40 protein-coding genes and 1 pseudogene are annotated in these 44,894 nt (G+C 44.6%); 21 read left to right on the top strand and 20 right to left on the bottom strand.

Annotated elements, in window-relative coordinates; translation table 11 throughout:
- Window positions 1-130 precede the first annotated feature (130 nt).
- Window positions 131-811 carry a response regulator transcription factor gene (locus AC3A14_RS10115; protein WP_318700865.1) on the bottom strand — a complete coding sequence of 227 codons (681 nt, stop codon included), beginning with the start codon at window positions 809-811 and terminating at the stop codon, window positions 131-133.
- Between the two features lie 622 nt (window positions 812-1,433).
- On the opposite strand from AC3A14_RS10115, the gene AC3A14_RS10110 reads away from it, so the two are divergent.
- The 5 genes from AC3A14_RS10110 (at window position 1,434) to AC3A14_RS10090 (ending at window position 5,801) form a co-directional block, all read left to right on the top strand.
- Window positions 1,434-2,180: a phycobilisome rod-core linker polypeptide gene (locus AC3A14_RS10110; RefSeq protein ID WP_318700864.1), complete on the top strand. Its 747-nt coding sequence runs from the start codon at window positions 1,434-1,436 to the stop codon at window positions 2,178-2,180.
- A gap of 264 nt (window positions 2,181-2,444) precedes the next feature.
- Window positions 2,445-3,212, top strand: coding sequence for a phycobilisome rod-core linker polypeptide (locus AC3A14_RS10105; protein ID WP_318700863.1), 768 nt, complete (start codon window positions 2,445-2,447; stop codon window positions 3,210-3,212).
- A gap of 136 nt (window positions 3,213-3,348) precedes the next feature.
- Entirely contained in the window at window positions 3,349-3,639 is a 291-nt protein-coding gene (locus AC3A14_RS10100) for a CpeR family transcriptional regulator (protein WP_271938587.1), read from the top strand.
- Between the two features lie 145 nt (window positions 3,640-3,784).
- The gene (locus AC3A14_RS10095) at window positions 3,785-5,209 is read left to right on the top strand and encodes a sensor histidine kinase (RefSeq protein WP_318732494.1); all 1,425 of its coding nucleotides are present in this window, start codon (window positions 3,785-3,787) and stop codon (window positions 5,207-5,209) included.
- Window positions 5,210-5,237: 28 nt separating this feature from the next.
- Window positions 5,238-5,801, top strand: coding sequence for a Uma2 family endonuclease (locus AC3A14_RS10090; RefSeq protein WP_318732493.1), 564 nt, complete (start codon window positions 5,238-5,240; stop codon window positions 5,799-5,801).
- A gap of 119 nt (window positions 5,802-5,920) precedes the next feature.
- Here the strand turns inward: AC3A14_RS10090 and cpeY are convergent, their stop codons facing one another.
- A complete protein-coding gene (cpeY, locus tag AC3A14_RS10085; protein ID WP_318719773.1) occupies window positions 5,921-7,195 on the bottom strand; it encodes a C-phycoerythrin alpha-cysteine-82 phycoerythrobilin lyase CpeY in 1,275 nt (424 codons plus the stop codon).
- Window positions 7,196-7,443: 248 nt separating this feature from the next.
- Between cpeY and cpeB the strand changes: the two genes are divergently transcribed.
- The 3 genes from cpeB to AC3A14_RS10070 all read left to right on the top strand — a co-directional run bounded on the left by cpeB (window position 7,444) and on the right by AC3A14_RS10070 (window position 9,360).
- Window positions 7,444-7,998 carry a phycoerythrin subunit beta gene (gene cpeB / locus AC3A14_RS10080; RefSeq protein ID WP_271938578.1) on the top strand — a complete coding sequence of 185 codons (555 nt, stop codon included), beginning with the start codon at window positions 7,444-7,446 and terminating at the stop codon, window positions 7,996-7,998.
- 87 nt (window positions 7,999-8,085) lie between these two features.
- Window positions 8,086-8,580 carry a C-phycoerythrin subunit alpha gene (gene cpeA / locus AC3A14_RS10075; RefSeq protein WP_318699288.1) on the top strand — a complete coding sequence of 165 codons (495 nt, stop codon included), beginning with the start codon at window positions 8,086-8,088 and terminating at the stop codon, window positions 8,578-8,580.
- 159 nt (window positions 8,581-8,739) lie between these two features.
- Window positions 8,740-9,360: a HEAT repeat domain-containing protein gene (locus AC3A14_RS10070; RefSeq protein WP_318699289.1), complete on the top strand. Its 621-nt coding sequence runs from the start codon at window positions 8,740-8,742 to the stop codon at window positions 9,358-9,360.
- A 138-nt stretch (window positions 9,361-9,498) separates the two neighbouring features.
- On the opposite strand, the gene AC3A14_RS10065 is transcribed toward AC3A14_RS10070, so the two are convergent.
- From AC3A14_RS10065 to AC3A14_RS10040, 6 genes are all read right to left on the bottom strand, one after another.
- Complete coding sequence (locus AC3A14_RS10065) at window positions 9,499-9,846, bottom strand: PP2C family protein-serine/threonine phosphatase (protein WP_318732492.1); 348 nt, start codon at window positions 9,844-9,846, stop codon at window positions 9,499-9,501.
- 144 nt (window positions 9,847-9,990) lie between these two features.
- Window positions 9,991-11,514 carry a carboxypeptidase M32 gene (locus AC3A14_RS10060; RefSeq protein WP_413039102.1) on the bottom strand — a complete coding sequence of 508 codons (1,524 nt, stop codon included), beginning with the start codon at window positions 11,512-11,514 and terminating at the stop codon, window positions 9,991-9,993.
- A gap of 352 nt (window positions 11,515-11,866) precedes the next feature.
- Window positions 11,867-12,145, bottom strand: coding sequence for a Nif11-like leader peptide family natural product precursor (locus AC3A14_RS10055; protein WP_318732489.1), 279 nt, complete (start codon window positions 12,143-12,145; stop codon window positions 11,867-11,869).
- 106 nt (window positions 12,146-12,251) lie between these two features.
- Window positions 12,252-13,445, bottom strand: a complete 1,194-nt coding sequence (locus AC3A14_RS10050) for a type IV pilus twitching motility protein PilT (protein ID WP_318732488.1) — start codon at window positions 13,443-13,445, stop codon at window positions 12,252-12,254.
- Window positions 13,446-13,593: 148 nt separating this feature from the next.
- Window positions 13,594-14,595, bottom strand: a complete 1,002-nt coding sequence (locus AC3A14_RS10045) for a zinc-dependent alcohol dehydrogenase family protein (protein ID WP_318732487.1) — start codon at window positions 14,593-14,595, stop codon at window positions 13,594-13,596.
- A 27-nt stretch (window positions 14,596-14,622) separates the two neighbouring features.
- On the bottom strand, window positions 14,623-15,360 hold the full coding sequence (locus tag AC3A14_RS10040) for a 2-phosphosulfolactate phosphatase family protein (protein WP_318699295.1): 738 nt from the start codon (window positions 15,358-15,360) through the stop codon (window positions 14,623-14,625).
- A 280-nt stretch (window positions 15,361-15,640) separates the two neighbouring features.
- Here AC3A14_RS10040 and AC3A14_RS10035 point away from each other — a divergent pair, with 280 nt between their 5' ends.
- The 3 genes from AC3A14_RS10035 (at window position 15,641) to AC3A14_RS10025 (ending at window position 18,956) form a co-directional block, all read left to right on the top strand.
- Window positions 15,641-16,891 (top strand): bifunctional sterol desaturase/short chain dehydrogenase, encoded by a 1,251-nt coding sequence (locus AC3A14_RS10035; RefSeq protein WP_413039103.1) that lies wholly within the window; start codon window positions 15,641-15,643, stop codon window positions 16,889-16,891.
- Between the two features lie 73 nt (window positions 16,892-16,964).
- The gene (locus tag AC3A14_RS10030) at window positions 16,965-17,480 is read left to right on the top strand and encodes a hypothetical protein (protein ID WP_318732484.1); all 516 of its coding nucleotides are present in this window, start codon (window positions 16,965-16,967) and stop codon (window positions 17,478-17,480) included.
- A 48-nt stretch (window positions 17,481-17,528) separates the two neighbouring features.
- Window positions 17,529-18,956: an adenylate/guanylate cyclase domain-containing protein gene (locus AC3A14_RS10025; protein WP_318732483.1), complete on the top strand. Its 1,428-nt coding sequence runs from the start codon at window positions 17,529-17,531 to the stop codon at window positions 18,954-18,956.
- A gap of 505 nt (window positions 18,957-19,461) precedes the next feature.
- Here the strand turns inward: AC3A14_RS10025 and AC3A14_RS10020 are convergent.
- Window positions 19,462-20,313 (bottom strand): hypothetical protein, encoded by an 852-nt coding sequence (locus tag AC3A14_RS10020; RefSeq protein ID WP_318701201.1) that lies wholly within the window; start codon window positions 20,311-20,313, stop codon window positions 19,462-19,464.
- Window positions 20,314-20,548: 235 nt separating this feature from the next.
- Here AC3A14_RS10020 and AC3A14_RS10015 point away from each other — a divergent pair, with 235 nt between their 5' ends.
- Window positions 20,549-21,340 carry an OmpA family protein gene (locus tag AC3A14_RS10015; protein WP_318732482.1) on the top strand — a complete coding sequence of 264 codons (792 nt, stop codon included), beginning with the start codon at window positions 20,549-20,551 and terminating at the stop codon, window positions 21,338-21,340.
- 53 nt (window positions 21,341-21,393) lie between these two features.
- On the opposite strand, the gene AC3A14_RS10010 is transcribed toward AC3A14_RS10015, so the two are convergent.
- The 5 genes from AC3A14_RS10010 to ebsA form a co-directional block, all read right to left on the bottom strand.
- The gene (locus AC3A14_RS10010; RefSeq protein WP_318732481.1) at window positions 21,394-21,888 is read right to left on the bottom strand and encodes a YajQ family cyclic di-GMP-binding protein; all 495 of its coding nucleotides are present in this window, start codon (window positions 21,886-21,888) and stop codon (window positions 21,394-21,396) included.
- A gap of 62 nt (window positions 21,889-21,950) precedes the next feature.
- Window positions 21,951-22,364, bottom strand: coding sequence for an MAPEG family protein (locus tag AC3A14_RS10005; protein WP_413039104.1), 414 nt, complete (start codon window positions 22,362-22,364; stop codon window positions 21,951-21,953).
- A gap of 19 nt (window positions 22,365-22,383) precedes the next feature.
- Window positions 22,384-22,887: a DNA-processing protein DprA gene (locus AC3A14_RS10000; RefSeq protein ID WP_318732479.1), complete on the bottom strand. Its 504-nt coding sequence runs from the start codon at window positions 22,885-22,887 to the stop codon at window positions 22,384-22,386.
- Between the two features lie 175 nt (window positions 22,888-23,062).
- Window positions 23,063-24,130 carry a phosphotransacetylase family protein gene (locus AC3A14_RS09995; protein WP_318732477.1) on the bottom strand — a complete coding sequence of 356 codons (1,068 nt, stop codon included), beginning with the start codon at window positions 24,128-24,130 and terminating at the stop codon, window positions 23,063-23,065.
- Between the two features lie 35 nt (window positions 24,131-24,165).
- Entirely contained in the window at window positions 24,166-24,549 is a 384-nt protein-coding gene (ebsA, locus tag AC3A14_RS09990) for a type IV pilus biogenesis protein EbsA (RefSeq protein ID WP_271936364.1), read from the bottom strand.
- A gap of 172 nt (window positions 24,550-24,721) precedes the next feature.
- On the opposite strand from ebsA, the pseudogene AC3A14_RS09985 reads away from it, so the two are divergent.
- The 7 genes and pseudogenes from AC3A14_RS09985 to pstB form a co-directional block, all read left to right on the top strand.
- Window positions 24,722-25,711, top strand: a pseudogene (locus AC3A14_RS09985) (RNA-guided endonuclease InsQ/TnpB family protein); the annotation flags it as partial.
- Window positions 25,712-25,834: 123 nt separating this feature from the next.
- Window positions 25,835-27,259: a glycosyltransferase family 2 protein gene (locus tag AC3A14_RS09980; RefSeq protein WP_318732476.1), complete on the top strand. Its 1,425-nt coding sequence runs from the start codon at window positions 25,835-25,837 to the stop codon at window positions 27,257-27,259.
- A gap of 148 nt (window positions 27,260-27,407) precedes the next feature.
- Window positions 27,408-28,421: a M23 family metallopeptidase gene (locus AC3A14_RS09975; RefSeq protein ID WP_318732475.1), complete on the top strand. Its 1,014-nt coding sequence runs from the start codon at window positions 27,408-27,410 to the stop codon at window positions 28,419-28,421.
- A gap of 505 nt (window positions 28,422-28,926) precedes the next feature.
- Window positions 28,927-29,829, top strand: a complete 903-nt coding sequence (locus AC3A14_RS09970) for a PstS family phosphate ABC transporter substrate-binding protein (RefSeq protein WP_318732474.1) — start codon at window positions 28,927-28,929, stop codon at window positions 29,827-29,829.
- Window positions 29,830-29,944: 115 nt separating this feature from the next.
- A complete protein-coding gene (pstC, locus tag AC3A14_RS09965; RefSeq protein WP_413038550.1) occupies window positions 29,945-30,877 on the top strand; it encodes a phosphate ABC transporter permease subunit PstC in 933 nt (310 codons plus the stop codon).
- A gap of 23 nt (window positions 30,878-30,900) precedes the next feature.
- Window positions 30,901-31,839, top strand: coding sequence for a phosphate ABC transporter permease PstA (pstA, locus tag AC3A14_RS09960; protein ID WP_318732473.1), 939 nt, complete (start codon window positions 30,901-30,903; stop codon window positions 31,837-31,839).
- Complete coding sequence (gene pstB / locus AC3A14_RS09955) at window positions 31,833-32,660, top strand: phosphate ABC transporter ATP-binding protein PstB (RefSeq protein WP_318701188.1); 828 nt, start codon at window positions 31,833-31,835, stop codon at window positions 32,658-32,660. Before pstA ends, pstB begins: the two co-directional genes overlap by 7 nt.
- Window positions 32,661-32,700: 40 nt before the next feature.
- Here pstB and AC3A14_RS09950 read toward each other — a convergent pair whose 3' ends face one another.
- The 3 genes from AC3A14_RS09950 to AC3A14_RS09940 form a co-directional block, all read right to left on the bottom strand.
- Window positions 32,701-32,901: a DUF2949 domain-containing protein gene (locus tag AC3A14_RS09950; RefSeq protein WP_271936349.1), complete on the bottom strand. Its 201-nt coding sequence runs from the start codon at window positions 32,899-32,901 to the stop codon at window positions 32,701-32,703.
- 222 nt (window positions 32,902-33,123) lie between these two features.
- A complete protein-coding gene (locus AC3A14_RS09945; RefSeq protein ID WP_318732472.1) occupies window positions 33,124-36,279 on the bottom strand; it encodes an efflux RND transporter permease subunit in 3,156 nt (1,051 codons plus the stop codon).
- Between the two features lie 197 nt (window positions 36,280-36,476).
- Entirely contained in the window at window positions 36,477-37,127 is a 651-nt protein-coding gene (locus AC3A14_RS09940) for an efflux RND transporter periplasmic adaptor subunit (RefSeq protein WP_318701183.1), read from the bottom strand.
- A 222-nt stretch (window positions 37,128-37,349) separates the two neighbouring features.
- Between AC3A14_RS09940 and rppA the strand changes: the two genes are divergently transcribed.
- A complete protein-coding gene (gene rppA, locus AC3A14_RS09935; RefSeq protein ID WP_318732471.1) occupies window positions 37,350-38,054 on the top strand; it encodes a two-component system response regulator RppA in 705 nt (234 codons plus the stop codon).
- A gap of 228 nt (window positions 38,055-38,282) precedes the next feature.
- On the opposite strand, the gene thyX is transcribed toward rppA, so the two are convergent.
- Together thyX and AC3A14_RS09925 are read right to left on the bottom strand one after the other, a co-directional pair.
- Window positions 38,283-39,803 carry an FAD-dependent thymidylate synthase gene (gene thyX, locus AC3A14_RS09930; RefSeq protein ID WP_318736486.1) on the bottom strand — a complete coding sequence of 507 codons (1,521 nt, stop codon included), beginning with the start codon at window positions 39,801-39,803 and terminating at the stop codon, window positions 38,283-38,285.
- 143 nt (window positions 39,804-39,946) lie between these two features.
- Window positions 39,947-41,350 carry an NAD(P)/FAD-dependent oxidoreductase gene (locus AC3A14_RS09925; protein WP_318732469.1) on the bottom strand — a complete coding sequence of 468 codons (1,404 nt, stop codon included), beginning with the start codon at window positions 41,348-41,350 and terminating at the stop codon, window positions 39,947-39,949.
- A 328-nt stretch (window positions 41,351-41,678) separates the two neighbouring features.
- On the opposite strand from AC3A14_RS09925, the gene lepB reads away from it, so the two are divergent.
- Window positions 41,679-42,365: a signal peptidase I gene (gene lepB / locus AC3A14_RS09920; RefSeq protein WP_318732468.1), complete on the top strand. Its 687-nt coding sequence runs from the start codon at window positions 41,679-41,681 to the stop codon at window positions 42,363-42,365.
- Between the two features lie 118 nt (window positions 42,366-42,483).
- Here lepB and speA read toward each other — a convergent pair whose 3' ends face one another.
- Window positions 42,484-44,469 carry a biosynthetic arginine decarboxylase gene (gene speA, locus AC3A14_RS09915; protein ID WP_318732467.1) on the bottom strand — a complete coding sequence of 662 codons (1,986 nt, stop codon included), beginning with the start codon at window positions 44,467-44,469 and terminating at the stop codon, window positions 42,484-42,486.
- Between the last annotated feature and the right edge of the window lie 425 nt (window positions 44,470-44,894).

The following is a 44,894-nucleotide window of genomic DNA, read 5'->3' as shown; positions in this document are numbered from 1 at the left end:
TCGCGTAAGGAGTGGTGGCTCGGAGCGCACACTCGATTGACTCGATCTGATGCCAATAACGTTCAATGAGTCGCTGCCTCGTATAGCAGCGCACTCTGAGGAAAGAGTCGCTGTTTATCCCGAATCCAGGTTAATAAAAGTTACTTTTACCTAATCGATATCCAATTCCATGAACAGTTTCAATAAAGTCTTCAGGGGCACCCACAGCTTTTAATTTTTGACGTAAACTCCGAATATGGACTTTAATTGTATCTTCTTCTGGAGGATCTTTAAGTGACCAAATATGTTCAATCATCACATGACGACTCAACACACGACGACCATTCCGCAGTAAAAGTTCTAAAAGAGAATATTCTTTGGGGGTTAGATGTAAGGGGCGATCGTTATAATTGGCTTCATAAGTACTAGGATCAAACCTTAATTTTCCCCACTCTAAAATAGGAGCAGATACACTCCCTCGACGTAAAAGGGCACGAACCCGTGCAAACAATTCACCAAGATCGACAGGTTTCACAATATAATCATCTGCTCCAGCATCGAGACCCGCAATTTTATCACTAACTGTATCGCGGGCTGTCATCATCAGAACTGGCATTTGATAACCTTGAAGACGCAGTTGCTTGCAGAGACTGATGCCATCAAGATCGGGAAGCATCACATCTAAGAGTAAAAGGTCATAATCAAGAGCATCAAAGTATTCCCATGCTGCTGCTCCATTGGGTGCAATATCAACGACATAAAGTTGATCGGTGAGGGCTTCTGCTAGAGTCTCAGCCAAAGTTATGTCATCTTCAATTAAAAGAATCCTCATGTGGTTATCGTTGCCTTGACCCATTCATTTCAGCTTACAAGAAAATTCAGCATATTCTCTTGGCGATCGCAGGATCAAGTATTACGAAATGTTAAAATTTGCTAGATTTTAGGAATCTTTCCGATTTCTTTACCGTTTCTTCCCTATTTTAATTACGTTCCATCTGCTAAGTTGCTAACTTATGGGAGGTTGGCTCATTTAGCTAAAAAAAAATCTGTAATGAAGGATTACGGATTTTCCTTGACAACCGAGGTTACTGCTGATGGAGGCGGGATAAGACCCTGTATAGAGCAAGACGAAAGTTGGCTCTTTCGGAGGCAATCGCTTGAGAAGTCAGAAGCTGGCGTTGCACCCTAATGGTACAATGTCGAGTAGTTCACACAGTTTCCTAGAGACTAGCTTAACGTTACTCTCTAGAGTCCTCGAACTGAAAAATCACAGAAAGAACTCTCACCTTTGAATCAAGATGAGGTTCAAAGTTGAGAATTCAGATCAAAACAATTGGGTTTAAGATGGGCCCTGAGAATCGGATTTAGGCGATCGCTTAGGGCTTATAATTTACCTGTTGAAGGGAAAATCCTTTTTTTAACTTATTGTAACCCCAAATACTCCAGGAGATTCTATGACAATTCCCTTGCTTGAATATTCCCCAACCACTCAAAATCAGCGAGTTGAGGGGTTTGAGATTGCTAGTCCTGAAAAACCTCGAATTTATACGACTGAATTGTTACCATCCTCCACAGAGGTGGACGAATTGATTTGGGCTGCCTATCGACAAATTTTTAACGAACAACAATTGATTTATCACAATTACAAAAATGCTCTGGAATCTCAGTTGAGAGCTGGACAAATTACTGTCCGTGATTTTATTCGATCGCTGCTCTTATCTGAAAGCTTTCGGCGCAATAACTATGAACCCAATAGTAATTATCGGTTTGTAGAATTGTGTATTCAACGGGTCCTCGGACGGGAAGTATATGGAGAACGGGAAAAATTAGCCTGGTCGATTGTTCTCGCGACGCAAGGATTAAATGGGTTTGTCGATCAATTACTCGATACAGAAGAATACTTGACCCATTTTGGTTATGATACGGTTCCCTATCAGAGACGGCGGATTTTGCCCCAACGTTCTCAGGGAAATTTACCCAGTGCCAGAATGCCTCGGTATGGAGAAGATTATCGCCAGAAATTAGAATCTTTGGGTTATTTTCCACCTCTTACACCGAATTATCGTTGGTCATGGCAGCGCCCTCCTTATCCGGGTTGGGTTCGTCTAACTGGCCGGCTCATTGCTCTAAGTGGAGGCGCTTTATTAACCTTAGGCACAGTTGCTGTAGCTTTAGCTGCTTGGGGAGTAATTTCCTTATAAATTTATAAATAAGGAACACTAAACTTCAGGCAATTCAGGTTAGAGATTAATGAGGTGTTGGCTTTAAGACCTACCTGTAGTAGACTGAGTTCATCAGCAAACTAAGCGATCGACAGTTGAGTAATATAACTTAACTGTTGCAATGTTTGTTGTTATCGATCTAAACCTCGGTATTACTCCTCCTGCATTCAAAATCAGGAAGAGTAAAAAGAGAAAAGATGGTTGATTAAATAAAGCATTGAAAACCCATTCAGGATAATACCAATGAGTGTAGTATTAGATAATCCCCTTGAGCTGTGGCCAACCAGTAGCTTGGATGAAAAGCAAGCGGTAATTCGTGCTGTTTATAAGCAAGTGCTGGGAAATCCCCATGTTATGGAAAGTGAGCGGCTGGTTACGGCTGAATCTCAGTTGACCCTAGGGGAGATTACTGTGCGTGAATTTGTCCGTGAAGTGGCTAAGTCTGATTTCTATCGCAGTCGCTATTTTGAGACTTGCGCTCCCTATCGGTTTGTTGAATTGAATTTCAAGCATCTGTTGGGACGTGCGCCAGTCGATCAGGCAGAACTTTCGGAACATATTACTCTGTGTATTGAGCAAGGTTATGATGCCGAAATCGATTCCTATATCGATAGTGTGGAATACCAAGAGAAGTTTGGAGACAATATTGTTCCTTATTATCAAGGTTCAATTAGCCAAATCGGACTAAAGCAAGTTGACTATAACCGCACTTTGTCTTTATATCAAGGTAATGCGGGGGTAGATAGCGCATTTAAAGGTTCTCGGTTGGTACAAGATGTGGCTACCAATTCAGCAACAAAAATTAAGTTGCCCTCTACTGGTGGTCGTGTAGCTGCCTATCAAGATGCAACTGAGAAGACCTTTGAGATTCTGGTAACCGGATCTAAGTTTGACTGTCCCCGCCATGTTAGTACCACTCGATATTTAGTCTCCGGAGCGAAAATGACTCCCCAAATCCAGCGGATTCATCGGGCCGGTGGTAAGATTGTGAGTATTACAGAAGTGGCTTAAGAACAGCCATAATACTGTGCCCTGGTAGTCAATTATTGGATAAATAAGCAAGGGGTTTTAACCCCTTGTTTTGATCTAGAGAGTTGAAAAGTTCTGAGTGGAGAGAGCTGTGATACCCCCAGTGGCTTGTCAAAAAATGCGAAACTGGATCAGAAATCGCTATTTAATCTGTTCTGGTAGTTTTTTTATATTTCAAAGTGTAGAATATTCAGCGGTAGAACGATTTGAAGAATGTGTATCGAGTTTGGGCGGAACGTTGATTTCTGTGGAACCAGCTCGGCGGGTCTGGATTGGTCAACATCGACAGGTAATTTTGTATCAAGCCAAGGCTAGCTTGCACACCCCTAATCATAATTTAAAACAGTATTGGTTACAATACGGTAGTTTTTATACGAAATTTAATGACCCTTGTGGGGAGGATAACTAAGAGGGTAGATAATTAATACTCAAGAGTTGGCGATCCGGAAATTGCAACTGATTTATTCGGTTCACCTCCTAGTCAATTGGCTAAAAAGACCGATACCCTCACAGGTAATATCTGTCATAATTCGCGCCAGATGGGGGAAATGGTTATGTTTGAGTGGATGATGCCAACATTAAGTGAACTTTTAGGGGGATCGGAACCGATCGCCAATCGTCAAAATAAGGCTGAACGATCTTGGTGTGGAGCGATCGCCGCTTTAAATGATTTGCTCGATCGAGATGAACTTTCCCAAGGCTTAATCCTCTGTAGCTCTCCCATTCTGACCCATCCCCATCCCCAGATTACCTCTTGGCTGTTTTTACCTCTGCAAGAAACTCATTCTTTGCTGTTTAAACTGCCTCCAGCTCCTTCCCAATCGGGAGGCTTACCCCTCGCTCCAGTTGGCTCTTCCTCTATCTACGGTGGCGCTCCTCTCTCGTCTGATGAATCATCTTGTCCGCTCACTGCCAAAACCCTATTAGCCCCTCAAGATCCTCTACACTATGAACAATTTGCTGTAGTGTTAACCCCTTCATTGAGTTTGGTTATGGCGATCGCTCCCCAAACGACTGGAGAGCTGGGATTTCAGTTTTCCTTTGACCCCCAGGATGTTGAACGGGCTTGGAATGCATTGCGATCGCGGGTTTGCCTAACTGGGACTCCAGAAGATGTGCAGCATCTCGATAACCTCTATCACCAGTTTCCCCCCGTTGCTCCAGGGTATCAAACGGTGACGGCATTTAGTCGGTTGATGGTTCAATATCTCCCTGAACCTTCGGTTGCGGTATCGACTGCCGATCGATCTTCGGAGGGAGTGCAAAAGCCAACGCCCCCATCACCGACAACAACAGCCTCTCAACCGGATCTAGAATTACTTCAGGCGATCGCCCATGGAGTCAAAACTCCCTTGGCGACAATTCGCACCTATACTCGCCTGTTGCTCAAACGCTCTAATCTACCCCCTGAAGTGTTGAAGCGTCTGCACACCATCGATCGCGAATGTACGGAACAGATCGATCGCTTTAATCTCATTTTCCGGGCTGTAGAACTGGAAACTACACCCACCAAATCGCAATCTACCCAGTTAACCACAACGTCTCTAGCCCAGGTGTTTCAGGAGGGTATTCCTCAATGGCAAAAACAAGCCGGTCGTCGTAATGTAACCTTAGATGTGGTTTTACCTCAACATACACCTACAGTCGTCAGTGACCCTCATTTATTGGATCAAGTGTTAACCAATGTGATTCAGAATTTTACCTCGACATTGCCCACCGGTTCCCATGTTCAAGTCGAAGTGACTCCCGCAGGCAATCAACTGAAATTACAATTAATCTCAGAAACACCTCAAGCTTGCCCTAGTTTGTCTCCTTTTAAAGCATTGGGTCAAGTATTGATGTTTCAACCAGAAACGGGGAATTTGAGCCTGAATTTGAGCGTCACCAAAAATCTGTTTGAGGCGATCGGGGGCAAACTTTTGATCCGTCAACGACCGAAGCAAGGAGAAGTGATGACGATCTTCTTACCTATTCGATAATAAGTAACCATTAAGGAGGAAGAATACGATGTCTCTGACTGTTAAAGACCTAGAACAACTGCAAACCCAATTAAGCGATGCTCATCTGGACTATAGAACCGAATTAGTAGATGGTAAAATTATTGTTATGGGATTATCTGATTATGTTTCCGAAGTGATTATTGCCCGATTAATCTTTTTCTTACAAAATTGGGTAATTCCCAGATCTTTGGGTTATGTTACCGGCTCTTCGGCAGGGTTTCGCCTACCAGATGGCAATTTACGGGGGCCAGATGTTTCTTTTGTTCCTGCCCAGAAAATGCGTCAAGCTCCCCGTGCTTTTGCCGAACTGGTTCCAGATTTAGCCATTGAAGTTCGGTCAGCATCTGACAAGATTAAACCCTTAGTGGCAAAACTGGAGAAGTTTTTAGAGTTAGGAAGTCAAGTTGGAATTTTAGTTGACCCCAAAAATCTAATAGTGACGGTTTACCGTGCGAACAGTAAACCCGTTGTTCTCAGCAGTGAAGATACTTTGACTATTCCAGAATTATTGCCGGGTTGGGAACTTTCAATTGCCGAAATTTGGCCCCCAGTGTTTGATGAAGAACTGTAATACAGCGCTTTGCGCTGTTATGAGGGACAGTGTTGAATCCTCCAAGCTATGTACCAAAAGCCTATTCCCTATTCCCTATTCCCTATTCCCTAGCGCAAAGCGCTATAATGATTGACCGGTTAATGAGAAGCCTGAGTTAGAGCTTTGGCTTGTAAGATTAAATCCTGATCTTGGGCACAGATCTCCCCTCCTTTGCGATCGCCTAATTGGTCTAACGCCAACAGAGAAGCATACTTAAGATCGAAGATCGACGTTTTCAGGGCCTCATGTAACAGGGGAATAGCTTCTGTTGCACCTAAATTTCCTAGGGAGATCGCCGCAGCCGCCCTAGATTTTTGGAATTGAGGAGCTTCATTGTGCAAGGCTTCCACCAGTAAATCATAGGCAGGTGAGTACCCTAGCCATCCCAAGAGTTTAACCACATGATAATGAGCGCCATAATCATTATTTGCTTTCTCAGCAAATGTGGCTAATAACGCTTCTGGTGCCTCTTTTGGGTAGGTGTGCAGGAGGGTATAACTGGCTAAATAACAGCGCCCAAAATCCGTACTATAGAGTTCATTAATCGCAAACTCTATGCTCGGGGTTTGATCATATTCGTGGACAAATTCTAGGGTATCTGGATGATCTCGGATGACCTGGTCAAAATACGGTTCGACCTCGGAAAAGGTAAATTTCTGGGCAGCAATTCCACTTTGAGCCAGATGTTTAATCCCCCGCAGACGAAATACAATGGAAACTGGACATTGGACAATTCTGGGCAGAGCTGGATAATAATAAGTATCCATTAAATCTTGGATGCAAGCTCGGCGCACATTAAGATTGTCACTATGCAGAAAGTCCACTACCCGATCCATGGAACTGAAATCACCACTTAACTGACAAGTCGCGGCGATCGCCACACTGGAAATACACAGATCGTCTGAGTCTATAAACGGTTTAATTGCCTCTAGAGCAGGTTGATAGCCTAACTGGGTCAGAACTTGGATAATCACCCGATAGCTTTGATTCGGTTGCCGCAACAGTTGGCTGATTTGTTCTAAAATTTGCGGGTCATCTGTCCCGATCTGGCCGATCGCCCAAACCGTATTCTCCACTGTATAGATATCCGAGTCCGTTAAACACTCGCGCAGGGTAGGCATGGCGATCTCAGCCTTCAATCGTCCCAAGCTCTCCACCGCCTTACGTCGGGCAATCCGATTATACAGATCGTCCTCCTGATTTTGAATGGCCTTGATCAGGGCAGCTATCGACCGTTCTGTGGGATAGCGCATCAGGTGACAAGCCGCCACATAGCGATCGCTCGGATCGGCTAACTGATCCAAAGGCATCTCTAACAGGGCGATCGCCTGGTCTTCACTTAAATTAAAAAGCTGAGAAAATCGTTTATCCATAACTCAAGCACTGAACTAGCATCAGCAGATTTCTTAAAAATACCTTGAAATCAACCCTTTCTGGATCAGTGATACCGTTCTTTACCGATTTATCATCTGGCAATCATTAATAAAATCCTCTGAATTGTAAAGGATTATTACATTGTTTATCATAAAGCTACCATCAGTCCCCATCATCTCCTATAGTCAGTTATGACCAGTGCAAAACGGGTCACTTAAAATTCAACTATTGAGAGGGAAACATTTCAATGCTTGACGCTTTTTCGAGAGCTGTGGTATCAGCAGATGCCAGCACTTCCACTCTGAGCAGCGACAAAATTGCTGAACTCAAAGGTTTTATTTCTGAAGGCAACAAGCGCTTAGACGCTGTTAATGCTGTAGCTAGTAACGCAAGCTGCTGCGTTTCTGATGCAATCACCGGTATGATTTGCGAAAACCAAGGCTTAATCCAAGCTGGTGGTAACTGCTACCCCAACCGTCGTATGGCTGCTTGCTTACGTGATGGTGAAATCATTCTTCGCTATGTCACCTACGCCTTGTTAGCTGGTGATGCTTCTGTTCTCGAAGATCGGTGCTTAAATGGTCTGAAAGAAACCTACACCGCGTTAGGAGTTCCCTCAACTTCTACCGTTCGTGCAGTACAAATCATGAAGGCTGTTTGTGTTGCTCACATTACCAACACCAACACAGAAGAGCGTGCTGGAGCAAAATATCGTAAAAACGATACTCCCCAAGGAGACTGCTCTGCGTTAGCTGCTGAGTGTGCTGGATACTTCGATCGCGTTATTTCCGCTTTAAGCTAAAACCGATAAATCACTGCACCGAAGATCTACGGGCAATCGTCCCTTAAAAAGTAACACCGATCACATAAACCTGGAGATAGTAAAGAAATGAAATCAGTTCTCACCACGGCTATTGCTGCTGCTGATGCTGCTGGTCGTTTTCCTAGCAGCTCTGACCTAGAGTCTGTTCAAGGTAGCCTCCAACGTGCGGCTGCTCGTTTGGAAGCTGCTGAAAAACTCAGCGGTAACGTTGATGCTGTTGCTCAGGAAGCTTACGATGCTTGCATCAAACAGTATCCTTACCTGAACAATTCTGGTGAAGCCAACTCTACCGACGTTTTTAAAGCTAAGTGTCTGCGTGACATCAAGCACTACATGCGCTTGATTAGCTACTGCTTGGCTGTAGGCGGTACTGGCCCTCTTGATGAGTGGGGAATTGCTGGACAGCGTGAAGTTTATCGTGCTTTAGGTCTGCCCACCGCTCCTTATGTTGCAGCTCTGAGCTATGCTCGTAACCGCGGTTGCGCTCCTCGCGATATGTCTGCACAAGCTCTAGTTGAGTACAATGCTCTCCTAGACTATGTAATCAACTCCTTGTCCTAGTCTATAACTGGGAAAAATTTGAGTTGGGTTCTTGAACATTAAGGATCAAGACTTAAACTTTAGAGGACTCTAAGTCTACAGCTTGGCTTCATATGCAGTCAAGTTCAAGACTTAGAGTTCTTGGTTTGTTAATTGTTAATTATTCTATAATTAAATACAATGACCCCAGATACTAACGCTTTATTTACACAGCTTACACATCCCAATCCAAATTTAAGAGAACGGGCCATGGTACAGTTAGCTGAAAATCGAGACGAAAATACCATTGGTCGCTTAATTGAGATGGTGAAGGAAGAGAATGTGGATATTCGGCGACCAGCAGTGAAGGCGTTAGGGGTAATTGGTCCGGATGCAATTGCGCCCATTGTTTCCCTATTGGAGTCAAGTGATAATTCAACCATTCAAACGAGTTGTGTAAAAGCGTTAGCCCAAGTTGCGGTCAATCATGGCCCCAATGCTTTTCCAGAAGAAGGAGTAGAAGGTTTAAAGCTGGCCTTGAATCATCCCAATCAACTGGTGAATATTACTGCAGTGATGGCACTGGGGGCTGTAGGTTCACCGATGTTAGAGTTGTTAGTAGACACCCTAAAAACAACAGAAAATGTAGCTTTAGGGGTATCAATTATTAATGCTTTAGCCTCTATGGGAGATGGTCGCGCTACAGAAATCTTAACCCAATTGGCCAATGATGAATCGGCAGATACTTATATTCGGGAATCAGCAACTAATGCTTTACCTCGCTTAGAGCAAACTATTCAATATAGCGCCGGTAATTCATAATAATTCCACCGACTGTCACTGCCAATGTATCTGTCATAATTCACCTCGTTTTAATTAACAATGAACAATTTAATAATTGTTAGTCGATCTGTTGTACGGTTGCTTTAGAGATTTCTGAATCCCTATATTGCGAGATAATTAGAGTCTGATTGTCCGTCGATCCTGCTTTTTTGCCGTGTCAATTAACGCTTGGGCACACTCAGGAAGGGAAGCAATGGTTAAACAAGAGAGCAAGAGTAAGCTGTCAATAGAACTACTAATACCATCCGTACACAACAGGAGCCGATCTCCAGGTTCTAAACTCATCTCAATCAGTGGATCTCCCGGCAAGGTCTCCCGACCGAGATAAAATTCCAACTGATTTCGACCCTCATGATACTGACCCATTTCCCGCGTAATCATGCCTCCGCGCACCAAAGCAGCCGCAACCGTATGATCGAGGGTGAGTTGCTCTACGCGGCGATCGCGGCGATGATAATGAAACAAGGGACTATCGCCGATATTCGTGGCGATCGTTCATAATGGGTAAAGGGTAATAGGCAGTAGTAGGAGCAAAAAAACTTTTGCCCCTACTTGTAGTAATCAGGGTTTACATTTAAACCGTAATTCGGAGAGAAAAGAGCTTACCCTTTAGAAATCATACAACTGCCGATATTTCTGCTGAATATAATCCAAAAATGGGGTAATTTTCAGATCGCTACCAGTGACGTTTTGCATTAACTCTAATGGGGTATACACACTGCCAAATTGATAGATACGATCGATTAACCAATTCTGTAAAGGGGCAAAATTACCTTGGGCAATATTGTCTTTAAGGTGAGGAAGATCCTGGAGAGCTGCTTGATAAATTTGAGCGCTCATGACGTTTCCCAAAGTGTAGCATTGGAACATGGCTCCTAGAGTCGAGGTATACCAATGAACATCCTGAAGCACACCCAGGCGATCGCTCGGCGGACACACTCCCAGATCGGACTGATAGCGAGCATTCCAAGCATCAGGCAGATCTCGTACTTCTAACGATCCTTCTAATAACTCTAATTCAAGATCAAAACGAATCATCACATGAAGATTATAGGTAACCTCATCCGCATCCGTACGAATGAGCGATCGCTCTACCCGGTTGATCGCTCGATAAAACGTATCTAAGGACACCAGTTTCAGTTGCTCTGGAAACATTTCTTGCAACTGGGGATAAAAATACTGCCAAAATTCGGGCGATCGCCCGACCAAATTTTCCCACAGTCGAGACTGACTTTCATGGACTCCAGCAGATGTCCCTTCTCCTAAAGGTGTACCTTCTAACGTGAGATCTAACCCTTGCTCGTAGAAAGCATGACCCATCTCATGGATCGTACTAAACAAAGCCTCCGTCAGATCGTTCTCCCGTACACGAGTCGTAATCCGCACATCGCCAATGGAAAAACTGGTGGTAAACGGATGCAAGCTTTCATCCTGACGACCGCGATCAAAATCATACCCCACTTGCCGCAGAAGATTGAGGGTAAACTGCAATTGTTTTTGGCGATCGAACCCTTGTTGTACACAGGAGACATCGAGTTGGGGGCAAGAGGCGATCGCCTCCACCAAAGGTACTAACTCCTTACGCAACTGGGCAAACAACGGTCTCAGCGTCGCCGTTGTCATCCCATAATCAACCTCTTCAATTAATGGATCGGCAACATGATCATAGCCAGAAAAAAAATTCGCATATTGGCGAGTGAAATCCAGGTTTTTTTCTAACTCCGCTTGCACTAGAGCAAAATTATCTTCTTCCTTAGCTTTAGCCCACGCTTCATAACATCGACTGCGATGGGCTGAAAACCGAGCTACAAAATCCCCAGGTACTTGGATAGCTCTTTGATAATTCCGATAAGTGAGACGAATCAAACTTGCTTCTGGGGAACTATAATCCCAAGTTTTCTCCTGAGTCTGTAAATCCGCTAACAACTGTCCTAACCTAGGATCGGTCAACTTCTGATGAGCAATTTGGCGCAAGAGAGCCATCTGTCGTCCCCTCGCTTGCGCCCCTCCAGAGGGCATATAGGTCGATTGATCCCAATAGAGTACGGAAACAGCCGCATTAATATCGTAGATCTCGGTGACCCGCGTTTTTAGTTCTTCTAATTGAGGAGTTGTAGACTTCAGGGTTGCTATCATTTTTCAAAGAGAATGGGTTGAAGTGATCGGATTAAACTTTATCCAAGCAATGCTATTCGGATTGTGGCTAAAGTTTTTGTATATTGTCTATAGAAATGATGACACCCTGCAAAAAAATTATCCTTTTTCAATTCCGTGGACAGATCCCTCTAGAGGGAATACTGTTTTACACCCTCAAGGAAACAGTACCCAGAGTAATCAGCCATCCAATCCGTCTTGATCGCTGGTTTACTTTCTATAGCGCTGCGCGCTAGGGAATAGGGAATGGGGAATAGGGAATAGGTTTCAATATTGAACTGGAGTCCTAACTGACTCTTTCTCTGCTATATCTTCCCACACTAGCCATCCATCAAGGCGATGTCGTTTTCGTGCGATCGAGCCAATTGACATTACGTAACCAATGCCACACCCCAGTTGGCCGACGAATGGTAATCCCTTTAGCTTCACCCTGTTCATGGGCCACTTCTTCGAGTTCCACTATTTCAAAGTCGTATCCCTCTTTATTTACCATTTGGATAAATGCCTCCGGGTTAGTCGCTTCTTCCAACGCTTCGCGTAAATCTTGATGTTCTGGCTTTTCATTGTCCATCACCTCGTGCAAAAACCGTATTACTTCCTCTTTAGACATAGAAATTGTCTCCTCCTTAATTTTGTAGACCAGTCATAACACTTGAGCATCTTACTGAGAATAATTGTACTCTATTGATTCAGCTCCAAAACTGAAAATTTTCTAACTATTGCCAATCCCGTGGAGATTGGTGAGTATCATAACCTCCAGTTCTCATTAACCGATCTAACTCACCCGCATCAGCAGAAATTTTTTGTGCTTCCTCAATCGTAATCCGCCCATCTAAAATCAGTTTATACAGGGATTGATTCATCACACACATGCCCTCCATCTCGCCCGTTTGCATCAATTGGAACGCTTCCTCTTCAGCGCCTTTCAATAAATAATCTTGCATCGCTGGAGTATTCACCAAGATTTCATGGGCTGCTGTTCTTCTTCCATCTGTGGTTGGAAGTAGTAATTGAGCCACAACACCCACCAGACAATCTGCTACTTGAATGCGCACTGATGGCTGTTCTTCAGCATTATAAAGGTTTAAAAGACGATTGATGGCATTAATTGCATTGCGAGTATGGAGGGTTCCTAAAACCAAATGCCCAGTTTGAGCGGCTTGCAAAGCAGTATTTACGGTTACGCGATCGCGCATTTCCCCAATTAAAATCACATCTGGGTCTTCCCGCAAAACCGATCGCAAGGCTTGGTGAAAATCATGGGTATGCAAACCCACTTCCCGTTGACTGAGTAAACACTTATGGGATGGATGCACATACTCAATAGGGTCTTCAATGGTGACAATATGCTTATGTTCGCTCTTATTAAGAAAATCAATCATTGCTGCCAATGTAGTTGATTTTCCTGATCCCGTTGGCCCAGTGACTAAAATAAGACCTTGTTGACTACAAATGATATTTTGTAGCACTTCCGGTAAACCCAATTGCTCGATGGTGGGAATCTCCAAACTAATCAACCGTAACACCATCGCTCCACCAGTTAGGGAGTCAAAACAATTGACCCGACAGCGCACCAATCCTTCATAAAATATGGCGGTATCTAATTCCTTATTTTGGGCAAATTGTTGCCGTTGCTCTGGGGTAAGAATATCAGCCAGATACTGTTCAAAGAGTTCTGGCGTAACCACATTTTGCTCTTTTAACTTCATCATTTTGCCTCGCACTCGAAATCGAGTCACCTGCCCAACCCGAATATGAACATCTGAGGCTTTATTGGCGTGGGCGTGTTTAACAATTTTTTTAATTAAATTTCCGGGTTGAAAGGGTTTGGAGATTTGAGCTGCGTGGCTAGGTGGAGGCAAGGGTTTTTTTGTTAAATTTTGACCTTTATCGGCATCAGAAACAGTCATTTTATGGTTCTCCTCTGTTCGGCTTTAACCATTATCCCTTTTAATATTCTGGCATACAAAACGGGGGTTCGCGTGGCAGAAGGGTAATCGGTAGAGGTAAGAGGCAAAAGGCAAGAGGCAAAAGGGAAAACTGGGTTTTCCCTATTCCCTATTCTTCAATCAAGAGAGCAATTTTACCCATCATTGAACCTTTTTCTAGGAGTTCATGGGCGGCGGCGGCATCTTTGAGAGCAAAAGTGGTTCCCAAATGGATTTTTAGGTCTCCCCGAGAGATTAAACGAGTGCATTGCTGGAGAATTTTGGCTTGATCTTGTTGAGCAGACACCAGACCTTGCACCATGGGCGTGAGCATTAATTCTAAACTAATGCTCAGATTCCGGTCTCTGGCCATTTTCCAGTTAGTATCAGCAGCGGGAGATAGAATAGTGACGAGATCGCCATAAATGCGAACTGCGGGAAAGCTTTGGGCAAAGGTTGCCCCACCTACAGTATCGAAAGCTACGTCAACTCCTTCTCCCGATGTCCAGTTGAGCGTTTCCTGAACAAAGTCGGTTTCTTTATAAAAGATCGCTTGGTCTGCACCTAGGCTTTGCACAAAGTCAGCTTTTTCTACGGAGCTGATAGTGGTACAAACCGATGCACCTTGCAATTTAGCGAGCTGCACGGCCGCATGACCGACTCCACCGGCACCAGCATGGATGAGGGTGGTTTGGCCGGGTTGCAGGCGAGCGCGGTCATACAGAGATTCCCAAGCAGTAATGAGTACCAAGGGTGCGGCGGCTGCTTCTGCAAAGCTGAGGGATGTGGGTTTGTGGGCTACAAACCGTTCATCCACAGTGGCAAATTGGGCGTAGTTTCCCGGATGGCTGCCGAGTCCAGCGTTGCAAAAATAGACTGCATCACCGACGTTAAAGTTTTGCACATCTGATCCGATCGCCTCTACGACTCCTGCCCCATCGCAACCAAGAATGGCAGGCATTCGATCGGGGTAAAAGGTTCCCCGTTTCCGCAGTTTGGTGTCAATAGGGTTAACTCCAGCCGCTTTCAGGCGAACCAGTAGTTGGCGCTCCCCTTCGAGTTTAGGTTCCGGGACATCCTGAAGTTGTAGCACATCTGGCCTCCCAGGAGCGCTCATCACAATCGCTTTCATAAGTTACGTCGATCGACCTCCGAATGGTTAATGATGGGAGACTAAAACTCCAGGTTCTTTCTGAATTGGTAAAACATGGACACTATCGAGTTGGGCACAATACTCAATATCTTCTATACCATTTAAACCCAGTAGTCGCTTACCATGACTAGCTTGTTGGAGCAGCTCGACTAATTCTTCTTGCCATTGGCGATAGAGGGCAATAGCAGCAATGACTTCATCGTTCACTTCTGAAACCGCAGAAGAAAGGGGAAATTCCGTTAACAGACTATGGGCGATCGCCCCCGCACAAACGGTATCCTCTAAGGAGAATTGCCCTTCCCATCCCGATCCAACGATCCAGATACTCTCTGGTTCGTGGCTAGTAATATAATTGACGACTGATTGACGATTAATTAAGGCTCCAGTAATGACGCTTTTTGCTGCTTCTACCCGCTGTAGAGCGCGAGTCCCATTGGTTGTACTCATAAAAATACGCTTGCCTTTGACCACCTCTGGCGTACAACTTAAGGGGGAATTGCCAAGATCGCATCCTTCAACTTTTGCTCCTCCTCTCTCTCCAAAGCGTAGACGTTGATCTTCTGGCCATTCCGTACTGACATCCATCAGTTTCTGTATATCGCTAAACACTTGTACCGCTTCTGCGCCAGAGTCAAGGGCTGTGGCAATAGTCGTCGTAGCCCTAAGAACATCTACGGCGATCGCACATTCGGGTAAATGGTCAGTCGGGGTTAATTCGGGCGTATGGTAAACAAAAAGTTTCACAACCTCACCTGGAGTTTTGAGTAACAGTCAACATCCCATTTTAGGATTGTTTGAACCTTTCCGCATTTAAGCGACAGTTTACCGCATATTCTGTAAGCTAAATGGTGATTCGTAAAAAGCAATTGTAAACTGGGATGAAACCCTTATAGTGCTGGGCGCTAGAAATAGGGCGATATAAAGATGGTGGTCTGTAGGAGTCTGTATGTTCAGTTGGTTCGTTCTACTCTTGTTTGCGTTAGATGGTCTGTTATGGGCAGAGTGGATGAATACTCTGGATCGGTTGAGCTGGTTGAGTTTAGGTTGGGGCTTACTGGCGATCGCCGCTGTGGAGTGTGTACGTGATGGTTATCATGCTCTAGCCCATGTTTGGAAGCCCCTCTATCGCTTGCATGTTTGGCATCATCGGGTGTTTCGCCCCGATTTGACTCCCGTTAACACAGAGATTTATCAAAAAGCCCATTGGTACAATGATGTGCCGGAAAGTCTGGTGATGTTACTCTCTGCCAGTTTAGGGTTAGCTATAGCTGTCTATTTCAACGATCGACTCTGGGGCATAGGGGCGGCCATTCTTTATTCTGCTACGTTTTTATTAACGGCCATGGGTCGAGGATCGGGAATTCCGGGAATGGAGGAGTGGACAGACTCAACTCACCGTCCAGGGGCATTTGATGCTATTCCTAGCCAGGGAATGGTCAATCGCAGTTATCATTGGCGACATCATTTTGATAATCAGAATGCTTATTTTTGTGGCACGTTTACATTGGTGGATCGGATTATGGGAACGGCTTTATCTTTAAAGGGCAAAACAGTGGCGGTAACGGGTGCTTCTGGATCGTTGGGGCGATCGCTGCTTTATAATCTACACTTACAGGGTGCAAAACCCATCGCCCTCACCTCTGGAGAGGATGATATTGAGATTACGATTAACTCTGAAGCTGTAGCTATTCCGACTATTGCTTGGCAAGTGGGGAAAGAGTCGGAACTAGAGGCTCACCTGCAAAAGATTGATATTCTGATTCTCAACCATGGCATTAATGTGCATGGCGATCGCACTCCAGAGGCGATCGAACAGTCCTATCAGGTGAATGCTTTTTCCACATGGCGGTTGATGGAGCAATTCCTCAAAACCATTCACACTAACCGAGATATGGCTTGTAAAGAAGTTTGGGTAAATACGTCTGAAGCCGAAGTTTCACCCGCTTTCAGTCCCTTATATGAACTCTCTAAACGCACCATCGGCGATCTAGTTACCCTGCGTCGTTTGGATGCCCCTTGTATTGTTCGTAAACTGATTTTAGGGCCATTTAAGAGTAATCTGAATCCTATTGGGGTTTTATCTGCTGATTGGGTTGCCGAACAAATTATTCATCAAGCGAAAGCCGATAGTCGCAATATTATTGTGACAATTAACCCCATCACATTTTTAGCGTTTCCGATTAAAGAATGGTGCAATTCCTTATATTTTCAACTCTTTAGTCAAAAAGCCACCCCTCTCGATCCAGAGACTGAAACGGAACAACAAGGGGTCTAGAAGTGGTTTGATTCTCCCCTGAAAAATGGGCAGCATCAAGATTCCCCATTCCCTATTACCCATTCCCTCGACTATGATACCCAGATTTTCGTTATCTAATCAGCTTTCCCTGCGTGCCGTTTTAATTGTGCCTTTTATTGTGCAAATTTCCGCCGCTGTGGGAATTACTGGGTATCTATCTTGGCGTAATGGACAACAAGCGGTGAATGAACTAGCCGGTCAGTTACGGGATGAAGTTACAAAACGAACGCAACAACATCTCACCGATTATCTACAAGAACCGCCTCGGATTAATCAGGTTAATCGTCAGGCAATAGAAGCGGGTAAACTGAATGAGGATAATATTCAGCAACTACAAAACCATTTTTGGCAACAAATTCAGCTTTTCCCGAGGTTGCGAGAACTCTATCTCGGTAAACCCAATGGCGGTTATTTTGCCATTAGTCGAGAGGCGGATCAAAGCTTAATTGTTAAGGAAGTGCTGGGAGAAGGCGATCGGATTGGGCGCTTCTATGCACTCTCAGAAAACGGCGATCGCCAGAATCTCATTCGCGAAACAGATCCCTACGATCCTCGCCAAAGACCCTAGTATCAAGCAGCACTCGAATCCAGAGCCGGGACGTGGAGTGATATTTATTTGTTTCGTTATGGCGCTCTGGGAATTACCGCCTCTGAGTTATTTTTGAATGCTGATGGCAGTATGGGTGGTGTGATGGCGGTGGATTTGGTTCTCAGTGGCATGAGTAAGTTTTTATCCACCATTAAAGTCAGTCCCTCTGGCAAAATTTTTATCATTGAGCGATCCGGTCTTCTAGTAGCGAGTTCAAGCACTGTTCCACCTTTTCTCTTAGGTGCAGGAGGCAAAAATCCACAACGATTAATGGCTCGTGAAAGTTCCGATCGCTTAATTCGAGAAACGGCCGAGTTTTTGATGCAGGAGAGACAGTTAGAGAGCATCGAAGAGGTAAAACAACTGAATTTTGGCCAGTCTAGCGATCGCTCCTTTGTGCAAGTTTCGCCCTATCAAGATAAGTTGGGCTTAGATTGGTTAATTGTAGTGGTGGTTCCAGAGTCTGATTTTATGGGTCAAATTCACGCTAATACCCGCCGCACGATTCAACTATGTGTCCTGGCTCTCCTGGTTGCGACTGGGTTTGGCTGGATGAGTGCCCATTGGATTAGCGAACCCATTATGCAGCTTATTGACGGCTCTCAGAAGTTAGCGAAAGCTGCATTAAGTCGTTGTAATAATGATACTTTAGCCCAGAATGTGGAAGTCAGAGGGGTGCAAGAGGTGAAAATCTTAGCCCACTCTTTTAATCAAATGGCTTCCCAACTTCAAGAGTCTTTTGGTGCCCTGGAAAGAAGTAATCAGGAATTAGAGTTACGGGTAGAAAAGAGAACCGCAGATTTGCGTCGAGAGCGGGAGAAATCAGAAGAATTATTGCTGAATATTCTACCAGAGGCGATCGCAGAGAAACTCAAGCAAGAGACTCAGGCGATCGCCGAATACTTTGAATCCGTCACTATCTTATTTTCCGATATCGTCGGCTTTACCACCTTATCCGCTCGTCTAGCTCCCATTGATTTGGTTAATTGCCTGAATGAAATGTTTTCCAATTTTGACCATTTAGCCGAAAAACATGGATTAGAAAAGATCAAAACCATTGGGGATGCCTATATGATGGTTGGCGGACTACCCATTCCCCAAAGCGATCATGCCGCAGCTATGGCAGCCATGGCGTTAGACATGCAGAAAGTGATGCAAGACTTTACCCTAGAAAATGGGGAAGCTCTACAAATTCGCATTGGTATCCACACCGGACCAGTGGTTGCTGGAGTCATTGGAGTCCGCAAGTTTAGTTATGATTTATGGGGCGATACCGTGAATACTGCCTCGCGCATGGAATCTTCAGGAACTGCCGGTAGAATTCATGTCAGCCATCAGGTTTATGAGGTGTTAAAAGACCGTTTTCAGTTTGAAGAACGGGGCATCATTTCGGTAAAGGGGAAAGGAGAAATGAAGACCTATTGGCTAGTTGAGAGTTATAGCGCTTCTCGCTAGGGAATAGGGAATAGGCTTTTGGTACAAGCTTTGAGGATTCAACACTGTCTCTCATAACGCAAGCAAAGCGCTGTAAGAGACTATTTAGGGGAAATATAGTTATTTTAATTAAGGATGGGACACAACGGTAAGAGCAAATGGCGTTTACTCCTACAGTCGTTCGAGTTGTAAACCCATCATGATTGTCCCAATCTTAATTAAAACGACTATAGTATGATCCTTCTTCTGTCAGTCTCCGAAAAATGAGAGTCCAATCCTGATTCTTTCATGAGCGATCGCTGGCTGCAATACAACACTCTTCGCTCTTATGAGGTAAATTAAAGCCTTTTGTTCTGGGCAAGAACGCAAGTTCAGTTATTTATTGATGCACGAAACGATTACACTGCACTCTATAACAACGATTTGCACTTTAAGGCAAATTCGTGGGAATCTCGGAAAATGACAGAGGAGGAATCCAAATCACTCTCTAATAGCTCTTAAGGTATTAGGGAATTCCCTGAGCCAGCTAACGATGATAGTGCGCTTGCGGGCCAGCCCAAGCTTCAGCGACCGAACGACCAAAGGTCTGAGGCCGATCGCCGGTTGCCAGTAGCGTTTTCCCTTCTGGATTGACTGCCCACATGGGCCAATTCTCATCTCCGAGAATACCGGCTCTAAATAGCACATGATTGGCATTATTGGCCGACCAACCGAGCAATACAGCATGGCTATAATTCACTTGGGCTGGGGCTACCGTTTTCGTCTCATTGAGATGACGGTTCCAAATTACGGCATAATCCGATACTGTAGACGAACTAAACACTCCTTCAAACTGCCGCGCCAAGAGGCGATCGCCCAATTCCGACCAAGACACGGGTACTAACATGGTAATCACCCCGGGCAATTGCACTTCTGGGTTCCCATCAAACGGATTATTGGCCAAAGGAGAACTAGCCGTCACGACCTCTAGATTACCGGTTTGCAAATTCTCCAAAAACATCACACTCGTGACTCGACTTGAATGCAGTTGCGATCGGATCTGAAACTGAATCCGACTATAGGCTGCATATTGACCATCTGGAGAGACCAAGGAAGGAGTCCGATAATAGCGAAGTCCTGAACCTTGGGTTGAAGAAACTTCTGCGTGGGTATTCATGACCCAACTCCAGGGGATGGGATAGGGACTATCGAGGGGATCGCTATATTCTGAACTTGGATTCATGGGGTTTGCAGCAGCTTCAGGGGTAGAATTACCAGAGGCCGAATCTGAAATGGTCTCAGCCATTGCAAATTTAGGCAGCAGCAGCAGTAAAAGTGCTAACAGCAGCACGGAGGGTTTGGGTAAGAGCGATTTTAGGCTCCATGGGAATTTAGGCATTGAACTTCAAGCTCGCGAATGGGGGATGTGTGAGAAGCAAAGCCCCAGTGAGGAGTATAAGTCCTTCCTGTCTCTACTAGGGTACAAGGGATTAGGCTTTAAAAGGAAGGGATCTTCAAGAGATTTAAAATTTCTTTGTGTTCTGGCCGCGATCGCCTTCCTTACGGTACGATTTTTGTGGTCTTTCGATCTGAGTCCCTAATAACACATTCGGTTGATTGTGGATAACCTATCTGTGACTGAAGCATCTGATTCTCCCAATCCTACTCCTACTCCCCAGAGAACGGTTGTTACGTTTCTCTTAGTGACGATATTTCGTCTGTTGTTGCTAGGGGTGAGTAGCTCTATTGCCTTTCTAGTGGGTATTATCATTGCCTTCTTTTACCCCGATCCCTATCCACAAATGCCCTTGATTGAACGGGTGTTTGAGCAACCGTTTAATCCCCTCAATGCTCAATGGTGGCAATTTCGTTCCTCAGCGACCTTACCTTCGGTTAGTGCAGAGCAGCGTCAGCAAGCTCTAGAAGATTTAAACCAACTGCAAGAAGACTTAACCACCTTGGAGGAGCGTCTCACCGAGTTGGAACTTCAACTCAATCAACCCTTAGTCCAAAAACCGATTCAGACCCGTCTGAGCTTACTAGAGCAGCAATTATCCAGTCCATCGGGTTACGCTTCCCGCAAGAGTTTCATGGTAACGCTACCGAGTGACTTGCTCTTTGAAGGCGATCGCACTACCCTAAATTCCAAACAATCAGACTTACTCAATAGCATTATCGCTGAATTACGCAATTTCCCTGACTCTACCATTCAAATTAACGCCTATACCGATAATTTAGGGGATGCCCAAGAAAACCTAGAACTCTCCTTACAACAAGCAGAATCAGTCTATGAATATCTCTATATTGGATTAGGAGATGGCTACCATTTTCTCCGAGTTGGTTATGGAGAAACTCAGTTTTTAGCCCCCAATGACTCTGAATCTACACGACAACGCAATCGTCGTGTGGAAATTATCATTGAATAGGGGGAATGGGGGAATTGGGAGACACGGATATTACCCATTACCTATTACCCAAACTAACGATAATTGGTAAACTGCAAAGCTACGGGTAAATCTTCCTGTTTCAACATTTGCCTCACCTGTTGCAATTCATCCTTAGATTTCGATGAAACTCGCAAAGAATCCCCTTGAATCGATGCTTGTACCTTCTTAAATTGATCCCGAATGCGCTTATTAATCTTTTTGCCTAAATCCCGATCGATACCACGCTGAAGCTTAATTTCCTGACGAACTCGGTTGCCTCCAGCGGCCTCGATATCCCCAAATTGGAAAATTTTCAAGGATAGGTTACGCTTGGCAGCTTTAGTCCGCAAAATGGTAGAGACTGACTCTAGCGTTAAATTACTATCTGTATTGATGGTAATTGTAGTTTTGTCCACCAATTCTACCATCGTCTTTGAGTCTTTTAAGTCATAACGTGATTTAATTTCCCGTTGCGTTTGGTCTAGAGCATTAACTAGCTCTTGTTCATCAAAGTCACTAACTACATCAAAAGAATAGGAAGAAGCCATAAGAATAATCAAACACTAGCGAACACACTTAGCGTATCCCCCATTCCGGGGAAAGCCAAAATTTAGATACTCACTTGAAGCAAGCTTAAGGCAAACAGAGTCAGACTACATAAAGATCCAATTCCAAACATAAGCGATCGCCCCAAGGGAATATTGAGAATATAAAAGATACTATACAATCCACGAACGATCAAGAATACTCCAGCCGCATAAGCTGCCACTATGGAGTCTACCCCGGTCGCATAGGTCATACCCGCAGCAGCGGCAAAAATCATAAACGCTTCAATAGAATTCTGGTGGGCCCAATTGGCACGTTTCGCATAATCGGGCAATTGATCGGCCAGCGCTCTCGGGGTTTCTAAATACTGCATCCCCCCTTGAAACCGAGCATAGGCGACCCAAAAAAAGGGAAAATAGATTAAAAAAGCTGCTCCAGCGATCGCATAGAGTAACAGAGCAGAGACAGAAACGGACAAACCCATCACCTCACGATCATCAATCAAAATAAAACAAGGTTACCACTTTACGTTGCTCTTCCGCATCACGGCAAGTTTGCAGTAAGGTCGTACTATCATGGAAGGCAAAACAAATCAGTTGCTGACATCGGGTAATAATTTCTGCATTACACAGAGAACTGGCTTCAGCCAGAGATAATTCATTGTTCTCCGGTTTTTCTACCAAGTGAATGACTTGTTCGAGGAGTTGCCGAGATTCTCTGGGTTGACGGTCTAAGCTTTGGGGTAAAATCACAGTCAGCAAGTTAGGATCGGCTCGCATTGCTCCTCGGACTGAAGCGAAATTCGTCCCTGTTGCTCCGGAGGTAATGATATGGTTTCCCGATAGAACCAAGGAGGAACTCATCGTTTCAATCAGATGTTGATGAGTTATGGGAACATGGCGAGAACCGAGTATGGCCAGCCGCTTCGATCCGGTTTGCTGGATTGTTGCCAGTTCTTGCTCTAGGGTATCAAGTTTAGGAATTTCTAAGGATTGACTCAATGCCAATAACAACTAGGCGCTACAACGGAGTTATTCTAGCAGATAATTTGAATTTGAGGTGAATTTGGGGGCAATATGCACTTTAGCAATCGGACCTTATCTCCGTGTCTGGAGTGTCTCCATATCTTCCTGTCCCCCCATCCTCCCCATGCTCCCCCTCTTCCCCATCTCCTATCTAGGCGAGGTAACCTAAAAGTCGGTCTAAGTCAAAGTGGGCAGCGATCAACTCAGAAATACACTTGACCTTGACTGGCTCGTGAAGGGGAACTGTGCCGAAGGCATTATCAATGATTTCCACAGTGGTCAAAGTGTCGAGGTCTACCGTAAGAATGGGAATTTCCAACTCGTCAGCTCGACTAATAATTAATTCTGAGGGAGAGAGATGACCTGTGAGGATTAAACATTGGGTTGAGGTTTCTAGGGCAGCCAATTGAATATCCGTGCGATCGCCCCCCGTGACCACTGCCATATTTTGTCCTTTACGGAAATATTTCAGAGCTGAATTGACATTCATCGCTCCAATGCGTAAGCTTTCGACCATCAAATCTAGGCGATCGCTTCGACATAGCACGGTTGCCTCTAGACGATCGACCAATTCCCGCACGCTAATACTTCGCAATAAATTACTCCGAGGCAGTTGGCCAAGGACGGGAATACCCTGAGATTCCAAATAGGGCACATAGTCTTGGGGAAACCGCTCGATAAAGTCTTCCATAATATCGTTGACAACAATACCGAGGAGGCGATCGCCCAAACGCTCTTTCGCTGAAAGGGCCTGATCGATAATCTGTTGTGCCTCAAAGGAAATCACTAACAGAATTCCGGCTGAGAGTTGATCGGCCATCTGTGCTAAAGACAAACCGAATAATCTCCCCTCATCGAGAGTCCCTGGTCCTTCCAACAGCACCAACCGATCGGGTGCAGTCGGATAATGTTGTGCCAAACTGACCTGGGGATTATCTGGATTAGTCTGAGTTAATCGCTCTTCAATGGTCTGGCAATCCATTGAGATTAACGTTGGATAGAGGCGATCGCTCGGTAACTCTAGAATCTGAGCAATAAAAGAGCCATCTTCATCCATCCCTTTACCCATCAGCTTTCTATGTCCAGTAGATAAGGGCTTACCATAGGCGATATCCCAGCCTCGCTTTTTCAGTTGTGCCCCAATGCCTAATAAACTTGCTGACTTACCACTGTAAGATTCTAGGGAACCTATCAGCAGATATTGACTAATACCGGTCACGCACGCACTCCCAACTGTTTAAGCATCATTAATCCTTAGTCATCTAATCGTAATAGTTTTCGGTAGAACGTTTGCGAAAAATCAACCGTTTTCGTTCTTCGCCAAGTCACATACAACTCAATCAAAAACTCAATAAATTCATGATTGGGCAGCTTCACCTCATACGTCAGCTCTGACTGACCATCAAACTGCATCCGACAGACCGTCTCATCTGCGGGGAGTTTCGAGACAATAAACCAAGTGGCTAGAAAAGGAATACTCTCTCCTCTTTCAATCCGGCGTTCCCCTTCCAACGAAGTTTTTTCATACAAACCTATGGCATAGGGTAAGGCCGCCCGCTTACCACCTTGGTAGTAAGGCTGATAAACGCCGATAACTCCGCCTTGGGCAGGTTCAATGGCACTGAGATCAGTAGTCATAAAAGTTGTACTTACACGCCCGGTCTTAACAATAAGGATTCTCCAGTTTATCCTACCAAAGAATTGGGTTTAAAGCTCCGTCCTTCCAGGACGGCTTTTAGAAATCTTGGTTTATCCACGAAAACCTGTGGTAAAATTAAAGAATGATAATTAGAGAAGCAAAACTTTTATTAGGTTCCAAAGCTCAATATCAAGCTTTTATAAATTCAAAAAACACACGAGATCCGTTGAATATAAGACGAGCGGTTGGTTCCTATCTGAAGATCGCAAATCAATCACGTTCACTGATGGATTCAAAGCCGGCAAATTTTCTCTCTTCTGTAACAAAGAGACTCGCAAGGATCTGTTTACTCTCAAGATAAACCGAGTTCGAGTCGTTTGTAGATTCAGATGGATATTATGCACAATTTCTCTTTGATGCCACTCGCAAAGAGACGGGAAATTATACCGGAGAAGTGATTGGACTAGACCTTGGATTGAAATATTTCTTCAAAGATCAAAATGACAATTGTGTGATTTATCCGCAATATCTAAGGAAATTAGAAAGACGGCGAAAGAAACGGCAACGGCGGCTGTCAAGAAAGTTGGTGAAAGGGCAAAAGCCTCAATCCAATAATTACCATGATGCCAGGAAACGACTAGGTAAGCTTCATTTGAAAATCCAAAGACAGCGTAAAGACTGGGCAATAAAGACGGCTCGGTGCGTAGTTCACGAATCACGATGTGATTGTCTATGAGGATTTGAAAATAGCCAATATGGTAAAAATCACCACTTAGCTAAGTCGATTTCTGATGCCGGGTGGTATCAGTTCACCCAATGGCTCGAATACTATGGCAAGATTTGGGATAAAGCGGTAATCGCAGTAGATCCCAAATTCACCAGTCAAGATTGTCCCCAGTGTGGACAGAGAGTCAAAAAATCGTTAAGCACGAGAACTCTTCGTGCCCAACTTGCAAATTGGAAGTGTGCCGAGATACAGCGGCGGCGATGAACATTTTGCACAAAGGTATGAAGAAATTGGGTGAAAATTGGACTCAATACGGTACTGTTGGGCAAGCAGAAACCGCTTCTGATTCAGAAGGAACGCCAGGGGAGAGTCTCACCTCGGCTTGTGAGGGGAAACCCAATCAAGTAAGTGATCTCGTCAGAAACCTGGAATAAATGAGAATCTCCAGCCTTTAGCGAAGCGGAGGCTGGGGAGTATGTCAAAATAAAGCACATCCTCTCTGGTCTCAGAGGGGATCAATACAAATATTCAGTCAGGATAAAAGCCTCCATAACCTTATGTCGGAGAAGTCCAATTCTATCGGCGATCGCCAGAACATCCCTGATAGCGATCCTCAAGTCGTTCAAACCACCTCCAGAGATTTCGTGCCGCAGGACATAAACCCGTCCTGTTTCGATCGGATTGTCTATGAAGGCCGCAGGCGGAAAGCAGCGGTGTTATTAATTGTGATTTGGAGTGGGACGATCGCCCTACATTTGCTCTCTTGGGGTTTGTGGCTGATTTGGGGAATGGTTGCCCTCATGGGAATTCATGCCATTCGAGTTTTAACCGCTAAACCCAGCAACCCTTTAGAACCACTGCCTCTGGACTCTCCTTCTGATGTGCCTTTAGTCTCTTTGTTAGTAGCGGCCAAAAATGAGGAACGAGTGATTGCGCCTTTGGTCAAGATGCTCTGTACTCAGGACTATCCCTTAGACCACTATGAAGTCTGGGTGATTGATGACAATAGCAGCGATCGCACCCCCCAAGTGTTGGAAAGTCTTTGCCAAGAGTATCCCCATCTGCGGGTGATGCGACGCTCGGCTGAAGCAACTGGGGGTAAATCTGGAGCGCTCAATCAGGTATTACCCTTAACTCGAGGTGAGGTACTGGCGGTTTTTGATGCAGATGCCCAAGTTGCGCCAGATTTATTACGACGCGTTTTACCTGGGTTTGATCGCCAGGAGGTGGGAGCAATTCAACTGCAAAAGGCGATCGCTAATGCTCCGGTGAATGTTTGGACTCACAGTCAAGCCTCAGAAATGGCCCTCGATGCCTATTTCCAACAACAAAGAATTGCCCTAGGAGGGATTGGAGAGTTACGAGGCAATGGTCAATTTGTCCGACGCACGGCACTCGAACAATGTGGGGGATGGAATGAAGAGACCATTACCGATGATTTGGATTTAACCCTACGCCTGCATTTGGAACAGTGGGATGTAGACTTTATCCTCGATCCTCCCGTCCAGGAAGAAGGGGTTACCAGCGCTTTAGCCCTATGGCATCAGCGCAATCGCTGGGCAGAGGGGGGATATCAACGGTATATGGATTATTGGCGGTTGATTTTTAGTAAGCGGATGCCCTGGATGAAGATCTGGGATATGTTGATATTTTGGATTATGCAATATTTTATCCCCAATGCGGCAATTCCGGATTGTTTGATGGCGATCGCTAAAAATCGCCTGCCCGTTTATAGTCCCATGACAACTCTGATGGTCGGCATGTCTGTAATTGCTATGATTCAAGGGATTCGTCGAGTTAATCGAGTCAAGGGCGCGGTATCAAGTTTACCTACGCTGCTCTGGCAAACCTTGAGAGGAACCATCTATATGCTCCATTGGCTCTTAATTGTGGCTAGTACATCTGCCCGGATTGCGGTACGTCCCAAAACCTTAAAATGGGTCAAAACGACTCATAAAGGTACTGTGGTTGTTGATAGTTAACCCTTAACCATTAATAATTGTTAATTATTAATGGTTAGTTATTTAAAATATCCGGAATACTCACCCTTGGCATAGAAAGAGCCGATAAGATAAGTCTTCAATCTAAGATTAACGCAATCGTTTGGATCTTTGGGTCTTGGGAGGAATAATGATGAAAATAAGTATGCACTTGGCTATATTGGGATTGGCGATCGCCCTCTTACCCTTAACCCGTGTATTCATTCCTCAACAAAAATCCATGGCCCAAAGCTGGGGTTTGTCGTCATCTGCCACCGACACCTGTACCTTAAAGAACCGATTTATCTTTATTCAAAATACCCAAGATCGAGATATTCCTGAAATTAGCCGCCTCACAGGAATTCCCAAGCATCGGATGCAAGCGTGTCATTTATTTCAACAATCAGGAAGCCAACAAGAACCAGTCGAGGGTCTACAAGCCCTGACCGATGGGCAAAGTATGGCTTCTGTTGTTCTTCCCTTAAGAGATCGAGGGTATCAAGTCTTTTCCCATTTTGCCATTGGTGCTGATGGTGTAATCCCCACCACAGGGGGCTTATCGACCGATCGAGCACCAGAGCGTCGATTTCCACAACCCTCTCTAGAACCCCGGAATCCATGGGAAAATCGAACCGAAAATCCAACAGAAAATGGCGATCGGACTTGGGTTTCTCCTCCCTCCTCCCTGGAAGAACCCCAAAATCAGGCTCCTAGCCAAACAACCTGGCTTTATCCCCTAGAAAATGCTCGAATTTCTTCCGGTTATGGATGGCGTACCACCGGCAGATGGGGCAGAGAACTCCATGTAGGTGTTGATTTTGTGGCTCCCATCGGTACTCCAGTCAGGGCAACCGCAAATGGTAAAGTAACCTTTGCCAAAGAATCGGCTGGAAACGGAGGGTTAACCATTGCCCTATTACATGCCGATGGTACGCGCACTCTTTACGCCCATCTATCAAAAATTTTAGTCCGTGAAGGAATGCAAGTGCGTCAGGGCGACACCATTGGTTTAGTGGGAAATACTGGACAATCGACCGGCCCCCATTTGCATTTTGAAGTCTATCCTCCTGGGGTGTATGGGCAGCCGATCGATCCTTGCAGTGCGGAGTATTTAAATTGTAGTAATGTAGCTTCTCATTCTCGAAATCAATTGCGTCAACGCTAATAAACGTCAGCGTTGGTTAAGGGCGTTTTGCGGCTGATGTGACGAAAGAGTAGGGATTCAGTCAATGAGAGAATAAGGGTTTGAGCTTATCTAAAACTGGCGTTAATACAGTCTTTCACGCTAGGGAGTAGTGAAGTCCTGTGGTACATAATCTCTCTTCTGTTACTCTAGCGTGAACAACAAACCTTATACAAACCTTAAGATTTTAAGCAAGATTAACATCTGTATAACTTCACGAATGACAAATTATTCCCTTGTATTTTAGGCGTTCCCACCCACTCGGTCATCCATATCTCTACCTATAACTTCGATAGGATTAACTTTTTCTTAAATTAATGTTATTGATTAATTTACATGAAAGTTTCAAAATTCCAGTAGATTGCAAAAAGCGATAACCACTCACTCTATTGAGTCTCGGAGTTCTATGAAATTACTACGCAGTCCCATTTCATTGTTCAGTATTTTTTCACTTATAGCAGTCACAATCAGCCTAAGTGGATCAGTCGTGCAATCTCAAAGCCGGCCAACCATCAAAATTGATGGCTCCAGTACGGTATTCCCGATTACTGAAGCTGTGGCAGAAGAATTCCAAAAGTCAAATAATTCCAGTAATCCCAATAATGCTAGAGTTACTGTCGGTGTGTCTGGAACGGGTGGCGGTTTCAAAAAGTTTTGCTCCACAAACCCCTCAGTACAGACTCATATTTCTAATGCGTCTCGTCCGATTAAGCCATCGGAACAACAAGCCTGTAAACAAGCAGAAGTTGAGTATATCGAATTACCCGTTGCTTACGATGCCATTACTATAGTTGTGTCTAAACAGAACACCGCTGTCAGTGATATTAAAGTTGATGAACTGCAAAAAATGTGGCTCTCCCAATCCCAACGACAGGGAATCAACAAGTGGAATCAAATTCGTTCGAGCTGGCCTAACAGCGACTTTAAGCTCTATGGCCCTGGGTTAGATTCCGGGACATATGACTATTTCAAAGAAGCGATTTTAGATGACCAGGACATTCGTTCGGACTTCTCGGGTAGTGAAGATGATAATGTTTTAGTCCGTGGGATTCAAAATAATCCCAATGCGATCGGCTATTTTGGTTTAGCCTACTATAAAGAAAACACCGACAAACTCAAGTCCCTGAAAATTAATGGAGTAGCTCCTACCACAACTACGGTGAATAATGGGAGTTATAGTCCACTCTCTCGTCCCATTTACATCTATGTGAATAAGGCTGCTGCTGATAAACCTGAAGTCAAAGCTTTTGTAGAATACTATCTACAAACAGCCTCTAAGTTTTCTGCTGAAGTCGGCTATGTTGCCCTTCCCAATGCTGATTACAACCGCGCAAAAACTCGTTTTTCTAATCGCCAAACGGGTCGAGTTCCTTTAAGGGCTGGATTATAATTCTGCTCAATTCATGATGGGTAGGAGTAATTTTATTATTACTCCTACCGTTGTGTGTTTATTCGCAACGGCCCATTCGCTATTACCCATTACCAGCGCGAAGCACTATCAAATAATGAGCGATCGCCCCATTTCCCTATCTAACAGCATCCCATACTCTACCCGAAGAACTCGTATCTTCCGAGAGAAAGCCATTGAGTTTATCCTATTTCTGGCAGCTTGCTCGACGGTTGCGACCACTATCTCTATTCTCTTTCTCCTGACCAAAGAATCCTTATCCTTTTTTGAAGAAGTTTCCCTTGTTGAATTCCTCACTGCACCTGAATGGACTCCTTTGTTTGGAGAACAAGCCCGTTATGGTATTTTGTCGCTCCTATCAGGAACCTTAGTCACCGCAGGCATTGCCATGATGGTTGCCATTCCATTAGGAACCGTTGCTGCGATTTACCTCAGTGAATTTGCCCACCCTCGTCTGAGAGAAATCGTTAAACCGTGCTTAGAGCTTTTAGCCGCCATTCCCACTGTGGTCTATGGATATTTTGCGCTCCTGTTTGTTACCCCACTACTGCAAAAAATCATCCCCACGCTTCCCATCTTTAATATGCTCAGTGCGGGCTTAGTCATGGGAATCATGATTACCCCCTTTATTAGCTCCATTAGTGAAGATGCCATGCGTGCCGTTCCCATCGGCTTACGAGAAGGGTCTTATGCCATGGGAACAACCCGCCTGCAAACCGCTCTGAGAGTTGTCTTTCCGGCGGCAATTTCTGGCATTAGCTCCTCCTATATCCTTGGAGTATCGCGGGCAGTCGGCGAAACCATGATTGTGGCGATCGCCGCTGGAATTCAACCCACCTTAACTCTAAACCCCTTAGAAGAAGGTGCAACCATCACCGCCTACATTGCTAGTGTCAGCATGGGAGATCTACCCCACGGAACCCTAGAATATCAAACTATTTTTGCCGCTGGATTAACCCTAGTTCTCATGACTTTAACCTTGAATATTATTGGACACTTTTTGTCCAAATATTATCGAGAAATCTATTAAACTTAGTAAAATAGTAAAATAGTATGGCTCAGGAAACTCTACAAAGCGAAAACGTACAAAGTATTAGGGCTAATATTCAGCAGCGTCAACTGATTAATAGCCTCTTTGGTGTTCTCGGATTACTGGTGATTTTTATTGCCGTAATCGTTCTCTTCTCCTTGACCCTTGCCATGGCCATGGATGGCGCTGCCCGGATCACCCCAGAATTCTTTATCTCATTTCCCAGTCGAAAACCCGAACAAGCTGGGATTTTATCTGCTTGGGTCGGAACGAGCTTAGTAATGTTGGTAACTGCCTGTGCGGCTGTTCCTCTAGGAGTCGCTTCTGGAATTTATCTAGAAGAATATGCCGCCAAAAACTGGATTTCCGACATTATTGAAATTAATGTCACCAATCTAGCTGGAGTCCCTTCTATTATCTATGGATTATTAGCCCTAGGATTATTGGTTTATCAACTGCAATTGGGGCAAACAGTTCTCACTGGCGGATTAACCCTTTCTTTGTTAATTTTACCAGTAGTTATTGTCACTACTCGCGAATCCATCCGCGCTATCCCCAATAGTTTAAGAGAAGCAGCCTATGGACTCGGGGCAAGTAAATGGCAAGTTATTTGGGATCACATTTTACCCTATTCCTTTGGTAGTATTCTCACAGGAATTATTATCGGGCTATCGCGAGCGATTGGCCAAACTGCTCCATTGATTACCATTGGTGCTTTAACGTTTATTGCGTTTTTACCCGACTCTCCTGTTAAGAGTGAATTCCCATTTATTTCATTGGCTTGGTTACAAGCACCGTTTACCGTGATGCCCATTCAAATGTTTAACTGGGTATCGCGTCCTAATCCTGAATTTCAAGTCAATGCAGCCGCCGCAGGAACCGTTCTGACATTGATGACTTTAGCCATGAATAGTCTGGCAATTTATTTGCGGTATCGTTTTCGTAGAGGAATCAAATGGTAGATTACACACCAGAAAAGTTTCGTAAATCTAACTCCTCTGCTTCTGGAGAGCCAGAAGCGAATCAGGTGAGCTTCAAAGCAGAAGTAGAAAACCTCAATTTTTATTATGGCTCTGTCCATGCTCTTAAAGGGATTAGTTTACACGTTCCTGAAAAGAGAGTTACCGCAATTATCGGCCCCTCTGGATGTGGGAAAACAACCTTGTTGCGTTGTTTCAATCGAATGCATGATTTGTATCCAGGGAATCGTTATGAGGGAGTGATTAAGCTAGATAGCGTGAATATTTTAGGACGCAATATCGATCCCATTGAAGTCAGAATGCGGGTGGGTATGGTGTTTCAAAAACCGAATCCATTTCCGAAGTCTGTTTATGAGAATGTGGCGTATGGGCTGCGAGTGCGCGGTATTCGTAAGCGGAGTACTTTGGATGAAAAGGTTGAGGAGGCTCTGCAAGGAGCAGCTCTTTTAGATGAAGTTAAAGATCGTCTTCATGATTCTGCTTATAATCTTTCGGGAGGACAACAACAACGATTGTGTATTGCTCGTGCGTTGGTCACTAATCCGGAGATTATTTTGTTTGATGAACCGACTTCGGCGTTAGATCCGATCGCCACAGATAGTGTAGAAGCACTGATGAGCCAATTGAAAACTCAAGTAACGATTTTGATTGTGACTCACAGTATGCAGCAAGCGGCACGGTTTTCAGATTATACGGCGTTCATGTATTTGGGAGAAATGATGGAGTTTGGCAAAACTGAAGAAATTTTTTCTCAACCCAAGAATAAGCAGACAGCCGACTATATTAGTGGTCGAATTGGCTGATTAGCTAATTTTACGGCAAATTTAAGGCGATCGCTCTCCCTTAGGCTTGTGAAAAGAGCCAATCATAGATTTTATCGAGTTGCTCTAAGGTAATCAATCCATATTGCCATAGGGTCATTGGCAATAAGCTGGGGCTACTATCATGATGGCGCAACGCCAAGCGAATTGAGGTTGCTGGCAGTTCTAGATCGCGTTGCAAGAATTGGATAAGGGGTTGGAGAGTCGTGGTGGGAGTAAACATGATCGTATAGGGCAAAAGACTTTATTTATCGATGCTTCTATCTTCCCCGATCTCCCAGCATTTGACCGTGACAAGATCGACATCTGTTTTGTGAGATTAGAGATAACCCAGATGTGATCTCGATAGCCATTGCAGGCGATCGAGATCGGAGCTTACAGGGCTTCGGGCAGCAAAAGGGAATCGGCAATAGAAAGTGTTCTAACTCTTTCTTCCCCTACTATATTACAACCGTTCTAAAAGTGATTTTTCATGCTCGCTCACCCAACTCTTGAGGGTAGATGAGGAATATTTAGGCATCAACCATTTACCAAATTGGGCATAGAGGGCTGGAATCACCAACAACGTTAAGGCTGTAGAGGTAAACAATCCTCCTAGAACGACAATTGCCAAAGGTTGGAGGATTTCATTTCCCGCACCAGAGGCGATCGCCAAGGGCAACATCCCCAAAGCTGAAGTCAGTGCTGTCATTAAAATCGCGTTGACTCGGTCTAAAGACCCCTTAACAATCACCTCTTTCAAACCCATGCCTTGAGAGGCTTTCTGATTGTAGTTATCTACCAACAATAAGCCATTGCGGACAGAGACCCCGAATAAGGTAATAAAGCCAATCAGAGAGGCGATAGACATTACACCACCACTCAAAATAATGGCAATAATTCCACCCACCAAAGCCAAGGGTAAATTAATCATAATCCCGAGGGTTGCAGGAAAAGATTTAACCGAGAAAAACATCAAAATGGAAATAATAATTGTAGCTAAGATGCTGTAGATCAAAAGATTATTACTTGCATTTTGTTCGGCTTCAAACTGACCGCCATATTGAATAAAGTAGCCTTTAGGTAATGGTATAGTTTTCCGAATCGTGGCTTGAATATCACCAACCACACTACCTAAGTCCCGTTCAGCGACATTCGCAGAAACAACGATTAAGCGCGACACATCTTCTCGATTGACGACATTAACTCCCATGCCATAATCGATTTGAGCGACATCGCCTAGGGCGATAGTTTCTCCTGTGGGGGTAGAAATTGCAATGGCACGAATGGCATCTAGATTATTGCGGTCTGATTCAGCTAAACCAACGGTAATATTAATGAATTGCTGATTTTCCGGCACTTGTGCAACAACTCGACCATTGAGTGCTGTTTCGACAACCTCAGAAATATCTGCCATCTGCAATCCATAATCAGCCGCTGCTGTGCGGTCATAATGGATTTGGACTTGTCGGATGGGTAACTGAGGTTCGAGTTGTAAATCTACCACTCCCTCAATGGGGGCGATCGCATCTCGCACCTGTTCACCAATCTGACGCAGTTCAATCAAATCCGGGCCAAAGATTTTAATGGCGATCGCACTTCTGACTCCCGATAATACTTCATCCATACGGTGCGAAATAAAACCTCCAATATTGGGAGCGACCCCAGGTAACTTTAAGAACTCTTCCCGTAACGCTTGTACGCTCGCTTCTCTGTTATTCAGAGCTAGATCGCTCAGTTCAATATCCACATGAGCCATACTCACTCCGGCTCCATCCGCATCTCCTGGGGCACGTCCCGCCCGGACCTGTACCCATTCATATAGGGGATTATCCTGAAGAGAATTATACAGAGCCATGCCTGCTCGGTTGGTCATCTCCAAAGATACGCCAGGGAACAACACCATCGAATTGACCATAGACTTTTCCTGAAACTCAGGTAAAAATACTCGTCCCAAACTGGGAACAATGGCGATCGTGGCGACTAAAGCCGCTAAAGCCAAACCCAGAATTACTTTAGGCAATCTCAAGGATAGATTTAAAAACGGACGATAGAGACGGATGGCCAAACGCGAAATAAATGTACCCTCTTGGGGTACACTTTGGTGGGCTAACAAAATAGCACAGAGAGCAGGAGAAAGGGTCATTGCCACCAGAGTAGAGGCAGCAATAGAGAATAAATAGGCTAATCCCATGGGGGCAAAAATACGTCCTTCTACCCCAGTCAAACTAAAAATGGGCGCAAAGACCACAATAATAATTACAGTGGAAAAAATGACCGCTAATCTAACTTCAACAGAAGTTTGATAGACCACTTCAAAGGGATGTTTAGGATTCTCTTGTGCTTGGTTACGGCGCAGTCCGCGATAACAGTTTTCCATATCCACGATCGCATCATCGACCACAGAGCCAATGGCAACCACTAACCCGCCCAAGGTCATAGTATTAATGCCGAGACCAAAAGCTTTCATGAAGAGTAAACCAATCAATAAGGATAGAGGAATGGCACTGAGGGTAATCATTGCTGTACGCCAATTCATCAAAAACAGCAGCATAATTACCGAAACGATAATAATTCCTTGCAGTAGAGAACCACTAACATTTTGAATGGCAGAATCAATAAAGTTAGCTTGACGAAAGGTTCGGGTAATTTCGACATCAGTAGGAAAACTTGACTGTAAAGAGGCAATTATCTTTTCTACCCCTTGAGTCACCGTGGGGGTATCTACATCCGGCTGTTTATTAATCATCATTACCACAGCCGGTTGCCCATTAAAACTAGCATCCCCTCGCTTAAGAGCTGAACCGGTTTGAACCGTTGCCACATCTTGAAGTAAGATGGGTTGGCCGTTTGCAACTTTGACCACTGACTGCTGTAAATCTTCAATCGATTGTATTTGTCCGATACCTCGAGTCAATAATTCTTGACCTCCCCCAATCAGAAAACCCCCTGGCGCATTAGAACTTGCTTTTCTAGCTGCTTCAGTGACTTCCGTTAGAGAAACATTCAGGGATCTGAGTTTTTCTGGGTCAATTAACACTTGTTCTTGCCGTTCATCTCCTCCATAAAGAGTCACTTGGGAGACTCCTGGAACTGAAAGAATTTGATGGGTGAGGGTCACTTCTACCCAATGACGTAACTCCATCATGGAAGTTTGTCCTTGAGGGTTAACGGTGAAGGCGTATTGTAAAATTGTGCCTAATGGGGAGACTAAAGGTGAAATTTCTGGGGGATGGGCGTTTTCAGGAAATTGACCCTGGATTTGTTGCAGTCGTTCAGTGACGGATTGGCGCGATTTGTAAATATCGGCACTTTGGTCAAAGATGACTTGTACCATCGATAATCCGACTTTAGAAGAGGATCTGACGGTTGTCACATCGGGTAAGCCATTGACGGCACTTTCAATGGGTACGGTAATTTGAGATTCGATTTCTTCGGGAGCAAGTCCTGGGGCTTCGGTTTGAATATCGACTTGGGAGGGAGCAAAAGCGGGAAAGACATCTAAAGGCATTTGGCTAATGCTAAAAATGCCCCAGATGGCGATCAAAATGGCACTGACGACAATGAGCCAGCGTTGGGCAATGGAATTTTTGAGAATTGTATTGAGAAGGGAATTCAGCATTTTCTAATTGAGTTTCAGTATTCATCTTTCAGATGAGGGGGACAATAGCGATCTCCAACCCCAAATGCTTCGCTCATAGATACAGCTTTGCGCTCTTCGTGGGGGAGTAGGGCAGTAGAGGGAGTAAAAAACCGCCATTTAAGCAATACAAGCTATTGCAAAGCCAGCCTATTGCCTAGCGCGAAGGGCTATATCCCTCAATTTTTATTAGAAAAAATTTCCTTCTTTTTGTTACTATTACCGATCGCCACAAATGTCCCACTGACTAATACAAGGCTTCCACCCACAATTGTTGCGATCGCCTTCCAGGACAAGCCACCCGATTGATTCTCTGTGGTTTGTCCTGACTCTTGAATCATATTACCGGTGCGATCGTGACTATGGGGAATGCCTTGAGCATCCGCTTGAGCGTGGGTTGGAGCGGTTGTCTCTGGTTCAGCCGTTTTGGTTTTGCGAGACTCAGCATACAGGGATAAACTGCCCTGAATCACTAATTGCTCTCCAATGGATAATCCTTCAGTAATTTCGATGAATTCACCTTCGGTTACCCCTGTTGCAACTTCTACAGGCTCATAAAAATTCCCGTATTTGACAAACACCAGTTGTTTGCCATCTGCTCTGACTAAGGCTGTCATGGGAATCATAACAGCAGAACTGCCATCTGATGCTGCGGCGATCGAGGTAACCACAATTCCTAACAAGGAGTCGGTTTCAGGGTTGATTTGCACTCGTTCAATTCCCCCAGTTGCCTGAAACTCATCTCCATGACCAACATGGGAAAGCACAACGTTAGGGGTACTCAGGGTTAAGGTAAGACTCAGAAGACTAATTAATGACCAAGATTTCATAATAACTCCTCACATTGAAGCAGGATTGATTGCAAACTGTTCGCACTCTGGCATAGGAGAAGTGAAATCTAGGTGAAATTGCTTGCGGTATTAACAAGGCTAATCCTAACCCGGGTAATGTATCTCCTAATCAATTAAGGTTAGGGCTAAATCAAGGCGGACAAAAAGGAGATTTTTTAAGTCATTATAGAATTGACTCTATTCAAGTAATCTAATTGGACTATGAGAATTTTATTGGTAGAAGATGAAGAAGACTTGGGACTGGCGATTAAGCAAGTTTTAGTCAGTGAAAAATATGTGGTGGATTGGGTCTTAGATGGTCTGGATGCTTGGTATTATCTGGACAGTGAATGGACAGATTATACTGTGGCGATTATTGATTGGTTATTACCCAAGCTTTCAGGAGTAGAATTATGTCAACGGCTAAGAGAGGAGAAAAAAACTGTACCGGTGCTGATGTTAACTGCTTTGGGGGAACCGGAAAACCGCATCGCGGGGTTAGATGCAGGGGCGGATGATTACTTGGTGAAACCGTTTATTATGGATGAGTTACTGGCTAGACTGCGGGCTTTGCAGAGGCGATCGCCCCAATTTCAACCGCAAACCCTAACTTTAGGTCATTTCAGCCTCGATGATGGCAATACTTCCCTCACAGTGAACCTCACGGAACCGCCCCAAACCATTCCCTTGACGGTGAAAGAATTCCAGATTTTTGCTTACTTGATGAAACATCCCGATCGCATTATTTCAGGGAGCAAAATTCGCAATCAACTTTGGGATCTTGATGCCGAACCCATGAGTAATGTGGTCGCTGCACAAATGCGTTTAATCCGACGTAAATTAGCTAGTTATAACTGTGTTTGTCCCATTGAAACGATTCGAGGCCAAGGATATCGCTTTAATTCTTTGTTATCGGGAGGTCAATAAATACAGCGCTTTGCGATGTTATGGAGTAAAACGCCGAATCCTTACAGTCATATACCACAACCCTATTGCCTAGCGCGAAGGGCTATACAGCCCTTCGCGCTGTAATGGGGTATAATCTAAAAGAAAGCGATTTAATCTGAATAATGTGGAAGCTAAAGAACAAATAAAAAGGCTGGTAACCGAACATCAAGATGCTACTTTAGCTGAACTATGTGGAAGCGCTTTAACTTAAGGGGATAACTTGGCCTTTTTTAACCGATTTTTCTCGTACCATTCGGCAATTTTAGGCATCCAACTTTGGAAATGGGGAAAAATATGCTCGCAGAGCTTTTGGCATTCGAGTTGAGCATCCAGCTTATATCTTAAGTCTAACAAATGCATCAGCGATCGCCCATTCAAAGAAACCACGAAATGCTGGCGCACATCAAACGGAATAATCCCTCGTGCATGTTCTTCCGATATGCCACTCTCCACCATTTGCTGATATCGTTTTGCCCCTTGCAAACACCACTCTAAATCCGATTGTCGCTGTTCTTCGGTATAAGTATAATGCTTGCCCTGACGATTGCTATATTCTCCTACCGGACGCAAGTAAAATACCTCTTCAATCGGTTTTAATCCTTCAGCCGCTTGTATAATTCTCGCGCCGGTATAGCGGTTAGAATTATGAACTACGAGACCGTTTGCCACAAAGTTATGCCAATTTCCTGAAACTTCTAAATCATAGGTCATTTGCTCGCCTAAATATTCAACTTTCACAATCTTGACGGGATGAGCTTTGAGTTTATAGCCCTTTCCGCTGTCGTGGACATCAAACGTGCTAGGGAATAGGGAATAGGGAATAGGGAATAGAGTTGTGGTATATGGCTTTGAGGATTGGACACTGTATTTCATAACAGCACTTTGCGCTGTATTCCCTGAAGAATCCAGTTGATAATTTGTAGAAAAACCGGCAGTAACTTTCTCTTCTATCGTAGCTTTTTCCGGATACAAACCATGTCTCGCGACTGGCATCCCATTACACATAACAGCAGCATCTTTAGTCATGTTAATCACATGACCATCCGCTCCAGTCACTAATCCTAATGCTTCACCCATAGGTTGCCAACCTTCTGAAGTGAATAGACGATGATTGACAGTACAATCGAGGGTTTTTCCATTTTCTAAGATTATGCGATAAACCGGTTGCATCCCTTGACAGATAACTTGTTTGATATGTCCAACTTCAAACAAACCAGTATCCTCGTTTAAGACGCGTAACCGCATGTTCCTGAGTCTCTGTTGACAATTACGGCGATATTCTCCAGGGGGTTCACCGTTTCGCCCCCTAATTTTTCTTGAACGAATTGCTTTTTCACCATTGTGCCAGAGATCATATAATTCCCCAATGGTTTTTTTCAGCTTTTTGCTGCTTTCTCCTTTACAATTGACAAAGGTGACTTCCGTATTGGCAGCTAGACATTGTACATCGAACGAAATTCCTACCCGATGAGTCCGTACCTGTTGCATGACACTGTGGGGAAAATAACCACAATTTAAAATGATTTGAGGATGTTCTATGGGGCCATAATGTCCGCGACCGCCTGATAATAAATGCTTGACAATCAGTTCCCCGGCTTTCGATTCGTTTGGCCACTTTTCTCGCTCATCGTAGACTAGATTTTCACTATAATCTTGATGCATCGCCGCATAGATGACTTGCTGGGGATTGGGGGTTTTAGCAATGACTTCAACTCTAAATTGATCCATGATTGAAAAGGTTAGATTAAGCCCTTTGTTCTTTGATATTGCAACTCATTAATCCTTGATAGACAAGGGGATGGGGCCCCTTGTTAAGGGCCGGATTGAATCCTAAAAAATGACGACCTTAGAATATCATAGTTTCTAACTGTTTAACCTCGTTTCCAGGAGAGCCACCAATTAAGAATTGTTTTCGACCAATAAGATTGATTAAATTGCTCAATTTGCCAGCGATCGCCCACTCTTGTCAGCAGTTGTGATACACTGCCAAAGACCCCCGGACTATCCTGGAGCGCTTGCAACTTCAGTCGATGACGAATAGCTAGACTCAGGGGTTGGATCAACTCTTCTGCTCTGGTTCCCAACACTGTAGCGCCTAGAATTGTGCCATCCGGTTGCACAATCACTTTAATAAACCCCGTAATCTCCCCAGATAAAACTGCGGCTGGATTGGTTTTTAAATCTTCTTGAATCACCTGCACCTTATCTCCATATCGCCTCATTGCGCTGGCTTCGGTTAATCCTACTCTAGCTAAGGTGGGTTGGCTGTAGACCGTATAGGGTAACTGTTGATAATCAATAGTAAAGAATGGTAACAATAAGGCATTTTTAATGGCGATTTTTGCCTCATATAGGCTAAGATGAAGTGATAAATATCCACCCAAACTATCCCCACAAGCATAAATTTTGGGATTTGTAGTTTGTAGTTTGTTGTTCACTCTTAAACCCCGATCGCCCCATTCCACTCCGAGAAACTCCAACGTTGGAGCAGGAAATGGCAAAGCAGGAAGAGTAACTAATAACACGTTATCGACGGCGATCGCCCGATTTCCCACTTGCAACCAAGTTTGTCCCTCAATCGGTCGTGCTTGAGTCACCTGGGTTTCCAGTAAAATCTCCACACCCAACGCCTTCAATTGAGCTTGAATCAGATTAGACGCTTCCGGTTCTTCCTGGGGCAAAATACAGGGATTCTCGGTAATCAGCGTCACTTGAGACCCCAACTCTTGAAAGAATTGTGCCCACTCAATCCCACGAGGCTCCGATCCAATAATCGCCAAAGACGAAGGAGGTGACTTCAAGCTCACCAGTTGCTTTGGTGTCAGATAACCCGTACTCGCCAAACCCTCAATCTCAATCCTGGGCTGGGTTTCCGGAGCCAGCAAATAGGCAGAAGAGAGCAAACGACGGTTGCTTAAGGCGATCGCAATTTGTCCCTGTTTTTCCTGAAACTCCGCCCATTCCTGAACCAAATCAATCCCCAACTGCTCTAGAGCCGGCGGAGAGTCCATCAGTGCTAATGTCTCCACTCCAGTTTGTACCCATTCACACAACCATTGATAGGATAGATCCTCAGCATCCCTCATCGGATCGAGCCGATTTTGACCCTGTCGCAACGGTAGAGGCAACGTTAAACCATCCTCGAAACCGTAGCTAGGAGAAGTCTCTGGTGGCACAATCAGTGCCACCCTAGCCTTTCGTTGCGCCGCCATAACCGCCGCATAGGTTCCCGCTGGAGAACCTCCCCAAACAATCAGATCGTAGTCAACAGACACAATAAGCAGTTATACGAGAGTGGACACAAGCAACAAAGTTAACTCTTGAGCGTCTATATTTCCTGACCAATCTACCCCATCCATTGACAAGCAACCTTGCCAAACTTCTACAATAGAGCCATCCTCAATCCGAACTATCCCGAACTTCCATTCCCTTGTGGGAAAAAGAACGCGACCAGGGGAATTGACGGATGTAGCAGAAGTAGACAGAAGAGGGAACTTATAGATAACATCTTTAGAGCCTATTGTATTCTAGCGGTACACTAAAACAACGTCTTCACGATCGAGAGGCACTTGCCTCTCCCTTGCTTCAACTTTGTCCTAACCTATGACTCGTGTGAATAAACCCAACTCTGACCAGAATACCAACCCGACTCCCGAAAATCCTTGGATTGAAGGACTCAAAACCATTGGACTGGCAGCCCTTCTTGCCATTGGGATTCGTCATTTTGTCGCCGAAGCCCGTTATATTCCCTCCGGGTCAATGCTACCCACCTTACAGTATGAACCCACCCACGATCGCCTCATCATTGATAAACTCGGCTATCGGTTTGGTGACCCTAAACGGGGGGATATCATCGTGTTTTCTCCCACGGACAAGATGAAGGAAAAAGACCCCAATTTCAAAGATGCCTTAATTAAGCGAGTCGTTGGTTTACCGGGCGATAAAATTGAGATTGTAAATGGGCAAGTTTATATTAACGATCGACTCTTAGATGAAAATTATGTAGCTTCCGAGATTAACCCCTCCGCCCAGATCAACGATACATCCGATCATCAATTGACAACCGTAGATGTTTGTCCCCCCGATCAACGATTTCTGGATCAACCTCAAATCGTGCCTCAAAGCTCCTATGTGGTTTTAGGTGATAATCGCAATAGCAGTTATGATAGCCGCTGCTGGGGGGCAGTACCGCGAAAAAATATTATTGGTCGTGCCGTGCTTCGCTTTTGGCCCTTAGGACGTTTTGGAACCCTAGATGGAGTCCCTATTTATCCAGAGGAAGAGAGTTAAGTCATCCCTTGCTTTATAAGGTGAAAAATTTTTATCCCTACCCATAGTATATAGCAAGGGAAGTAAGGGAAGAGAGAGTGAAGAAAATTTCTATTCCCTATTCCCTATTCCCTATTCCCTAGCGCGAAGCGCTATAACTTTCCACAGACAAATAAGTATAGCGGTTTAAACTTTCCTTGTAGCTATTGAGCAACCGTTGCGATTCTGCAATAGAAATCGTTCCTTCTTCTAGGGCTGATTCTGTTTGCTGGCGAATACTTTCAATTAAGTCTTCAATATCATATTCTACATAACTTAAAACATCTGCCATCGTATCTCCTTTCACGACCTGTTTAACCTGATAACCTTTGGGTGTTAAGCCAATGTGAACCGCATTGGTATCGCCAAACAAATTATGCAAATTTCCCATAATTTCCTGATATGAACCGCCTAAAAATAAGCCCAGATAATAGGGTTCTCCGGGGTTTAGGGGATGCAAATCCAACAACGATTTTACATCGCGTAGATCGATAAATCGAGTGATTTTACCATCACTATCGCACGTAAGATCGGCTAAAGTTCCTTGACAAGTGGGCTGTTCATTTAAGCGATGAAGAGGCATAATCGGGAATAATTGATCGATCGCCCAGCTATCCGGCGCTGATTGAAACACCGATAAATTGACATAGTAAATCGAAGCCATACTCATCTGGAGACCTTCGAGATCGTCCGGTACATAGGGTTCGTGGCGAATGATGTCCAAGATCTTCTCACAACAGGCCCAATAGAGCTGTTCGGCTTTCGCCCGTTGGCTTAAACTCAAATAGCCAAAATTAAACAAACTAATGGCTTCTTCCTTAAACTGAATCGCATCATGGTAGCATTCCTGATAATTATTGACCTGAATAAATTGGTATGTTTCCCACAAATTGCGGATGATCAAATGATCGCTACTTTCGACCTCGAAAGCCTTCTGTGTCAGCACTTCACTGGTTCCTAAGACATCAAAAATGAGTACGGACTGATGGGAGGCGATCGCCCTTCCACTTTCGCTCACCAGTACAGGGGCTTTCACTTTGGCTTGTTCGCAGGCTTCTTTGACCTCGGCGACAATATCATTGGCATAATTCTGCATATTGTAATTTTTCGAGGCGTAGAAGTTGGTTTTTGAGCCATCATAATCGACCCCTAAACCGCCCCCCACATCCAAATAGCGCATATCTGCACCACTTTTAGCCAATTGTACATAAATTTGGCTCGCTTCCCGGATGGCATCTTTAATCACACTAATCGAGGAAATTTGAGAGCCAACATGGAAATGCAACAGTTGCAGAGACGATAATAGATTGGCCTCTTGCAGGCGTTCCATCACATGGACAATTTCGGGAATGGTTAAGCCAAATTTTGCTCCATCTCCCGTGGATGTAGCCCAACGACCTTCCCCTTTAGCACTCAGTTTCGCTCGCACTCCCACCACTGGAGTTACTCCTAATTCTTGGTGGGCTTTGATCGCTAACTCCACTTCTTCGAGTTGCTCTAAAACAATGATCGTTTGTTTGTCGAGTCTGCGGGCTAAGATGGCGGTTTCGACATATTCCTTATCCTTATATCCGTTGCAAATTAACAGGGAATTGGAAGTTTTCAGGAGAGCTAAGGCGATCAACAATTCGGGTTTAGATCCCGCTTCTAGACCAAACTGGAAGGGTTGGCCAAAATGAACCAAATCTTCTACCAGTTGCCGATGTTGGTTGCATTTGACTGGAAATACCCCTTGATAAATGCCAGGATAATTGTAGCGGGTGATGGCTTGAGAAAAACAAGCATTCAGCCGTTCTAGGCGATCGGCTAGTATATCGGAAAAGCGAATGACGAAGGGAAGATGAATATCGCGCTGTTTCAGAGCTTCTACCAGCTCATAGAGATCTAAGGAACCCCCGCGATCGCCTTTCGGGGAAACCACCACATGACCGGCCGCATTAATGGAAAAATAGGGGTCTCCCCATCCATTAATGCGATAGAGTTCCTCAGAATCCTCAATAGTCCAAGAGGAGGCTGCTTGAGTCGGTTCTGGAGTCTGTACGGGGGCGATCTCCTGTTCTGTGGTTGATGTTACCTCAACACCCATAGTCTAATTCCTCTGAAGATTTACCCAAGATAGTTCTTGCCGCATTTTAACGCTCACGCCATACCTTTGAATCATCCGATCGAGGGTGAGGCTCAATTCAAACCCATATCATGCACTATTTTAGATGAAACAGTCCACTAGAGTGGGTTATCGACCCTGACGGTTATCCTGGCGATCGCCTGTTCTCTTCCAACCACTCTGAAATTTCCGCTACTAACCATTCCTTTTCTCGGAAGGAAATAAGAGACCGTTTATAAAACAAAAATTAAGAAGATTGGGCCAGACGCGCTAATCTTCTGAGCATCAAGCGGCACATAGCTGTATAGATCATCGCCTCACTTATTTCTGGTAATTGCTCCTGGTCTACAATTACAGCGCTTCGCGCGGTAATAGGTAATAGGTAATAGGAAAACCATTTTTCACGC

The organism is Roseofilum sp. (genome assembly GCF_982964205.1).
The sequence above is the reverse complement of the archived record's forward strand: the minus strand, read 5'-3'. Positions and strand labels throughout refer to the sequence as shown.

What these genes read in the sequence shown, in the direction of transcription:
- AC3A14_RS10050 (WP_318732488.1), bottom strand. Translation starts at nt 13,445, where the DNA reads ATGACTGTTTCTGATGCCGATAAAGGTCAAAATTTAACAAAAAAACCC.
- rppA (WP_318732471.1), top strand. Translation starts at nt 37,350, where the DNA reads ATGAGAATTTTATTGGTAGAAGATGAAGAAGACTTGGGACTGGCGATT.
- AC3A14_RS10010 (WP_318732481.1), bottom strand. Translation starts at nt 21,888, where the DNA reads ATGGCTTCTTCCTATTCTTTTGATGTAGTTAGTGACTTTGATGAACAA.
- AC3A14_RS09940 (WP_318701183.1), bottom strand. Translation starts at nt 37,127, where the DNA reads ATGAAATCTTGGTCATTAATTAGTCTTCTGAGTCTTACCTTAACCCTG.
- AC3A14_RS10090 (WP_318732493.1), top strand. Translation starts at nt 5,238, where the DNA reads ATGTCTCTGACTGTTAAAGACCTAGAACAACTGCAAACCCAATTAAGC.
- cpeB (WP_271938578.1), top strand. Translation starts at nt 7,444, where the DNA reads ATGCTTGACGCTTTTTCGAGAGCTGTGGTATCAGCAGATGCCAGCACT.
- AC3A14_RS10020 (WP_318701201.1), bottom strand. Translation starts at nt 20,313, where the DNA reads ATGCCTAAATTCCCATGGAGCCTAAAATCGCTCTTACCCAAACCCTCC.
- AC3A14_RS10045 (WP_318732487.1), bottom strand. Translation starts at nt 14,595, where the DNA reads ATGAAAGCGATTGTGATGAGCGCTCCTGGGAGGCCAGATGTGCTACAA.
- speA (WP_318732467.1), bottom strand. Translation starts at nt 44,469, where the DNA reads ATGGGTGTTGAGGTAACATCAACCACAGAACAGGAGATCGCCCCCGTA.
- AC3A14_RS10055 (WP_318732489.1), bottom strand. Translation starts at nt 12,145, where the DNA reads ATGTCTAAAGAGGAAGTAATACGGTTTTTGCACGAGGTGATGGACAAT.
- cpeA (WP_318699288.1), top strand. Translation starts at nt 8,086, where the DNA reads ATGAAATCAGTTCTCACCACGGCTATTGCTGCTGCTGATGCTGCTGGT.
- AC3A14_RS10110 (WP_318700864.1), top strand. Translation starts at nt 1,434, where the DNA reads ATGACAATTCCCTTGCTTGAATATTCCCCAACCACTCAAAATCAGCGA.
- AC3A14_RS10030 (WP_318732484.1), top strand. Translation starts at nt 16,965, where the DNA reads ATGATACCCAGATTTTCGTTATCTAATCAGCTTTCCCTGCGTGCCGTT.
- thyX (WP_318736486.1), bottom strand. Translation starts at nt 39,803, where the DNA reads ATGGATCAATTTAGAGTTGAAGTCATTGCTAAAACCCCCAATCCCCAG.
- cpeY (WP_318719773.1), bottom strand. Translation starts at nt 7,195, where the DNA reads ATGGATAAACGATTTTCTCAGCTTTTTAATTTAAGTGAAGACCAGGCG.
- AC3A14_RS10100 (WP_271938587.1), top strand. Translation starts at nt 3,349, where the DNA reads ATGCGAAACTGGATCAGAAATCGCTATTTAATCTGTTCTGGTAGTTTT.
- AC3A14_RS09975 (WP_318732475.1), top strand. Translation starts at nt 27,408, where the DNA reads ATGATGAAAATAAGTATGCACTTGGCTATATTGGGATTGGCGATCGCC.
- AC3A14_RS09950 (WP_271936349.1), bottom strand. Translation starts at nt 32,901, where the DNA reads ATGTTTACTCCCACCACGACTCTCCAACCCCTTATCCAATTCTTGCAA.
- pstC (WP_413038550.1), top strand. Translation starts at nt 29,945, where the DNA reads ATGAGCGATCGCCCCATTTCCCTATCTAACAGCATCCCATACTCTACC.
- AC3A14_RS10095 (WP_318732494.1), top strand. Translation starts at nt 3,785, where the DNA reads ATGTTTGAGTGGATGATGCCAACATTAAGTGAACTTTTAGGGGGATCG.
- pstA (WP_318732473.1), top strand. Translation starts at nt 30,901, where the DNA reads ATGGCTCAGGAAACTCTACAAAGCGAAAACGTACAAAGTATTAGGGCT.
- pstB (WP_318701188.1), top strand. Translation starts at nt 31,833, where the DNA reads ATGGTAGATTACACACCAGAAAAGTTTCGTAAATCTAACTCCTCTGCT.
- AC3A14_RS10105 (WP_318700863.1), top strand. Translation starts at nt 2,445, where the DNA reads ATGAGTGTAGTATTAGATAATCCCCTTGAGCTGTGGCCAACCAGTAGC.
- AC3A14_RS09945 (WP_318732472.1), bottom strand. Translation starts at nt 36,279, where the DNA reads ATGCTGAATTCCCTTCTCAATACAATTCTCAAAAATTCCATTGCCCAA.
- lepB (WP_318732468.1), top strand. Translation starts at nt 41,679, where the DNA reads ATGACTCGTGTGAATAAACCCAACTCTGACCAGAATACCAACCCGACT.
- AC3A14_RS10115 (WP_318700865.1), bottom strand. Translation starts at nt 811, where the DNA reads ATGAGGATTCTTTTAATTGAAGATGACATAACTTTGGCTGAGACTCTA.
- AC3A14_RS10070 (WP_318699289.1), top strand. Translation starts at nt 8,740, where the DNA reads ATGACCCCAGATACTAACGCTTTATTTACACAGCTTACACATCCCAAT.
- AC3A14_RS09980 (WP_318732476.1), top strand. Translation starts at nt 25,835, where the DNA reads ATGTCGGAGAAGTCCAATTCTATCGGCGATCGCCAGAACATCCCTGAT.
- ebsA (WP_271936364.1), bottom strand. Translation starts at nt 24,549, where the DNA reads ATGACTACTGATCTCAGTGCCATTGAACCTGCCCAAGGCGGAGTTATC.